Here is a 41394-nt window from a genome sequence, read left to right on the forward strand (position 1 = left end):
AATCATTTTAGAGGAAAAGGAGTTTTTTCATGAAACACGAACTTCCTATTGTACATGCACTTCAACGCCATTTAGATCGAACGCCCATCTCATGGCATGTTCCTGGTCATAAGAATGGAACATTGACACCTCTTCCTGACTTCTTTAAATGGGACGTCACAGAATTACCTGGTCTAGATGATTTTCATCATCCGGAAGAGGCCATTGCAGACGCGATAGCTTTGTTGCAAAAAGTCTACGGTGCAAAAGCGAGTTATTTCCTTGTGAATGGTTCGACCGTTGGGAACTGGGCGATGCTTGCCGCTACAGCAACAAGAGGAGATCGTGTTTATGTACAGCGTAATTCCCATAAATCGGTGTTCAATGCGTTAGAATGGCTTGGGATCGAACCGATCTTTCTTGAACCAGACATCCATGAGGAAACGGGAATCAGTGGACATGTTTCACGTGAAACATTAAAGGAAGCGTTTACGAAATATCCAGGAGGAGTTGGCGTGTTTATCACTTCACCGACATATTACGGAGAAGTGGCTGATATCACGTCACTCGTTCAGCTCACGACGTCGCACGGACTCCCTTTATTAGTGGATGAAGCACACGGTGCACACTTCGGTAAAGCATTTGGTGTTCGTTCTGCATTTGAATTAGGAGCAACCGCTGTTGTCCAGTCTGCCCATAAAACGCTTCCTGCACTGACGATGGGAGCATGGATGCACGAGCGATTTTCGGAAAAGATGAGAAGAAAGTTACAGCGAGCGCTCCAAGCGTTTCAAACCTCAAGTCCTTCGTATTTGTTACTGGCTTCATTAGACTATGCCCGTTCCTATCGTGAACAATGGACAGTTGAAGGTATGTCAAATATTCAGGTTAGTCACGATGCGTTTATCGAATCACTTCAACGGTTCGATCATATGACCGTCCTTCGCTTCGATGATTGGTCACGGATGACATTAACGTATGAGGGATATTCAGGAGATGCGTTGTTGCACGCGTTACGAGCTGTTCAACTCGATGCGGAATTTGCTCTAGGAGATCACGTCGTCTGTATTTTGCCACTTCGTCCGCTAGCAAAGTCTGAGCAGGATGACTGGGTTCATCGTGTCGAACGCGCTATTCAAATGATGAAATCAGAAGGAATTCCTTTGAAAAGGTATATCGAGCAACCAATTATGGGTAAAATACAGGTATCTGCTTTAGCTTGTTCTTATGAACAGTTAGAACAAGCAACAGGTACGTTCCGTCAGCTGGATGAGTGTATCGGTCATGTTTCACTCGAAACCATTATTCCGTACCCGCCAGGCATTCCGTTGATCGTCAGAGGCGAACGCATTACGGCGGAACAGGTACTACGTTTACGACATTATCAAACCGTAGCCGTTCATTTGCAAGGGGGCGAACAATTGCAACAAGGAGCGTTACGCGTCATAGAGGAAGGGTTTGAAAGATGAAAGGTACGTTCATTACTGTCGAAGGACCGGATGGTGCCGGGAAAACGACACAACTACAATTGCTTAATGATGTGTTAAAAGAAAAGGGCTATAATGTCATGATGACCCGTGAGCCAGGTGGCACACGCGTTGGGAACGAAATTCGTTCATTGATTTTAAATCCTGATTTTGAAGAAATGAAAGAGATGACGGAAATTCTGCTGTATGCAGCGTCTCGTGCCCAGCATGTCGAAGAATTGATTCGACCGGCGTTAGAGGCAGGCACAATCATCTTATGTGACCGATTCGTTGATGCCTCACTTGCCTATCAAGGATATGGGCTTGGACATCCGATTGATCTCGTGCGTCATATTAATGATTCTGCAACAGGTGGATTAGCGCCAGACCGGACGTATTTATTTGATTTAACGGTAACGGATTCTAAAAAACGAATGATGGACCGGGGAGCACTTGATCGAATCGAGCAGCGAGATGATGCGTTTCGTGCCCGTGTCTATAATGGTTTCAAACAGATTGCGGCATCGGACCCAGAACGGGTACAGATTGTACAAGCCAATCGATCGATTGAAGTGATTCATCAGGACTTAGTGGAAGATGTCATTACGTATTTAGAAGAAAAGGAGAGATTCTCATGAAAATGGTCATTACGATTGTTCAAGATAAAGACAGCTTACGTTTGGCGGAAGCGCTTGTCGAGCATGATTTCCGAGCAACGAAACTAGCAACGACAGGTGGTTTTCTTAAAGAGGGAAACACGACGTTCATGATTGGTGTACAGAGTGAGCGTCTCGATGATCTGTTACGATTGATCAAAAAGAATTGTTCGAGTCGTGAACAGATGGTTTCTCCAATCTCACCAATGGGTGGTCATGCCGATTCTTATATCCCGTACCCTGTTGAAGTCCAGGTAGGCGGGGCAACGGTCTTCGTCTTGCCAATCGAAGGGTTTCACCAATTCTAATGCAGACGTTTCATGAACTGGAACAGACACAATCGGTCATTTCGACGATTCTTCAAAATTCGTTACGAAACGATCGAATCAATCACGCTTATATCTTCACTGGAGACTATGAGCCGCTTCTACTTGAAGCGGCTCACTTGTTCGCGAAAAGCCTTTTTTGTGAGGCCCCGGTCGATGTGGAGCCATGTGGTGTCTGTCGTAGCTGTCGGCGGATGGAAAGTGGTAACTTGGTCGATTATTATGAAATCGAACCAGATGGCGCGACCATCAAAAAAGAACAGATTCAACAATTGATGCATGATCTCTCACTCCGAGGACTTGAAGGCGATCGTCAGATTTATGTCATTACACAGTCCCATAAGATGACTCCCCAAGCAGCGAACAGTTTGCTGAAGTTCTTTGAGGAACCAGGAGAAGGAAAAGTGGCCTTATTGTTGACGAATCAACCTCAACTCCTTTTACCTACGATTCGATCGCGGGGACAGTTATTAAGTTTTCGTCCAGCGGATCGTCAAATGATTGGCGAGGTTTTATCTGAAAAAACGGGACGGGACCACGAGTTGACGCAACTGGCAGCGCGTGTCTATCCAAAAGTCGAGGATGCAGAAGAAGCATTACTCGAAGACTGGTTTGTAAATGCGCGAGCGTCAGTGTTACAATTGATGGAGGAATTAGCGAATCGTCCGGCTGATTTACCACTGTTCGTACAAGAGAAATGGATGGGACAATTCAAGAACCGTCAGGATGTCCGAATTGGTCTTGAACTCGTCACTTGTTTCTTCGAAGATGTCTTACGCCTGAAACTGAATCCGGCGTGGGAAGGTATGACCTATACGAATAGTAAACCCCAACTTGAACAGATGGGGTCCAAGAGCCAGACGACGATCACCCGCTGGTTACAAGCTGTGCTTGCCGCAGTCCGACGGGTCGAAGCGAATGTTAATCCCCAATTAACAGTTGAGCGTCTCATGTTTGACTTACAGAAAGGGTAGAGCGACATGCTAGAAGTAGTAGGCGTTCGCTTTAAAGAAGCGGGCAAAATTTATTATTTTGCACCTGGACAAGAGTCATTATCACGAGGACAAGCAGTCATCGTTGAGACGGTACGGGGCATTGAATATGGCGAAGTGGTCATCGCCGATAAACAAATGGACGAAGAAGATGTGGTGTTGCCACTGAAATCCATTCTTCGAATTGCTGACGATAAAGATGCAATGATCGTCCGCGAAAATAAAGTCGCAGCGCTTGATGCGCATGCGGTATGTGTCGAAAAAATCCGTGAACATAAACTCGATATGAAATTGGTCGATGTCGAGTACACGTTTGACCGCAATAAGGTCATCTTCTACTTCACGGCAGAAGGACGTGTTGACTTCCGTGAGCTCGTTAAAGATTTAGCGGCTGTTTTCCGGACACGCATCGAACTCCGTCAAATCGGTGTTCGAGATGAAGCGAAGTTACTTGGAGGCATTGGTCCATGTGGTCGTGTCTTATGTTGTTCATCTTTCCTTGGTGAGTTCGAACCGGTCTCGATCAAGATGGCAAAAGATCAAAACCTGTCGTTGAATCCGACGAAGATTTCAGGGGTGTGTGGTCGTTTAATGTGCTGTCTAAAATATGAGAACGATACGTATGAAGAGATGCGCCGTGACTTGCCGGACTATGGAAAACGTTTGACGGTACCTGAAGGCGAAGGACGCGTCGTTGGCTTGAACATCCTCGATCAAGTCGTTCAAATTGAACTGAAGGATCGTTCCCGCGTCTTGACGTATTCGATGGAAAAACTATTATCCGTTGGTGCCGTAAAACCAAAACGACCAAAAGAATAACGGGGTGCATACGCGTGGAGAGAGTCGATAAAAAAGAAATCATTACGCGTGTCGATGCGATTGAGCAACAGATTCATTTGCTGACTGAGCATCTGAGCGTGTTAAAGGATCAGCTGGCTTACATGATGGAAGAGAACCAACATCTGTATCTGGAGAATCATCATCTTCGGGAAAAAGTCGAACGCGATGAACAACAGCCGGTCACGGAAGCGGAAGAAGCGGAAGCAGGCGTTGGTGCGGGCTATGACAATCTCGGACGATTGTACCAGGAAGGGTTCCACATCTGTAACTTGCATTATGGACAAGTGCGAAAAGACGGCGATTGTCTCTTCTGCTTATCCATGTTAACGAAACATTGAGAGGCTGACTTCTACATGAGTCAGTCTTTTTTTCGGAAAGGAAGGCACGACATGTTTGAACTATTACCAGACGAACGACTTGATTATCTCTTAGGACAAGAAGGGAAGATCATTCAAAGTCCATCCGTCTTCTCCTATTCACTCGATGCGGCATTGCTCGCACGATTTGCATGGGTTCCAATTCAACAGGGGCGGATTGCCGATCTTTGCTCTGGGAACGGTGCGATCCCACTCTTTTTATCCTACCGGACGAAAGGGCAAATCACGGGTCTTGAAATTCAGCCGCGACTAGCGGAGATGGCACGACGTAGCATTAACTTGAATGAGCTGAACGACCAGATTGAGATGATTGATGGTGACGTCAAAGAGGCGGGGGCACGTCTTGGATACGGCATCTATGATGCTGTCACCTGTAATCCGCCTTATTTTTTAGCCAACGAGACATCAAACCAAAACCAAAGTGAACATTATACGATCGCAAGGCATGAAGTCCTCTGTACACTTGAAGACTGTATTCGTGGTGCATCTGATTTGTTAAAACAAGGCGGAAAGGCAGCGTTCGTCCATCGACCGGAACGACTGCTCGATATCGTCACTTTGATGCGAACATACCGCTTGGAACCGAAACGGATGCAGTTGATTTATCCGAAGGCAGGGAAGGAAGCGAACATGCTTTTGATCGAGGGGATCAAGGATGCAAAACCTGGACTGAAGGTTCTTTCCCCGTTCATCGTTTATGAAGCGGATAACTCGTATGCGGCTCAGATGAAGGAACTGTTCGATGTCTGAGCATGCAGTCTATATCGTTCGTTGCCAAGATGATACGTATTATACGGGTTACGCGGTAGACGTCACGCAACGCATCGCAACACATAATGCAGGCAAGGGGGCGAAGTATACACGTGCCCGTCTGCCGGTCGTCCTCGTTCATGAGGAAATTTTCGCGACAAAATCAGAAGCGATGAAGCGGGAATACGCGATTAAACAATTGACACGTTCACAGAAAGAGCGTTTGATTCAAGGAGGAACCTCATGAAAGCGACAAGTAGCTATCAACAGCAAGGAGCCGGTCTCTATATCGTCCCGACACCAATCGGCAATTTAGAAGACATGACCTATCGAGCCGTCCGGATCTTACAGGAATCTGATATCGTCGCAGCAGAAGATACCCGGCAGACGATGAAACTGTTTCGGCATTTTACGATTGAGACAAAGCTGGTCAGTTACCATGAACATAATAAACAAACAAGTGGCGAACGACTACTCGCTGATTTAGAGGCGGGAAAGCAAATTGCCCTCGTCTCCGACGCCGGGATGCCCGGTATTTCGGACCCGGGAAGCGATTTGATCCGCCAAGCGATCGCAGCAGATATTCCTGTCATCGTTCTTCCGGGTGCGAACGCTGCATTGACAGCCCTTGTCGCGTCCGGTCTGTCGACAGAACGCTTTTTGTATTATGGTTTTTTGCCACGAAAGAAAAAAGAACGCCGCGAAGCGTTAGAGCAATTGAAATACGAATCAGGAACACTCATCTTTTATGAAGCACCGCATCGATTAAAAGAGATGTTGCAAGGGATCGAAGAAGTACTTGGTGATCGCCAGGTGACGTTAGCCCGAGAACTAACGAAACGGTATGAAGAGTATATTCGTGGAAGTGTGAGTGAATTACGCGCTTGGGCAGCAGAAGACGTTCGAGGTGAGTTCGTCGTCCTTGTCGAAGGATCAAACGAAGAACGACCGGATGCCGTCATTCAAGACAGTGATCCCCTCGAGCAAATCCGTCGGTATATCGAAGAGGGCGAAAAACCGAATGCAGCGTTGAAGCGTGTCGCAAAAGAACGAGGACTGGATCGTCAGCAATTGTACCTCGCGTTTCACGAAGCAGATTAAAAAAAGAAGCCCCGTTAAGGAGCTTCCTTTTTTGTTTATTCGTTGCTTGCGTAATGACGATCGAGGAAATCTTTTAATTCAACGAGAACGCGTTGTGCGCCATCTGGTGAAAGAATCAATTTACCATCAGCCAATTTGAAGTTATCTTCTGATACTTCACCTGTCACTTGGCAAGTCATGTTTGGTTTATATTTTTTAAGGATGATCTGTTCGTTGTCGACATAGATCTCGAGGGCATCCTTTTCTGCGATTTGAAGTGTACGGCGTAATTCGATTGGAATTACGACACGACCGAGCTCGTCTACTTTACGTACAATACCTGTTGATTTCATTTTGTTGTTCCTCCTTTGATGTCATGGATCTCTTTTTCTTTTGAAAAATCGTCAAAATTCGACATCGTTTCTATAGAATGTAGAATACTAGACTTTCCAAAAGTAGTCAACCAATCTGATTAGCTTGAAATCAAAATGTCATTTATTTCTCAAAAAACCCATATTTGAAACGATTTATTAATATATTTTCCCTTTTTAAAGGAAATGAAACTATAGAGTGTGTTTTTTTGTAATTTGATGTCTGATGTCAAAAAATGTTTCGATTCGACAAAAAGTGAATTTCGACATCAGTCCCGTAACAGCGTATAATAGCCTATAATGAAGATGGAAATAAGAGAACGGAGGAATAACATGGCAAAGACATTTTATATCACGACCCCGATTTATTATCCAAGTGCAAAACTACATATCGGTCACGCGTACACGACGGTGGCTGGAGATGCAATGGCACGGTACAAACGACTTCAAGGATTCGACGTCCGGTATTTGACAGGTAGCGATGAGCACGGTCAAAAGATCCAGGAAAAAGCAGCAGAAGCAGGTATTTCGGAACAGGCATTCGTCGATGGTGTCGTCGAGCAGATTAAAGTCTTATGGGATCGTCTCGACATCTCGTACGATGATTATATCCGGACGACGGAACCACGTCACAAGAAAGTCGTCGAAAAAGTGTTCGAGACACTTCTTGAATCAGGCGATATCTACCTAGGTGAATACGAAGGTTGGTATTCGATTCCGGATGAGACGTACTATACGGAATCACAACTCGTCGACGGAAAGAGCCCCGATAGTGGACACCCAGTCGAACTCGTTCGCGAAGAATGTTACTTCTTCCGGATCAGCAAGTACGCGGACCGTCTGCTTGAGTACTTTGAAGCGAATCCGTCATTTATCTTGCCAGAATCACGTAAACACGAAATGATCAATAACTTCATTAAACCGGGTCTCCAAGACTTAGCGGTCTCACGGACGACATTCAACTGGGGTGTACAAGTCCCATCGAATCCGAAGCACGTCGTCTACGTCTGGATCGATGCGTTGACGAACTATATCTCGTCACTCGGTTATGGTACGGACGATCATGGTAATTTCGATAAGTACTGGCCAGCAGATGTTCATCTCGTCGGAAAAGAAATCGTTCGTTTCCACACGATCATTTGGCCGGCACTCTTGATGGCACTTGATCTCCCATTACCGAAGAAAGTCTTCGCACACGGTTGGTTGTTGATGAAAGACGGAAAAATGTCGAAATCAAAAGGGAACGTCGTTGATCCGATCCCATTGACGGATCGTTACGGTCTTGACGCCCTTCGTTATTACTTGTTACGCGAAGTTCCATTCGGTTCAGATGGTATGTTCACACCTGAAGCATTCGTTGAGCGGATGAACTACGATTTAGCAAACGACCTTGGGAACTTACTCAACCGAACGATCGCGATGGTCACGAAATACTTTGACGGTGAGATCCCAGCCTATACAGGCAATGTGACACCGTTTGATGCGACACTCTCGGATCTTGCAAGAGAAACGGTCACGAAAGTCGAAGCATCGATGGAACACATGGAATTCTCTGTCGTGCTATCGAACATTTGGCAATTAATCAGCCGTGCCAATAAATACATCGATGAGACACAACCGTGGGTTCTTGCAAAAGACGAATCCAAAACGGCGGAACTCGGTTCGGTCATGGTGCATCTCGTCGGCGTCTTACGTCACGTGGCGATCATGTTGCAACCGTTCATGACGCGTTCACCAAAAGAGATCTTCGCGCAACTTGGTCTCTCCGGACAAGCAATGGACTGGGCAGCGCTCGAGAAATTCGCAGACATCACACCAGGAACAAAAGTTGGTACAGCGACACCGATTTTCCCACGTCTCGATGTCAAAGAAGAGGTCGAAGCAATCGTCGACATGATGCATCAAGCTTCTGCAGCACGTGTGGAGGAAGAGGAAGTCGAAGAGGAGGATGAAGACATTCGTCCGGAAACGACGATCGATGTCTTTGATCAAATCGAGTTACGTGTCGGTGAAGTCGTGACGGCTGAAAAGATCAAGAAGGCGAAAAAACTACTGAAGTTACAAGTCGATATGGGCAAAGAAACACGCCAAATCGTCTCTGGTATCGCGCAGTGGTATGAGCCGGAAGACTTAGTCGGACGTAAGGTCATCGTCGTAGCGAACTTAAAACCGGTCACGTTACGTGGCGAACTCTCCCAAGGAATGGTCCTTGCTGCTGAAAAAGCAGGAAAACTTGAACTCGCGACGGTCCCATCAACGATGGCAAACGGCGCAAGCGTAAAATAAAACCGATGCCTGTGGACTTCATGTCACAGGCATTTTTTTAAAGAAGGAGTCGAATAAGATATGTTAATCGATACACACACTCACTTGAATGCAGATCAATTCGCGGAAGACGTTCATGAAACGATCGAGCGGGCACGTGCAAACGGCGTTTCACCGATGATCGTCGTCGGATTTGATCATAAGACAATCGACCGCGCGATGGAACTCGTCGAAGCGTACGATGATCTTTATGCTGTCATCGGATGGCATCCCGTCGACTCGATTGATTTTGATGAGGAAGCCTATCAAAAGGTCGAACGATTGATGGATCATGAAAAAGTCGTTGCGCTTGGAGAAATCGGACTCGACTACCACTGGGATACGTCACCGAAAGACGTCCAACAGGAAGCTTTCCGCAAACAGATCCGTCTCGCGAAGCAGAAGAAAAAACCAATCGTCATCCATAACCGGGAAGCGACAGAAGATACGTTACGTATTCTCGAAGAAGAGGATGCAAAAGAAGTCGGTGGTATTTTGCATAGCTACAGTATGAGTGCTGAATTGTTACCGCGTTGCCTAGCGATGAACTTCTATATTTCACTTGGCGGACCTGTTACGTTCAAAAACGCGAAAATGCCAAAACGTGTTGCACAGGAAGTACCGCTCGATCGTTTACTCGTTGAGACGGACTGTCCATATCTGACACCAACACCACACCGCGGTAAACGCAACGAGCCGGCTTACGTTCGATTCGTCGCTGAAGAAATTGCGCAGCTCCGTGGCATGATGTATGCCGATGTGGAAGCAGCAACGACGGAAAATGCAAAACGGGTCTTCCGTTTGCTATGATGCGTTCGTTGACGTTCATTACAATTGGGTGCAGCCTGCTACTTGCGGCTGCACTCGTCTATGGGATGATGGATCATCCACAAACCGTGACTGTTTTGATTGATGGACAAGAGCAGCAGGTGAAGACAACGGCTGATTCCGTTTATGGCGTTCTCAAAGAAGCCGGCATTACGACGCGTGACAATGATGTGATTGAACCGGCTCTTAGTGCCGACCTGCCGAAAAAACGATTAATCGTCATTCAGCGGGCAAAAGAAATCACATTGATCATGGGCTACGGTGAGTCCCGTCGCGTCCGGACGCAGGCGCGTCAAGTAAAGGATCTACTTGCAGAACGCGGTATCAAGAAAGCCGACACGGATGATATCTATCCGTCTTCTGACGCTGTATTGACGAGTGGTATGACGGTACGGTACCGCGAAGCTTTTCCCGTTGATCTCGTCGTCGGGGGAAAAGCCCGACAACTCTACACGTATGAAACGACGGTCCGCGAATTGTTAGAACGGGAAGGAATCCGTCTTCAAAAGGAAGATCGGGTCGCTCCAAATCCCGATACCCGCGTGACGGAAGGGACGTTGATTACGGTCAACACGACACGTCGTGCGACGTTGACACAGGATCAACTCGTTCCGTTTGAGATCGAAGAAGTCGAGGATCCGACCTTACCGGAAGGCGAGCAACTGGTGACGACATCAGGTCGTCCGGGTGTCCGAACGAAAAAGTATCAATTGACGTTAGCTGACGGTCTTAGTAAAGAGAAAAAACTGATCGATGACCAAGTGACACGGACGCCGATCAAACAAGTCGTCAAAGTCGGGACAAAACCGATTGAGACACCAATCGAAGCGCCCGTCTTCAACGAAAAACAAGCGACTAATCCGCTAACTGAAACACCGAAAGCCGATGCGGATCTTGATTTTGAGAGTGCGAAGAGCTTGATTGTCGAAGCGACGGCGTATACGAACGACCCAGCTTCGAACGGCAGTCGTTTGTACAATGGTCGTGCCTTGACAGCGACCGGGTATGACGTGACCGATACGATCACCTATCAAGGTTTGCCGATTATCGCGGTTGATCCGAAGGTCATTCCGCTTGGCACGAAGGTCTACGTCGAAGGGGTTGGTCTTGCGATCGCTCTCGATACAGGTGGTGCCATTAAAGGCAATAAGATTGATATTTTAGTCGATGGTGAACAAAAAGCAAAGACGTTCGGTCGAAAACAACTGCAAGTCTGGGTCATTCCTAGTGCAACGGAAGCGGACACGTGACGCTTCCTTGTTTTTTTCGTGGAAACAGGTACAATTACGAGAGTGTTTGAAGAAGGTGGAGAGATCATGCGGAAACGCTTAAAAGAAGTCATCGTCGTCGAAGGACGAGATGATACGACACGATTACAAGAAGTCTTTGATGTCGATACAATTGAAACGAACGGTTCAGCCGTTAATGAACAGACGATGCAACGCATTGAGAAGGCCCTCGAACGACGCGGTGTCATCATTTTCACGGATCCTGATTTTCCAGGAGATCGTATCCGTGCCCGAATCAATGAACGTGTACCAGGCTGTAAACATGCCTATCTTCCGCGTGCTCAAGCAAAAGATAAGCGCGGTAAAATTGGTGTTGAACATGCTTCACCTGCCGCAATCGAAGAGGCGCTCGCTGCTGTCTATGAGACGGAAGAAGCACCGGTTGCCGAAGTGACACGTGAGATGATTCTGGCAGCTGATTTGATTGGTGGACCAGCAGCCTCGATCCGTCGTCGTCGTCTCGGTCAGATTCTTGCGATTGGTGAACCGAATGCCAAACAACTCGTCAAACGTGTCGCATCGATCCGGATCACGCTGGCGGAATGGGAAGCAGCGTTGAAACAATTAGAGGAGGAAGAAGTTTGAAAGACATTGCTACATTGCACCGGACGAAAGAAATTTTAGCGAAACATGGCTTTTCGTTTAAAAAATCGTTAGGGCAAAACTTTTTAATCGATTTAAATGTATTAGGAAACATCGTCGGAGCAGCTGGATTAACGCCTGAGAGTGGCGTACTCGAGATCGGACCAGGAATCGGCTCATTGACGGAACAATCGGCGAAACAGGCGAAAAAAGTCGTTGCTCTTGAAATCGATCAACGATTGTTACCGATTCTTGATGATACACTTGCACCATATCCCCATACGAAGGTCATTCACGGTGATGCTCTTGAACTCGATCTTTCGACGATCGTTGCTGAAGAATTCACGCAAGAAGGCATCACCGACATTGCCGTTGTCGCGAACCTCCCGTATTATGTCACGACACCGATTATCATGCGGATCCTTGAAGCGAAAGCACCGTTTCGGACGCTCGTCATGATGATTCAAAAGGAAGTCGCTGAACGAATCGGTGCAAAACCAGGCACGAAAGCATATGGGTCTCTATCGATTGCGATTCAATACTATGCGGAAGCTGAAGTCTGCTTCACGGTCCCAAAACAAGTCTTCATTCCGGCACCAAATGTCGATTCAGCAGTCATCCGTTTGAACATTCGAAAAGAGCCAGCGGTACAGACACAGGATGAGGCACTCTTCTTTGAAATCGTCCGAGCAAGTTTTGCACAACGTCGGAAAACGATTTTAAACAACTTGACGACACACTTCGGGAAAACGGAAAAAGCGGCGGTCGAAGCGGCGTTATTAGAAGCTGGAATCGAACCGCGTCGTCGCGGAGAAACGCTCAGCCTGAAGGAATTCGCACAGTTAGCGGATGCACTTTTGCCAATTAAAAAACGTTGACGGATACGAGTAGAACAGATATAATATTTCCCCTTTCTAATATTTATTTAATATGCTATAATAAATATTAGTGAGGTGAAGCGTATGCCAAAGACGTTGAACGAAATCAGACATGTTTTCGAAACACATGTTGGTGAAAGACTGACGCTAAAAGCAAGCGGCGGTCGTAAAAAGGTCGTAACCCGAATCGGAACGCTCGTTGAGACGTATCCTTCGGTGTTTGTAGTCAAGCTAGACGCAGAGCGCCACAATGTCGAGCGAGTTTCTTATAGCTACGCCGACGTGCTAACAGACTCCGTACAAATCGAATTTGCGAATTCGTAAACTTACCTTCCGAAGCGGACAAAATGTTCGCTTCTTTTTTTGTGGAAAGGTTGATACAATTCCTACAGGAAACGAACTAGAGGAGGAACGGCACGATGACGATTATTGTAAAGGCTCCGGCCAAGATCAACCTAGTCCTAGATGCGACGGCAAAGCGCCCGGACGGCTATCACGATGTACATATGGTGATGACGACAGTCGATTTGGCAGACCGTCTAGAATTGACGGAGCTGCCGTCAGGAGAAATTCGAATGAATGCCCAGCACGCTTACGTTCCGAACGACGAACGTAATCTTGCGTATAAAGCAGCAGCGATCTTAAAAGAAAAATACGACGTCAAGACAGGGGTAGAAATCTTCTTAGAGAAACACATTCCAGTTGCAGCCGGACTCGCTGGTGGATCCAGTGACGCGGCAGCGACGTTACGCGGATTAAATGAGTTGTGGCAACTCGGTTTGACGCTTGAAGAGTTGGCGGAAGTCGGCGCAGCAGTGGGCTCTGACGTCCCGTTTTGTGTCATGGGTGGAACAGCGATTGCAACGGGTCGCGGAGAGAAGCTAGAAAAACTTGTCTCACCACCCCCATGCTGGGTTGTTCTTGCCAAACCGACGATCGGTGTTTCAACAGCTGACGTCTATGGTGCCCTCGACTTGAACACGGCAAAACGTCCGAACGTCGAAGCAATGATTGATGCGGTGAAGGCGCAAGATTTCCAAGCCATCTGCCAATCACTCGGTAATGTACTCGAAGCGGTCACGTTGCCGATGCACCCAGAAGTCGAGCAAATTAAGGAATTCATGGCAAGTTGTGGCGCAGAAGGCGTCTTAATGAGCGGAAGTGGTCCGACGGTTTTTGCTCTAACGGAGCATGAAAATCGGGCACAGCGTCTCTATAATGGATTACGCGGCTTTTGTAACGAAGTCTACGTCGTTCGTCTTTTAGGCGAAAACCATTGATAATATCCGTATGAAAATGATATATTCACTATTGAATATTCGGAATTACGGAGAGGTGGAACGAAACAAATGAAAATTCGGAGAAGTGGTCGATTGGTCGACATGACGCGGTACTTGCTTGACCATCCCCATCATCTCGTCTCATTGACGATTTTTGCAGAACGTTATAAATCGGCGAAATCGTCGATCAGTGAAGATTTAGATATCGTCAGCGAGATGTTAGAACATGAGGGAACAGGTCGTCTCGTTACAGTACCTGGTGCTGCGGGTGGCGTCATGTTCATTCCGACGTGGAGCAGTAAGAAGGCGTTACCGTTCATCGATGATCTATGTGAACGTGTCGCTCGTCCAGACCGACTGTTACCGGGGGGATACCTTTATTTGACGGACTTACTTGGAGATCCGAAGATGGTCAAACAAATGGGACAAGTGTTTGCATCTGTCTTTAGCCAAAAGAAAGTCGATGTCGTCATGACGATCGCAACGAAGGGGATTCCACTTGCTTATGCAGTCGCTGAGCAACTTGGTGTACCGTTCGTCATCGTGCGTTCAGATAGTCGCGTTACGGAAGGATCAACGGTCAGCATCAACTATGTCTCGGGTTCTTCAAAAGCGATCCGGACGATGGCACTCGCGCGTCGAAGCTTACCACGTGGAGCGAATGTCTTATTAATTGATGACTTCATGAAAGCCGGCGGAACGATTCGCGGAATGATGAGTCTCTTAAGCGAGTTTGAAGCAAAGGTCGCAGGTGTTGGTGTTTTAATCGAGGCAGAGGGTGCTGAGAAGAAGATGGTCAACGAATACGTCAGCTTAATGAAATTAGCGGACGTCGACGTCGATCTTGGTCAAATCCAAGTTAAGCGTGGAAACGTCGACCACTATTTCTCAGAAACTGAGACTACCTGAAATTGACAGCCGCATGGATTGTAACTATACTGTAATTATCAAACTTTTGGAAATTATGCGTAAAAAGATTGGGAAAGACTAAACCTTTGTTTGTTTTAAGCCGTAAGTAGAAGTAGACAACGAAGAGTTGTGACAACGGTTAAAGGGGTGCGGACAAAATGAACGTTACGAACGTTAAAATTCGTCGCGTCGTAGCAGAGGGTCGAATGAAAGCACTTGCCTCTATTACGCTCGACCACGAATTCGTGGTACATGATTTGCGTGTCATCGAAGGGAACAGTGGTCTCTTCGTCGCCATGCCAAGCAAACGAACGCAAGAAGGTATCTTCCGGGATGTCGCTCATCCAATCAATGCATTAATGCGAAAAAAGGTCGAAGATTCAGTACTCGAAGCCTATGCGGCACGTGAGGATCAAGAAGAAGGCATCGGTTACGAAGTCTCTTCTGCCCAAACGGCAGATCAAGCATAAGAAAAAGACAGGTTTTCTCTTCTTGGGAAAACCTGTCTTTTTTCTCGATTTTTCATCGATTCAGCTTCGACCCATCATTGAATAACGATGCTATTTTCGTTATAGTTGGAACGAGTGTACTATTTCAGAACGAAATCAACACTAATTTACGTGGAGGAGCGACAAGGATGAATCATTTCGCGGTAATTCTAGCAGCGGGTAAAGGAACTCGGATGAAATCGAAGCTTTACAAAGTACTTCACCCAGTCGCTGGGAAACCTATGGTACAGCACGTCGTCGATCAATTAGCGACGCTCGGCGTCAAGCGACAGGTCGTCATCGTCGGTCACGGTGCGGAATCCGTCAAAGAAGTGCTTGGCACATCGGTGGAATACGCACTTCAAAGTGAGCAGCTTGGCACAGGACATGCTGTTCAAATGGCAGAACCCGTACTCGGGAACGAACAGGGAGCAACGCTCGTCGTCTGTGGCGATACACCACTCTTGACGAGTGACACACTGGCTTCATTGTTACAACACCATGCGGAGACAAACGCAAAAGTGACCGTCTTGACGGCACTCGCTGACGATCCGACAGGTTACGGACGTATCGTTCGTGGCGAAGACGGAAACGTCTCGAAAATCGTCGAGCATAAGGATGCGAATGCAGAAGAGCTCGCGATTCGTGAAATCAATACCGGTACGTATGTATTCGATAATGAGATGTTGTTCGCGACGCTGAAGCAGGTTAAGAACGATAATGCGCAAGGTGAGTATTACTTACCAGACGTGATTGAGATTGCAAAGGCAGCAGGCGAGACGATCGCAGCGTATGCGGCACCTACGTTCGAAGAGACGATTGGTGTCAATGACCGCGTCGCACTTGCACAAGCAGAAACGTCGATGCGTAAACGAACGAATGAGTACTGGATGCGTCAAGGTGTCACATTCGTTGATCCGTCTTCGACGTACATCGGACCAGACGTCACGATTGGTTCAGATACTGTTCTCTATCCTGGTACGCAGTTGCTCGGTCAGACGGTCATTGGTTCAGAATGTACGATTGGTCCGAACTCGGATATCCGTAACACTGAAGTGGCAGATGGCGCCATTGTTCGTCAATCCGTCGTCACGGATAGTAAGATTGGTCCAGCGGCACAAGTCGGTCCATTTGCGCATTTACGTCAACAAGCGGTTCTCGGTGCGAACACACGCGTCGGAAACTTCGTTGAGATCAAGAAATCAACATTTGGCGAAGGTAGTAAATCAGCCCACTTGAGCTATGTCGGAGATGCAACAATCGGAGAGAACGTCAACCTCGGTTGTGGATCGATCACGGTCAACTATGATGGAAAAAATAAATTCCAGACGATCATTGAGGACGATGCCTTCATCGGCTGTAACGTCAACTTGATTGCACCGGTCACGGTCGGCAAGAATGCCCTTGTTGCTGCCGGATCAACCGTCACAGACGATGTGCCGGAAAACGGTCTCGCGATCGCACGGGAACGTCAAACGACGAAACCCGATTATCGTTAATTCATTACTTGTCGCTCTACTCGTCTAAACCCAAACAAATGGAGGCCACCTACACATGTCTACTGTCTTAGAACATGAAATTCGTATTTTCGCACTCAACTCGAACAAACCACTGGCAGAGGAAATCGCTAAAGTCATCGGAATCCCGGTGAGCGAAAGTTCAGTCAAACACTTCAGTGATGGCGAAATTTCGATGAACATCGAAGAAAGTGTCCGAGGGGATGATATTTACATCGTTCAATCGACAAGCCAACCAGTCAACGAAAACCTGATGGAACTTCTCATCATGATCGATGCACTGAAACGGGCGTCTGCACGGACGATCAACGTCGTCATTCCGTATTACGGTTATGCGCGTCAAGATCGCAAAGCACGTTCACGTGAGCCAATCACGGCGAAACTCGTTGCGAACTTGCTTGAAGTAGCAGGGGCGACACGCGTCGTGACGATGGATCTCCATGCAGCACAAATCCAAGGGTTCTTCGATATTCCAGTAGATCAATTGATGGGTGTACCGCTTCTCGCTTCATACTTCGAGAAAAAGAACATCGATCCAAACGAACTCGTCATCGTTTCTCCAGACCATGGCGGTGTCACACGGGCACGTAAATTAGCAGAGCAATTAAAAGCACCAATCGCGATCATCGACAAACGCCGTCCGAAACCGAACGTCGCAGAAGTCATGAACATCGTTGGTCAAGTCGATGGCAAGATTGCCATCATCATCGATGACATCATCGATACAGCGGGTACGATCACACTTGCAGCGAACGCTTTGATCGAAAACGGAGCGAAACAAGTCTATGCATGTTGTACACACCCAGTTCTTTCAGGTCCGGCAATGGAACGGATCGAGAACTCAGCGATCGAAGAACTCGTTGTCTTGAACACGATCGATTTAACAAAACGCGAATGTGCAAGCAAAATCAAACAAATCTCTGTGGCACGCTTGCTTGCAGAAGCAATCATCCGTGTACACGAACAGAAATCAATCAGCCCGCTCTTCAGCTGATTGCTTGATGCATACGAACGATGTGGTCCGGTTTATTGAAATCGGACCCCTTGTTCGTTTACTTTTTTAAACAGAAATGAGGAATCGGTATGAAATGTATCGTCGGATTAGGGAATCCTGGCGCGAAGTATGCGAATACGCGCCACAACATCGGTTTTCTTGCGATCGATGCCTTAGCGGAGAAACACGGGATCACGCTTTCAGAATCGAAGTTTAAAGCCCTCTTCGGAACGGGAATGATAAATGGAGAACGTGTCGTGCTCGTCAAGCCATTGACGTATATGAATTTATCAGGTGAAGCGGTACGACCGTTACTTGATTTCTATAAGATCGCGGTCGAGGATGTGCTCGTCATCTATGATGATCTGGATTTACCACTTGAGAAATTGCGCTTGCGTTCGAAAGGCAGTGCAGGCGGTCATAACGGCGTCAAGTCGTTGATCCAGCACCTCGGTACGCAGGAAATCAAGCGTCTTAAACTCGGTGTTGGTCGACCACCGGCACCCATCCAAGTCATCGACTGGGTGTTAATGAATTTTTCGAAGGCGGAACAAGGAAGTCTGCAACACGTACTCAATGCGTCTGTCGATGTAGCGACGGACTTTATAGACACCCCGTTTCTCGCTTTGATGAATCGGTATAACTGAACGCAACGCTTTGGGGGTTCCAAAGCGTTTTTGCTGTCGTGTTTTAGGAGGAAGAAGATGAAACAATTACAAGAACTCTTACTAGCGATTCCTGAAATCAAGACGGTTCGGGAACGTTTCCGGGACGGTGTCAACGCTCAGTTGATCACCGGTCTGATGAACAGTGGAAAGGCATTGTTCGTAGCCGGGATTTATCAGGAGACGAAACGTCGATTCGTACTCGTGACACATAATATGTTCCAAGCACAAAAACTGTACGATGATTTGATTGAACTCGTACCGGAAGAAGACGTCATGCTCTATCCGGTCGATGAGACGTTAGCAGCAGAACTTTCTTATGGCGCAAGTCCAGAACTGCGGGCGACGCGGATTGAGACTCGTCATCGTTTACTGACGACGGACGACGGAATTTTGATCATTCCGCTCGTCGGTTTACGTCGATATGTTCCGGATGCAGAGACGTTCTTGTCACACGTCAAACAGGTGAAGCCGGGCGACATCTTATCGATTCCGGACTTCGTCCAAGATTTAGTCGATGCGGGGTACGAACGGACAGCGACTGTGACGACACCAGGTGAGTTTGCCGTTCGCGGGAGTATCATCGATATTTATCCGCTTACGGTCGAACGCCCATACCGGCTCGATCTATTCGACGAGGAAGTCGACTCGATCTATACATTCGATGCGGAGACCCAGCGTTCGCTTGGCGTCGTCGCAGAAGCATGTTTGATGCCAGCAGCCGAACACTTCGCGACCAATGATCAGTTAAAGGAGGCTGGCGAAAAAGTCCGTCGTCTTTATGAGGTGACGAAAGAGCGCGTCCAAAGTACGGAAGTCCTCGCGGCACTCGAAGAGGGGGTCGCTTACGACGTCGAGTTGTTAGAAAACGGCGATCGTCCGAAACAGTTCGCGAAGTATGCACCAATCCTCTACACGTCGACGTTACGTCAAGACGTGACGGGCAGCGTCTTGATCGTCGATGAAGTCGCGCGGGTTGAAGAAGCGGCAGAAGTCCAGGATGCAGAGGAAGCAGAATGGATGGCGTCGCTCATCGAACGCGGACAAAGCGTCAGTGATTACGTCCTGTCCGTTCCGATGACACATGTCTTTGAAGGACAACCCTTGTTGTACCTCTCGCTCCTTCCGACTCGTCGGAGCGGTGTACCGGAAAGTGCGGCAATCCATTTCAGCATCAAACCGATTGCGCCGTTCCATGGTCAGATGGAACGCCTGAAGCAAGAAGTCGAGCGATATCGTCGCGCTGACATGTGGATGGTCTTCTTAGCGAGCAACCGAGAACGTGCCGAGCGGATGCGCCAGACGTTATCCGATTATGGGGTTGAAGCCTCGATCGTAACAAAAGAAGGCATCACTCGTGGTCAACCCGCGATTCTGATCGGCGGAATCCATGGTGGATTCGAGATGACGAATGCGCGTCTCGTCGTCATCACGGAAGAAGAGGTCTTCAAGCAACCGGCGCGTCGCCGGAAGCAAACGACGAAGCTGACGAACGCTGAACGGATCAAGAGTTACCAAGAATTGAAGACAGGCGATTACGTCGTCCATATTCATCACGGGATTGGGCGGTACCATGGAATCAAGACGATTGATGTAGCCGGTAATCATCAGGATTATCTCCATCTCGTTTACGCGGGAGAGGACTCGTTGTATGTTCCTGTCGATCAGATCGACTTGATTCAAAAGTACGTCGGCGCTGAAGGAAAAGAGCCGAAGATCTATAAACTCGGTGGAACGGAATGGAAAAAGGTCAAAGCGAAGGTCCAAAAATCGGTCGAGGATATCGCTGACGAGTTAATCAAGCTTTATGCGGCTCGCGAGGCTGCCGTCGGTTTTGCGTTCCCAGAGGATGACGATAACATGCAAGCATTCGAGGCTTCGTTCCCGTATGAGGAAACGGTCGATCAATTGCGATCGATCGCTGAGATCAAGAAGGATATGGAACGTCCGCGTCCGATGGATCGTCTATTATGTGGCGACGTCGGATACGGGAAAACAGAAGTTGCGATTCGTGCAGCCTTTAAAGCAGTCATGTCTGGAAAACAAGTGGCGTTGCTCGTACCGACGACCGTCCTTGCACAACAACACTACGAAACGATGCTTGAACGATTCAGTGAATGGCCGATTCGAGTGTCGGTCATGAGCCGGTTCCGTTCGCCGGCAGAATTGAAGGCAACGAAACAAGGGTTAAAAGAGGGAACAATCGATGTCGTTGTCGGAACACACCGTGTGCTGTCGAAAGACGTCCAATTCGCTGATATCGGATTGTTGATCATTGATGAAGAGCAACGATTCGGTGTTAAACACAAAGAACGTCTGAAACAGTTGAAGACAAACGTCGATGTCTTGACGTTGACAGCGACACCGATTCCGCGGACATTGCACATGTCGATGATCGGAATCCGTGATCTCTCCGTCCTTGAGACACCACCGGAAAACCGTTATCCGGTTCAGACATACGTCATGGAATACGACGGAATCGTCATGCGGGAAGCACTCGAACGGGAACTCGGACGTGGTGGACAAGCATTCTTCCTCTACAACCGTGTCGAGGGCATCGAGCGAAAGGCAGAAGAGATTCGCGCCCTCGTACCGGAAGCACGAATTGTCACGGCTCACGGTCGAATGACGGAAACCGAACTCGAAAGTCAGCTAATCGCCTTCTTCGAAGGAGATGCCGACGTCCTTGTCAGTACGACGATCATTGAGACGGGGATTGATATCCCGAATGTCAATACGTTGATCGTTCATGACGCCGATCAAATGGGCTTATCACAGCTTTATCAATTACGTGGTCGTGTCGGTCGTTCAAGTCGCGTTGCCTACTCGTACTTTACGTACCGTCCACAAAAACGATTGACGGAAGTGGCAGAAAGTCGTCTGCAGGCGATCAAGGAGTTCACGGAGCTCGGGAGCGGTTTTAAAATCGCAATGCGTGACTTGTCGATTCGCGGTGCCGGGAACTTACTCGGTTCGCAACAATCTGGATTCATCGATTCTGTTGGTTTCGATCTCTATTCGCAGATGCTTGCAGAAGCAGTCGAGGAGCGGAAAGAACGGATGAAAGGTAAAAAACGCATCCAGAAATTCGTTCCTGAGTTCACATTCAGCCTTGATGCCTATATTCCATCGCACTACATGACAGACTCCGAACTGAAAATCGAGTTCTACAAACGCTTGAAATATGTCGATACTGTCGATAGTCTCGAGCAGCTCGAAACGGAAATGCTTGAACGATTCGGTGAGTTTCCGGATGAGGTCGCGCGTTTGATCCAATTGACACGGATGCGGATTTTCGCGGAACGGGCGCGTGTCGAGCGTGTCAAACAAACCGATCCGAAAATCGAGATCGTTTTGTCGCTTCAAGCAACACAGCAGCTTGACGTGGCGGACTTCGTTAAATGGACTGTCCCACTGGGACGTGGTCTTGGAATGGGACAACAAGAGCAGAAACTCGTCTTAACCCTCAACCGCAACAAACAGTCGACGCAACAGATGACGATGCAGGCAGAACAATTATTGGCGGAACTTGATCGCCGGCTCGTTGCGCGATGAATAGACGAACGATTGCGCAAGGCGCAGCACTGCTTGCGATCTCTAGTTATATCTCAAAATTGCTCAGCTTCTTTTACCGGATTCCGTATCAGAACCTCGCTGGTGATTTCGGGTTGTACGTCTACCAGACCGTCTATCCATTATTTGCGATTGCGGCAGCGCTCGGCATTTATGCGCTGCCTGTCATCGTGGCGAAGTTGACGCTTCACCACCCGGATGAGAAACGAGAAGTTCTCTGGTCGATTTTTTATGTCTTACTTGCCATGACCGTCTTTTTCGGTCTGCTCGGATGGTGGATCGCCCCGACGCTCGCTGGGTGGTTCGGGGATGCAAAACTGGTTGTGCCCCTGCGTGCGGTAACATGTACGTTTTATTTACTACCCGTGATTGCTGTTCTACGAGGAATGTTCCAAGCAGATCTTGAGATGCGACCGACGGCTGTATCCCAAGTCTCTGAAAATGCCGTCCGTGTCGGACTATTGTTGCTTGTGACGTATATCGGTGTCTCGATGCAAGCGGACCCCTACTGGATTGGTGCGAGCGCTCATTTAACGGCGATTGGCGGCAGCATCGTTTCGTTATTCGTCTTGTTACGCTTTGCGAAAGGAAAAATCGGTCGTCCGGTATTTTCGAGTATTCATATAAGACGTGTCGGAAAAGTGCTCGTGACAAGCGGTGTAGCGGTTAGTATCGCGTCACTTGCCTTGTTGCTGATGCAATTGATTGATGGATTAACGTTCGTCAATCTACTTGGCAATACGACGGAGACAAAAATCGAAAAAGGAATACTCGACCGTGGGTATCCGTTACTGCAATTCGCGATTCTGTTTGCGACGTCGATGAGTCTTGCAAGTGTGCCAGCCTTGTCGACCGCATACCGGAAACACGATCCACAGATGGTGCGTCAACAACTCGAGACATTACTCCGTTCCGGTTTATTGATTGCCGCTGCAGCGACAATCGGACTAATGGGTGTGATGCGTCCGCTCAATATTGCGTTATATCAAAATGATCAAGGAACAGCGGGATTGATTTGGCTCGCGGCGACGGCATTTGCCGCATCGATCGCGATGATGATCGTCTCTTGTCTCCAGTCGGTTGATGCTGAAAAATATGCGCTCATCGGTGTTCTTATCGGATTAGGGGCGAAGCTTATTCTGAACCTCTATTTCATTCCCCGATATGGTATGATCGGGGCGGGTATGGCGACATTTGGCGGTTTTGCCGTCATGGCGGCAGCACAATGGATTTTATTGAACCGGAAGTTCGGTCGTGTATCAGCAGGAAACGCCTTTTATCGAAGACTGGTCTTACCTGTGCTTACCATGGGTGTGTTTCTGTATCTGATCGAGACGTTTTTCCAGCTGTTTGAGCTTGAGACACGAATCGGTGCGGCACTCGAAGTCGGCGTTCTTGTCGTCGGTGGTGCCATCATTTATGGCAGTATGGCGTTACGCTTTCGTGCCTTATCAGAACAAGAGTGGGCGTTATTGCCTTTAGGAGATAAGTTATATCAGATGTACCAATGTAGGAGGAGCATATGACACACCGAATTACGATCGTCGGTCTTGGCGTCGGCGAACTCGAACAATTGCCATTTGGCATCTATCGATTACTAAAAAACACGACACAACCTATTTATTTGCGGACAGTGGATCATCCAGTCGTTTCAGAACTTGCAGCAGAGGGAATGAACTTTACATCATTTGACTCAGTTTACGAACGACATAGTCGGTTTGAGGACGTATATACAGAAATCGTCGAGGAATTGCTTCGTCTTTCTGAAACGACGGATATCATCTATGCCGTTCCAGGACATCCATTAGTCGCTGAGAGTACCGTGCAACAGTTGTTGCAACGGACAGACAATGTCGATGTCGTAGGGGGACAAAGTTTTCTCGATCCGATGTTCGCTGCACTTGGTGTGGATCCGATTGAAGGATTCCAGTTACTTGATGCAACGGCATTTGCCGTCGATGAAGCACAGATTCGTCAACATCTACTGATTGGGCAAGTCTATGACGCGCTTGTCGCTGGCGACTTAAAAGTCCAGTTGATGGAACGTTATCCGGACGAACATCTCGTCACTCTTGTCACTGCAGCAGGTACGAGTCAGCAAACCGTCCAAAACGTACCGTTGTATGAACTCGATCATGTGACGACGCTCAGTAACTTAACGACGGTCTATGTACCACCGGTTACGGATGAGCAGACGTTGAATCGTGACTTCGCGACCTTAAAAGAGATTATCGCTCGTTTACGCGGTGAAGGTGGTTGTCCGTGGGATCAAGAGCAGACACATGAGTCCTTAAAACGACATTTAATCGAAGAATCTTACGAATTACTGGAAGCAATCGACCTTCAGGACGATAACTTAATGATAGAAGAGCTAGGAGATGTCCTCTTACAGGTCATGCTCCATGCACAAATTGGTCTAGATGAAGGGTATTTTGATATTCGGGACGTCATTGGAAGCGTCAGTGATAAGATGATTCGTCGCCATCCGCATGTCTTCGGGGAAACGACTGTTGATTCTTCAGCAGACGTCGTTTCGAACTGGCAAGACATCAAAGCACAAGAAAAACCGGAGCGGACTTCTTTGCTTGATGGTGTGACAAAAGGAGCACCTGCTTTGATGCGCGCAGAAGACATTCAAAAGAAAGTGGCGAAAGTCGGTTTCGAGTGGGAAGATGTCGAGGGGGCACTTGAAAAAGTGATCGAAGAGTTACGTGAATTGAAAGAAGCAGCCCCAGAAGAACGACTCGGAGAATTTGGAGACGTCCTGTTCTCGATAACACTCGTCGGAAAATACCTCGGTCTATCGGCAGAAGAAGGATTACAACGAACGAATGATAAATTTATTCGCCGTTTTACACGGATGGAACAACTAGCGGATCGACCGCTCGTTGAGATGACGCTTGAAGAGCAAGATTCACTCTGGCATCAAGCGAAGCAGGAGGAACAGTCATGAGACTTGATAAATTTTTAAAAGTATCGCGTCTGATTAAACGACGGACGCTTGCGAAAGAAGTCGCCGATCAAGGTCGGATTACGATCAATGGTAATGTAGCGAAAGCAAGTAGCACGGTAGCAGCAGGTGATGAGATGACGATTCGGTTCGGAAATAAGATCGTGACAGTTGCGATTTCAAGCATTAAAGAACATGCGAAAAAAGAAGAAGCATCAGATATGTATGAAATCATCCGTGAAGAAAAGGTGAATTCCGAAGAATCGATGTAATTTACCGGAAAAAGGAAGTATACTAAAGAGTGTCAGGGATGACCACTCAGAAAGAGGAGGGATGATATGCCAACACCGCTCGAATCAGGGCGTCAAACGCCAAAGATCAAGCCGCTCAATGACCGTAAGAAGCAATTGAGTCAGAATGCTATTGAAAACCGTCGACGTCTCAAAAATCGCTTTTTCTTGTGTCTGACCGTCTTTTTGCTCATCTTTTCCCTCATGGGGTGGTCATACATGGAAAAACGGCAATTGATCGCAGAACAAAAGCAGTCATTTCAAGTAGCTGAACAGGAGCAGACGAAAGCAAAAAAAGAGACTGCTCGTCTGAAAGAAGAAATCAATCGTCTCAATGATAAAGAATATGTGGCGAACTTAGCCCGGAGTGAGTTGCTCTATTCGAAAAAAGGGGAAACGATCTTCTACTTTTCACCTGAAGACTAATTGAAGGTTGCCGATTGATTGAAAAAAGAATTAATCACTCGTATAATAAGAAACGAATCAACTAAAAAGGAGCAATACAATTTATGTCGATTGAAGTAGGCAGCAAAGTGCAAGGGAAAGTAACAGGCATCACGAATTTTGGAGCGTTCGTTGAGTTACCAACAGGGAAAACTGGTCTTGTTCACATTAGTGAAGTGGCAGATTCTTATGTTAAGGACATCAATGATGTATTAACGGTTGGTCAAGAAATCACCGTTAAAGTCTTAAGTGTTGAAAACGATGGTAAGATTGGTCTTTCCATTAAAAAAGCCGTCGATCGTCCAGAAGGTGAACGCCCACGTCCAGCACGTCAGTTCGATCGTGGACCACGTCCAGCAGGACAAGATCGCGGACCACGTTCGTTCGATAACAAAGGACCGCGTGGAGGCGGTAATCGTGGAGGCTTCAACAAAGGTGGCCGTAATACACCACCACCGCGCAAAGAACAATCGTTCGATACGTTGATGTCTAGTTTCCTGAAAGATAGTGAAGATCGTCTTGCTACATTGAAACGTCAAACGGATTCAAAACGTGGCGGGCGCGGCGCAAAACGTCAATAACTTGCTGACCTGTTCTCTATAAGAATAGAGATGGAATGACGCCGTTCATTCCATCTTTTATTTTTTTAAAATTATTTTTATAAAAAGCGTTGACTTTCATTTGACCTGCCCGTATTATAGAAAATGTGCTTAAGACGCACGAGTTAAAAATATGGCGGTGTAGCTCAGCTGGCTAGAGCGTACGGTTCATACCCGTGAGGTCGTGGGTTCGACTCCCTCCGCCGCTACCATATTTTTTTGGCCCGTTGGTCAAGCGGTTAAGACACCGCCCTTTCACGGCGGTAACACGGGTTCGAATCCCGTACGGGTCATTCTCAAAAAGCTATCTCTATTATATAGAGATAGCTTTTTTTAGGTTTTAACGGAAAGGGGTGAAGTCGTAATGGAAGGTGTGCCGTTCGAACCGCTCCTAGTCGGAGTGTCTGGAGGATGTGACTCGATGGTACTCGTCGATCGGTTGTATCGAGAAGGGTATGACATTGCAATTGCACATGTGCATCACGGATTACGAGAAGCATCCGACGAAGAAGCACATTTTATCGAAGACTGGGCAGCAACTCGAAAGATTTCGTTTTTCATGACGCGTTTAGACTGGGCAGGACGTACGAGCTCTCAAGCAGCATGTCGTGAGGAACGGTATGCATTTTTTGAGCGCATCATGGAAGAGACCGGACGCTCGCGTCTTGTTCTCGCCCATCATCAAGATGATCAAATCGAGACGCTACTCATTCAGCTCATTCGTGGAGAAGCACAGGTTGATGGTATTCCTGTCATTCGTCCGTTTGGTAACGGTTGGTTGCATCGACCGTTACTACATGAATCGAAGCAAACATTACTCGAGTATGCGCTGCAACATGAAGTTCCGTGGCGAGAAGATGCGTCAAATGCAGAAACCAATTATTTGCGCAATCAAATCCGGCATACGATTGTTCCAACACTCCGAGAAATGCGTCCAGAGTTTGAACAAGCAACAGCAGCAGCAGCACATGCGCGACAGCAAATCATGCGTGAGCAGGCAACGTTCGTTGCGACCTATCTCGACCGGTGTAAGGAAACAAACGGAATTCCGATCGCACGTATTTTAGAATTACCGACGGATTTACAGCGGCTTGTCTTGCCGACACTAACAGGAGAAACGTTTTCTTCAGAAACGATTCGTCACTTTGTTACATGGCTTCGGGTGGATAAGGGCTCGGACGAAGTGTATTATGGAAACTGGAGGATGCGACGTGCATATGGCTTTTTAATGCAGGATCGTGTGATACGGTCAATGAATGACGATTTACCGTTTCAAGTAGGGGAGAATTTGGGAACGTATCATTATGGTGAACAAATGGTTCGCTTCTCAATCGGAAACCAAGGTATCCCGCTGGACGCGATTGCGTTCCCGTTGACGGTGCGTCCGCCACGTCCAGGAGATCGGATCCAGCTTGCGGTGGGATCGAAAAAAGTCAGTCGAATTCTGATTGACGCTAAGGTTCCGCGTTATCTCCGAAAACAGGTTCCGGTCGTCGTCGATGCAAATGGAGTGATTTTAGCCGTCATTGGACATCGAATTGCAATATTCGGGTCATTTGAACTCCTCGCAAAATCTTATTTAATGATAGAATGGTAATGTAGTGTTTATTATGGAGGAGGAATACCTAGCATGACCTTGATGAACGATATGGAAAAAGTACTGATTTCAGAAGAAGAGATCCAAAATAAAGTGGGCGAACTCGCCGGCGAATTGACAGCGGATTATCAGGATCGTTTTCCGTTGCTTGTGTGTGTCTTAAAAGGCGCGATGCCGTTCATGTCTGATCTTGTCAAAAAGATGGATATGCATCTTGAAATGGACTTCATGGACGTTTCAACGTATCACGGTGGGACAACATCAACAGGTGAAGTCAAGATTGAAAAAGATTTGAACACATCGGTAGAAGGACGCGACATCTTGATTGTCGAAGATATCATCGACAGCGGATTAACGCTTGGTTACCTCGTTGACCTCTTCAAGTACCGGAAAGCGAAGTCCGTTAAAATCGTGACATTGCTCGACAAACCGACAGGACGGAAGAATGACTTGCACGCAGATTACAGCGGCTTCGTCATTCCACACGAATTCGTCGTCGGTTATGGTCTGGATTACGAAGAGAAATACCGTAACCTTCCGTATGTAGGTGTCTTGAAACCTGCAGTCTACGGCGGCTAATTATTTTTAATCTCGTCTGTCCCATGATAAGATGAAACCAATTACAAAGCGCGCCCTGTCGCGCCAGGATTCGTATTCATCCACTAGAAAAACGAGATGGATGCGGAGAGGAGGCATAAGATGAACCGAGCAGTGAAGAATACCCTCGTGTTTGGGGTCATTTTTCTAGCTTTGATCTTGTTTCTGCAATACTTGCAGAGTCCAGTGAACAAAAGCAAAGAAATCAATTACACACAGTTTGTCGAGTCTGTTGAAAAAGGTGAAATCAAGACGGCTACCTTCCAATATGAAGGGCAGACGTATAATGTGACAGGAGATTTGCGTGAAAAAGATTCAACGTATGAGACAGTCGTACCGGCTGTTGATACGGAACTAACGGATCTCTATACGCAACTCAGAAGCCAAGGAGTCAAATTGGACTTCAAGGCAGCAGAAACGAATGGTGGTTGGATCGCGTTACTGACGACGATCGTTCCATTCATTATCATCTTCATCCTCTTCTTCTTCTTGATTAATCAAGCACAAGGTGGCGGTGGTGGCGGTCGCGTCATGAACTTCGGGAAATCGAAGGCACGCCTCTATGATACAGAGAAGAAAAAGATTACGTTTGATGATGTAGCCGGTGCAGACGAAGAGAAACAAGAACTCGTCGAAGTCGTCGAATTCTTGAAAGATCCTCGTAAATTCGCGAAACTCGGTGCCCGTATTCCGAAAGGGGTCCTTCTCGTAGGTCCTCCAGGTACAGGTAAGACGTTGCTCGCACGTGCCGCAGCTGGTGAAGCTGGCGTACCATTCTTCTCGATTTCAGGTTCTGACTTCGTTGAGATGTTCGTTGGTGTCGGGGCATCACGTGTCCGTGACTTGTTCGAAAACGCGAAGAAAAATGCACCATGTATCATCTTCATTGATGAAATCGATGCTGTTGGTCGTCAACGGGGCGCAGGTCTCGGTGGTGGACATGATGAGCGTGAGCAAACATTGAACCAACTTCTCGTTGAGATGGATGGATTCAGTGAAAACGAAGGCATCATCATGATCGCAGCAACGAACCGTGCTGATATTCTTGACCCAGCCTTACTCCGTCCAGGTCGTTTTGACCGTCAAATCACGGTTGACCGTCCAGATGTCGTCGGTCGTGAAGCAGTCTTGAAAGTTCACGCGCGGAACAAACCGCTTGATTCAACGGTTGATTTGAAAGCCATCGCACAACGGACGCCTGGATTCTCAGGTGCGGATCTTGAAAACCTTCTAAACGAAGCAGCACTTGTTGCCGCTCGTGCAGATCGTGATAAAGTCTCAATCGTTGACCTCGAAGAAGCAATTGACCGCGTCATTGCTGGACCAGCGAAGAAGAGCCGGATCATCTCGCCGAAAGAGAAAAAGATCGTCGCATGGCACGAAGCTGGACATACGATCATCGGTGTCACGCTCGACGATGCGGATGAAGTACACAAGGTAACGATCGTTCCTCGTGGTAACGCGGGCGGATATGTCGTCATGTTGCCAAAAGAAGATCGTTACTTCATGACGAAGCCGGAACTCGAAGATAAGATTACTGGATTGCTCGGTGGTCGCGTCGCAGAGGACATCGTCTTCGGAGAAGTCTCGACTGGGGCAAGCAATGACTTCCAGCGTGCGACAGGTCTTGCACGGAAAATGGTCATGGAGTTCGGAATGAGTGAAAAACTCGGACCACTTCAATTCGGATCAGGTCAAAGCGGTAACGTCTTCCTCGGCCGTGATTTCCAAAACGAACAGAATTACTCGGATGCAATCGCACACGAGATCGATACGGAAATCCAAGCGATCATCAACCGCTGTTACCAAAAAGCGAAAGATATTCTGACTGAGAAGCGCGATCAGCTCGACTTGATTGCAACGACGTTGCTTGAAGTCGAAACACTTGATCAAAAACAAATTCACCATCTCTTAGAGACAGGCGAATACAAAAAACATGAACCAGAAGCAACGACTCCAAAAGCAGAAGAGAAAGCACCGGAATCGACAGATGCAACCGTCGATCAACCGACAGAGTCTCCAACGCAAATGGGTTCAGTCGTTGACGAAGGACAAAATGTAGATACGGATACACCAGATACGCCGCGTCGCGACGATCAAGTGTAAACGGATGGAACGGATTCGATCTCGCATCGAATCCGTTCTTTTTTGTTACAGACCGAGCGAATACACATCGGTAGGTGTGACCATACGAGCATGGTATAATCACAACGTATATCATTCCGAGCGTGAAACAACGGAATATAAAAAGAAGCATGAAAATCGAGAAGAAGCGGGGAAATAAGCAAATGATTTTAGTCATCGATGTCGGAAATACGAATATCGTCTTAGGTGTCTATCAAGGACAAGAGTTGATCGAGCATTGGCGGATTGCGACAGACCGGACAAGGACGACGGACGAATACGGTATGCTCGTCAAAGCGTTATTTCGTGACGCAGAGCTAAACGTGGAAGAAATCGAGGGAATCGTGTTATCATCTGTCGTACCCCCCGTCGTGTTTCCACTAGAAAATATGTGTGTGCGTTACTTTAAACGCCGTCCGTTTTTGATTGGACCAGGAATCAAGACAGGACTCGATTTAAAAGTCGATAATCCACGGGAAGTGGGAGCCGATCGAATCGTCAATGCAGTAGCGGCGACGGCGAAATACGAGGGACCGATGATCATCGTCGATTTTGGAACAGCGACGACGTACTGTTACATCGATGCACAAAAACGGTATTACGGCGGCATCATCTCACCGGGTGTGATGGTTGCGACCGAGGCACTCTATAATAAGGCAGCAAAATTGCCGCGAATTGAAATTGCGAAACCGCAGTCAACCATCGGACGAAATACGATCCATGCGATGCAATCGGGTACGTATTTCGGATATGTGGCGCAGGTGGACGGACTCGTTCACCGGATGAAAGAAGAAATGGGTGAAGCGAAGGTCATTGCGACCGGTGGTTTAGCCCGACTAATCAGCGAGGAATCCACGATGATTGAGATCGTCGATCCATTCTTGACGTTAGATGGATTACGGATTATCTACGAACGAAATAAGTGAGGGATTAAGATGAAACGGGAAGAATTATTAGCACAATTAAAAGATGACTATTTAGTACGGGCGTTAGGCTTCAACGGAGAAGTTCGTGCATTTGCGATACGTTCGACAAAAACGGTCTATGAAGCACAACTTCGTCACCAGACGACACCGGTCGTCACGGCAGCGCTCGGTCGGACACTAACAATCGGCGCGATGATGGGTACGATGCAAAAAGGCGATACACGTGTCACATTGAAAGTCGAAGGCGATGGACCAATCGGAAAAATCATCGTCGATGCCGATGCAAAAGGGGTCGTTCGTGGATATGTCAGTCGTCCCCGCGTCGAGATGGATACGTACGTCAATGCAGACGGTCTGACGAAATTAAAAGTCGGTGAAGCGGTCGGTCGCGGAAACATCTCTGTCATCAAGGATCTCGGGTTGCGTGACTTTGTCGGAGGTCAATCTCCGATTCAAACCGGTGAGATCAGCGAAGACTTCACGTATTACTTCGCTGTATCGGAACAAAGTCCATCAGTCGTTGGAGCTGGCGTTCTCGTTTACCCAGAAGACGAATCGGTCATTGCAGCAGGTGGGTTGATCGTTCAATTGATGCCGGGTGCATCGGAAGAGACGATCGCAGCGCTTGAAAAACGTGTCGGAGCTCTTAAACCAATCTCCATTCTCGTCGGTGAGGAAAAAACACCCGAAGAAATGTTAGAACTCGTTCTCGGTGACTACGAACATCTTGATACGATTCCGGTGTCATTCGAATGTACATGTGACCGCGACAAATTAGCAACAGCGATTATTGCCCTTGGACCAGATGAGATTCAAGCGATGATTGATGAAGATGGTGGCGCGGAAGCTGTTTGTCACTTCTGTTCAGAGCATTACCACTATGATGTTCCAGAATTAGAGGAACTTCGCGAAAAATCACTTGAAAGAGCATAAGAGGGATCCGATATGGGGAATGTACAACCTAAGTACTTGTGGATGTTGATCTTCATCTTATTGTTGACGAATTTCATGACCGGCGCTTATGCCTTCATGGGTGAGCTCCCTAAGGTCGATTCTCCTAAAATCGTTCAGGACAGCATTGGCGGTCCGCTTGAGGATGTCATCGCCGAAGTCGGTGATGAAAAAATCACCCGAGCAATGGTCTATCAGACGATGCGAACGGAACAAGAGAAGCAGACAATCGATCGTTTGATTCAAGAAGCGGTCGAGCGCCAGACAAAGGATGGAAAAAAGCCGGAAGTTAAACGCTTTGATTGACAGATTTCATCCAGTCCGCTGATAATTAATCTATCGGATTACTTGGAATTCAAGCGGTTCACTAATGAGGAGGAATGGTCATGCGTATTGCGAATTCAGTATTAGATTTAGTCGGTCGGACACCGATCGTCAAGTTACATCATCTAACGGGTCCTGAGGATGCAGATGTATATCTGAAACTGGAGTACATGAACCCTGGATCTAGCGTAAAAGACCGGATCGCGTTATCAATGATTGAAGCGGCAGAAGAAGCAGGTCAACTTAAAGAGGGAGATACGATCATCGAGCCGACGAGTGGGAACACGGGTATTGGACTAGCGATGGTCGCTTCGGCGAAGGGATACCGTTCCATCCTCGTCATGCCGGAAACAATGAGCATGGAACGTCGGACGTTGCTTCGCGCCTATGGTGCGGAATTGATTTTGACGCCAGGTCCTGAAGGGATGAAGGGTGCGATCGCTCGCGCGACAGCGGAAGCGGAAGAGCACGGTTACTTCATGCCTCAACAATTCAATAACGGTGCCAATCCAGTCGTGCATGAAAAAACGACAGGTCCTGAAATCGTCGAAGCGTTCGAAGGTATGCAACTCGATGCGTTCATCGCGGGAATCGGAACCGGTGGGACGATCACGGGTGCTGGTAAAGTGTTGCGCGATGCTTTCCAAGGCATTGAAATCATTGCTGTTGAACCAACGGATTCACCGGTCTTATCAGGTGGTAAACCGGGGCCGCATAAACTGCAAGGTATCGGTGCTGGATTCGTACCGTCGATTCTCGATACAGATATTTATGATGGTGTCGAGCAAATCACGACGGAAGAAGCATTTGATCACGCACGCCGAGCAGCGAAGACGAACGGTGTCTTAGGCGGTATCTCGTCAGGTGCTGCGATTGCAGCGGCGCTCAAGACGGCAAAACGTCTCGGTAAAGGAAAAAATGTCCTCGCGATCATTCCTTCAAACGGTGAGCGGTACTTAAGTACACCGCTGTATCAAGTCGAGGAAGAAGCAGATCAATCGAAGTAATCCATCATACGTACACGGAAGTCATTCGGCTTCCGTGTACTTTTTTGCGTATAATGAGAGCAGAATAGTGTGAAGTGGGGGACGCGTATGCGACAGACGAAATATAAAGCAATACCATGGACGAAAGAACAATTCTACAATCGGTATGTCGAACAGACGATTGGAACAACAGGACACGTCTGGCTCGAAAGCGGTCGAATCGGACGGTATACGATGGCGGCGACTCGTCCTGTCGGATACCTCCGGACAAAGGACGGGATGACGACGATTGAGACAGATGGAAAAGTCGAGACGTCGACGGCAAACCCGTTTGATCTACTCGAACGACTCCGCGTCGAACGTGAATCCATCCGACCGAATGGAATGCCGCCATTCTTTGGTGGATTTGCCGGATATGTCAGTTATGATGCTGTCCGTTATTTAGAAAAGCTACCGGAGCAAGCGATGGATGATCTACAAACACCTGATTTATCGTTCTACTGGTACGATGAAGTTGCCGTGTTTGATGAGGAAACGAAGCAATTGTTCATTGCCGTGACGCGAGACACAGCAGAGGAAGCGACACAGATTCTTGAAGAAGAAGTCGCGCGTTGGTGCGTCAAGACAAATAGACCGCAGTTTACAACAACCGGTTCATCCGGCGAGCGAGAACGAGCTTTCGGACAGGAAGCGTTCATGACAGCGGCACACCGGATTAAATCGTATATTGAGGATGGTGACGTCTTCCAAGTCAATTTGTCCGTCCGCCAACAAGAACCGCTTGGGACGACAGCGGAACATCTGTATGATGTATTACGACAAATTAATCCTTCTCCATACATGGGTTACTTCGCAGATGAGGATTTAACACTTGTGTCCGCCTCACCTGAGTTGCTCGTCGAAAAAATCGGTGATGCGTTAGCGACACGCCCGATTGCGGGAACACGACCACGCGGGAAGGATGAAGCAGAGGATTTACGACTCGCGAAAACCTTACTGGATAACGAAAAAGAACGGGCAGAGCATGTGATGCTCGTTGATTTAGAGCGGAATGATTTAGGGCGCGTTAGTCGTTATGGTACGGTTCATGTCGATGAGCTGATGGTGATCGAGAAATACTCCCACGTGCAACATATCGTCTCAAACGTCAGAGGGGAAGTGGCTTCGGAACACTCCGGGAGTCAAGTGCTCGCTGCAATGTTCCCAGGTGGGACGATCACCGGCGCGCCAAAAATCCGGACGATGGAAATCATTGAAGAACTGGAACCAGTTCGGCGCGGCATCTACACTGGATCGCTTGGCTTCATCAGTTGGGCGGATGATGTCATCTTTAATATCTTGATTCGGACACTCGTCGCAAAAGACGGGATGGCATATGTTCAAGCAGGTGCTGGAGTCGTCACGGATTCGGATGCGGCACGTGAATATGAGGAGTCACTCAGTAAGGCCAAAGCGTTATGGGTGACAAAAGAAACGGCGGAGGGAACACGATGATTGTATTGATTGATAACTATGATTCCTTTACGTATAACTTAGTCCAGTATTTCGGCGAACTTGGACAAGACATCCGGGTATTTCGCAACGACGCGATTACGCTTGCGGAAATCGAAGCGTTGCAACCCGATCATCTCGTCATCTCACCGGGTCCCTGTACACCGAATGAAGCGGGGATCAGTCTAGAGGCGATTGCTTACTTCGCTGGGAAGGTGCCGATACTAGGGGTCTGCTTAGGTCATCAAGCGATTGGACAAGTATTCGGTGGTAAAGTCGTCCGTGCGAAGGAGCTGATGCACGGAAAAGTCTCGCCACTGACGCATGACGGACAAGGCATCTTTGAACGGATTCCACAAGCGACACCGGTGACGCGTTACCATTCACTTGTCGTTGAACGTAAGACATTCCCGGAAGTACTCGAAGTGACAGCGGAAGCCGGCGGAGAGATCATGGCACTCCGTCACCGGACGTTGCCGATTTTAGGTGTCCAGTTCCACCCGGAAGCGATTTTGACACGAGACGGTAAACAGATGTTAAAAAATTTCTTGGAGTTGACGCATTATGTATCTCTGGCATGACGGAATCATCAAACGAGAAGAAGAGATAAGAATCTCCCCACTCGATCACGGATTCGTCTACGGGATGGGTGTATTCGAGACGTTTCGGACGTATAACGGACATCCGTTTTTGTTCGATGATCATATTGAACGCTTACAGATGAGTTGTGTCGCACTCGGGATCCAGCTAGCATATGACCGGGAAGCCTTACGACAAGCGATCCAAGATTTATATGACGCACATGGGGCGAACGATTTATACATTCGCTTGAACGTCTCGGCCGGTCCACGCGAGATCGGGTTATCAATCGATCCTTACGATACGCCGACCGTGTTGATCTATGCGAAACCAATCGCTCCGCGGAAACGGGCGGAACGTGCACTCGAGACGATTCGTTTACCGCGCAGTACACCGGAGACGACATACCGCTTGAAGTCACATCATTACATGAACAATCTACTGGCGAAACGCCAATTGTTCAATCCGGAAGCAGAAGGGTTGTTCTTAACGAAGGAAGGTCATGTCTGTGAGGGCATTACGTCAAACATCTTTTGGCGTTACGGAAGTACATGGTATACATCATCGCTTGAAACTGGTGCACTGAACGGGATTACCCGTCAGTTTTTGATGCAACACCTACCAGTCGAAGAACGCCTGGCGTATTTACCACAGCTCGAAGAAGCAGATGAGATCATCTATACGAATTCCGTTCAGGAAGCGGTCGCCATTTCGGCACTTGACGGACGCCCTTTCCCTGGAATCAATGGAATAGGATATGCACAACTCATGACGCTGTTCGATCAATCCGTCGAACAGGTGACGACAAGGAGGGAACAACGATGACTTACATCATGGGTATCTTGAACGTGACACCGGACTCCTTTTCGGACGGTGGACAATATGTCGATGTCGAGCAAGCGATACGGCAAGCACGTCAGCTCGTTGCGGATGGAGCAGATGCAATCGATATCGGTGGAGAATCGACACGACCAGGTGCAGCATTCGTATCAGTCGAAGAAGAACTCGCCCGTGTCTTACCGATCATTAAACGCATCAAACGAGAGCTGAACGTCCTCGTGTCGATCGATACGTACAAACCGGTCGTCGCAGAAGCTGCTATTGAAGCGGGAGCAGATATCATTAACGATGTTTGGGGCTCGAAGTGGGGCGATCGTTCGATGGTCAACGTCGCAGCGCGATACAGTGTACCGATCATTTTGATGCATAACCGGGAGACGGCGCACGGGGCAGATATGCTTGCAGAAGTCCGAGCAGACCTTGAGGAATCGATTCGGTTAGCGAAACAGGCAGGTGTAGCGGAAGAGCACATTTGGCTCGACCCGGGGATTGGATTCATGAAGACGCATGAAGAGAACTTGTACCTGATGCGTCATCTATCGATCGTAACGGACTTCGGGTATCCCGTTTTACTTGGGACGTCCCGTAAATCGATGATTGGTCTCGCGCTCGGATTACCGACGGAAGAACGACTTGAAGGAACGATTGCGACGGTGTGCTACGGGATTCAACAAGGATGTGACTGGATGCGTGTGCATGACGTCAAAGAAGTCAAACGGGCAGCACAGATGATGGACATCATGTTGGCTGCGACGAAGGGGGAATAACGGTGGATCGAATTCATGTAACAGGCATGCGTTTTTATGGGTATCACGGTGTATTTGCAGAAGAGACGAAACTCGGTCAACGCTTTAATGTCGACTTATCGATCGGACTTGCATTGGCAGAAGCCGGTCGGACGGATGATTTAACGAAAAGTGTCAATTACGCCGAATTGTATGAAGCGACGAAACGTGTCGTCGAAGGAGAACCGCTCCAACTCGTCGAAGCCTTGGCGGATCGTATTGCAAAAGCAGTCTTTGCGTTAGACGAACGAATTCAAGAAGCGTCGATCAAAGTCATCAAGCCGGATCCGCCGATTGCTGGTCATTATGAACATGTGGCGGTCGAGATCAATCGACTCCGGGGGGACTATGCATGAAGCAAGCTTACATTGCACTCGGCTCGAACATCGGCGATAAGGCGGCTCACTTAAGAGCAGCGATTGCTCGCCTGAGAGCATTACCGTCTGTTCATGATGTAAAGGTCTCTTCCATTTATGAAACCGTACCTGTCGGGTATCTCGAGCAGGATTTATTTTATAATATGGTCGTCGCGATTCAAACAACGGACGAGGCAGAGGTCTTACTTGGACGACTGCAGGAAATCGAACAGCTAGAAGGGCGCGAGCGTCTGTTCAAAAATGGACCGCGGACGCTTGATTTAGATATTTTGTTATATGGGGGAGAACGTATTGACCTTGAAGGATTAACCGTTCCGCATCCGCGGATGCAAGAGCGGGCATTCGTCCTCGCGCCATTACTTGAACTGGCAGCAACATGCGTCATACCTGGTCTTGGGCAAAGTGTCGAGCAATTGTACCAGCAGTTACCGGAGACAGAACGAAACGGTGTGCGACGCTTAGGTGATCTTTTAGAAGCGGAGGAACAATAATGGAATTTAACATTGGTGATGTCAAATTGAAGAATCAAGTCATCTTGGCACCGATGGCAGGCGTCTGTAATCCGGCGTTTCGGTTAATCGCAAAAGAATTCGGTGCAGGACTCGTCTGTGCGGAGATGGTCAGCGATAAAGGGATCTTGTACGAGAACGAACGGACGCTACAGATGCTGTACGTGGATGAGCGGGAAAAACCGCTCAGTCTTCAAATCTATGGTGGTTCAAAGGAGACACTCGTTCAAGCAGCGCGATATGTCGAAGCGAATACGAATGCCGACATCATTGATATCAATATGGGGTGTCCTGTCCCGAAAGTCACGAAAAGTGATGCTGGAGCGAAATGGTTGCTTGATCCGGATAAGGTCTATGAGATGGTCCATGCGGTGACACAAGCAATCGATAAACCGGTGACGGTCAAGATGCGGACCGGCTGGGACAGTCATCACATCTATTGTGTCGATAATGTCAAAGCGGCAGAAGCAGGTGGCGCGAAGGCTGTTGCCATTCACGGACGGACACGTTCACAAAAATATGAAGGGGTCGCAGACTGGAACATCATCGGTGAAGCAAAAAAAGCGGTCAATATTCCAATCATCGGGAACGGGGATGTTCAGACTCCGCAAGATGCAAAACGGATGATTGATGAGATCGGCGTCGACGGTGTCATGATCGGACGGGCCGCTCTCGGAAACCCATGGATGTTGTATCAGACGATCCAGTATCTCGAATCAGGAACGCTTCCGGCAGAACCGACGGCGCGCGAGAAGATTGATATTTGTCTCTTGCACGCCACACGACTAGTCGCGCTAAAGGGAGAAGAACTCGCCGTGCGCGAAATGCGGACACATGTCGCCTGGTACTTGAAAGGAATGAAGGGGAACGGTCGCGTTCGCAATGCGTTATTCAATATCGACACACACGCGGGACTCGTTGAACTGCTACAGCAGTACTTACAGACACTCGAAGAAGACGTAGCATATGCCTAACAGGTAAAGTATAGTCGGACAGAGTCGTTTTGTGGTACGCTAGTTGCATTGAAGATGAGCGTATCGGTTTTCTAAAAGGGCTGTCGGTCATTCCGACAGCTTTTTATTCGAGAGAATCGTCGTGAACCATTATTAAAAGGAGTGAAGACAGTGAGTCAGGATATGGAAATGAACGATCAAATGCAGGTGCGTCTCGGTAAGATGAACGCCATGCGTGAACAAGGTCTCGATCCATTCGGCGCACGTTTTGAACGTTCGACGGATACCGCGAGCATTCGTGCATCGTTTGGTGAACATACAAAAGAAGAGTTGGCTGAACTAAAACCGGAAGTTGCTATCGCGGGTCGTGTCATGACGACACGTCGTAAAGGGAAGGTTGGTTTTACGAACGTTCAGGATGTACAAGGTCAAATTCAGTTGTATGTCCGTAAAGATGATGTCGGTGAAGAGGCGTATGAGATCTATAAGACATGTGACTTAGGTGACATCGTCGGGATCCAAGGATACGTGTTCAAGACGAATGTTGGTGAACTCTCTGTTCATGTCACAGCATTTACGTTATTGACAAAAGCGTTACGTCCGCTTCCGGATAAATATCATGGATTAAAGGATATCGAGCAACGCTACCGTCAGCGCTATCTCGACCTTATTACGAACCAAGAATCACGTGAGACATTCATCGCCCGTAGTAAAGTCATTCGTGGAATCCGTCAATATCTTGATAACCTCGGATACTTGGAAGTCGAAACACCAATGTTGCATACGATCGCGGGTGGAGCATCGGCGCGTCCGTTCATCACGCATCATAATGCACTCGACATGACGCTTTACATGCGGATTGCGATTGAGCTTCATTTGAAACGTTTGATTGTCGGTGGACTTGAGAAAGTCTACGAAATCGGTCGTGTATTCCGTAATGAAGGAATCTCAACACGTCATAACCCAGAGTTTACGATGATCGAACTCTATGAAGCGTATGCGGATTATAAAGACATCATGAACTTAACAGAGAATCTGATTGCTCACGTCGCACAAGAAGTACTCGGTACGACACAAGTCACTTACGGAGAAGACGTCATCGATTTATCTGTCGGTTGGAAACGAGCGCACATGGTCGATCTCGTTAAAGAAGCAACAGGTGTCGACTTCTTCGAACAGATTTCAAACGAACGTGCCCTTGAACTCGCGCATGAACACGGTGTTGAAGTCCAGTCGCACATGACGACGGGACATATCTTGAATGAGTTCTTCGAACAAAAAGTAGAAGAAACACTCGTTCAACCAACATTCGTCTATGGTCATCCTGTTGAAGTATCACCACTTGCGAAGAAAAATCCAGAGGATCCACGCTTTACGGATCGCTTTGAATTATTCATCGTCCGTCGTGAACATGCGAATGCCTTCACGGAATTGAACGATCCAATCGATCAACGTGAACGTTTCGAAGCACAACTCGTCGAAAAAGAAGCAGGAAACGACGAAGCACATGAAATGGATACAGACTTCATTGAAGCACTCGAGTACGGTATGCCGCCAACGGGTGGTCTTGGAATCGGGATCGATCGTCTCGTCATGTTGTTGACGAATGCGCCATCGATTCGTGATGTATTACTCTTCCCAACAATGCGTCACCAACAAAATTAATGAGTAGAGCTCCGTTTCTTCTATAGCTTATAGAAGGAACGGAGCGTTCTTTTTGAAGTCAATGTAGGGATAAACGAGTCAAAAAACGGGTAAATAAAAGTTTTTAAATGTTTTTCTAATAAAATGCTTGTACGATTCAAAAAGCCATGGTATATTACTTCTTGTGCCGCGAATGGTCGTGACACACAAAAATAAATATCAAAAAAGTTGTTGACAATCGGGTTGATAACTTGTTAAGATATTAAAGTCGCTGAAAACGACAC

General features: G+C 47.8%; 43 protein-coding genes and 2 tRNA genes. 44 read left to right on the top strand and 1 reads right to left on the bottom strand.

Translation table 11 applies throughout. The features are described 5' to 3' along the window. The first annotated feature begins 29 nt into the window (after positions 1–29). From Q9R23_RS15125 to rsmI, 9 genes are read left to right on the top strand one after another with little or no spacing between them, the layout of a single operon-like run. Entirely contained in the window at positions 30–1448 is a 1419-nt protein-coding gene (locus Q9R23_RS15125; protein ID WP_311247378.1) for an aminotransferase class I/II-fold pyridoxal phosphate-dependent enzyme, read from the top strand. Continuing rightward, complete coding sequence (gene tmk, locus Q9R23_RS15130) at positions 1445–2083, top strand: dTMP kinase (RefSeq protein WP_290755244.1); 639 nt, start codon at positions 1445–1447, stop codon at positions 2081–2083. Before Q9R23_RS15125 ends, tmk begins: the two co-directional genes overlap by 4 nt. Next, positions 2080–2409, top strand: a complete 330-nt coding sequence (locus tag Q9R23_RS15135; RefSeq protein WP_023466519.1) for a cyclic-di-AMP receptor — start codon at positions 2080–2082, stop codon at positions 2407–2409. The genes tmk and Q9R23_RS15135 overlap by 4 nt, the downstream gene beginning before the upstream one ends. Continuing rightward, on the top strand, positions 2409–3401 hold the full coding sequence (locus Q9R23_RS15140; RefSeq protein ID WP_050677360.1) for a DNA polymerase: 993 nt from the start codon (positions 2409–2411) through the stop codon (positions 3399–3401). Before Q9R23_RS15135 ends, Q9R23_RS15140 begins: the two co-directional genes overlap by 1 nt. Before the next feature lie 6 nt (positions 3402–3407). Further along, positions 3408–4238, top strand: coding sequence for a PSP1 domain-containing protein (locus tag Q9R23_RS15145; RefSeq protein ID WP_311247379.1), 831 nt, complete (start codon positions 3408–3410; stop codon positions 4236–4238). A gap of 8 nt (positions 4239–4246) precedes the next feature. Continuing rightward, complete coding sequence (gene yabA / locus Q9R23_RS15150; protein ID WP_119182633.1) at positions 4247–4597, top strand: DNA replication initiation control protein YabA; 351 nt, start codon at positions 4247–4249, stop codon at positions 4595–4597. Positions 4598–4648: 51 nt separating this feature from the next. Next, on the top strand, positions 4649–5386 hold the full coding sequence (locus Q9R23_RS15155) for a tRNA1(Val) (adenine(37)-N6)-methyltransferase (RefSeq protein WP_056061982.1): 738 nt from the start codon (positions 4649–4651) through the stop codon (positions 5384–5386). Then, entirely contained in the window at positions 5379–5633 is a 255-nt protein-coding gene (locus Q9R23_RS15160) for a GIY-YIG nuclease family protein (RefSeq protein ID WP_035413209.1), read from the top strand. Before Q9R23_RS15155 ends, Q9R23_RS15160 begins: the two co-directional genes overlap by 8 nt. Next, complete coding sequence (gene rsmI / locus Q9R23_RS15165; protein ID WP_311247380.1) at positions 5630–6487, top strand: 16S rRNA (cytidine(1402)-2'-O)-methyltransferase; 858 nt, start codon at positions 5630–5632, stop codon at positions 6485–6487. Before Q9R23_RS15160 ends, rsmI begins: the two co-directional genes overlap by 4 nt. Positions 6488–6522: 35 nt before the next feature. On the opposite strand, the gene Q9R23_RS15170 is transcribed toward rsmI, so the two are convergent. Then, complete coding sequence (locus tag Q9R23_RS15170; RefSeq protein ID WP_023466531.1) at positions 6523–6819, bottom strand: transition state genes transcriptional regulator AbrB; 297 nt, start codon at positions 6817–6819, stop codon at positions 6523–6525. A 324-nt stretch (positions 6820–7143) separates the two neighbouring features. On the opposite strand from Q9R23_RS15170, the gene metG reads away from it, so the two are divergent. The 35 genes from metG to lysS all read left to right on the top strand — a co-directional run bounded on the left by metG (position 7144) and on the right by lysS (position 41131). After that, on the top strand, positions 7144–9123 hold the full coding sequence (gene metG / locus Q9R23_RS15175) for a methionine--tRNA ligase (protein ID WP_311247381.1): 1980 nt from the start codon (positions 7144–7146) through the stop codon (positions 9121–9123). Positions 9124–9183: 60 nt separating this feature from the next. Then, positions 9184–9951, top strand: a complete 768-nt coding sequence (locus tag Q9R23_RS15180) for a TatD family hydrolase (protein WP_311247382.1) — start codon at positions 9184–9186, stop codon at positions 9949–9951. Next, positions 9951–11219 carry a ubiquitin-like domain-containing protein gene (locus Q9R23_RS15185; protein ID WP_311247390.1) on the top strand — a complete coding sequence of 423 codons (1269 nt, stop codon included), beginning with the start codon at positions 9951–9953 and terminating at the stop codon, positions 11217–11219. The genes Q9R23_RS15180 and Q9R23_RS15185 overlap by 1 nt, the downstream gene beginning before the upstream one ends. Positions 11220–11285: 66 nt before the next feature. Then, positions 11286–11843 carry a ribonuclease M5 gene (gene rnmV, locus Q9R23_RS15190; RefSeq protein ID WP_035413223.1) on the top strand — a complete coding sequence of 186 codons (558 nt, stop codon included), beginning with the start codon at positions 11286–11288 and terminating at the stop codon, positions 11841–11843. Then, a complete protein-coding gene (gene rsmA, locus Q9R23_RS15195; protein ID WP_290755222.1) occupies positions 11840–12718 on the top strand; it encodes a 16S rRNA (adenine(1518)-N(6)/adenine(1519)-N(6))-dimethyltransferase RsmA in 879 nt (292 codons plus the stop codon). Before rnmV ends, rsmA begins: the two co-directional genes overlap by 4 nt. A gap of 84 nt (positions 12719–12802) precedes the next feature. Beyond that, positions 12803–13042 (top strand): Veg family protein, encoded by a 240-nt coding sequence (locus tag Q9R23_RS15200; RefSeq protein ID WP_012368950.1) that lies wholly within the window; start codon positions 12803–12805, stop codon positions 13040–13042. Positions 13043–13137: 95 nt separating this feature from the next. Continuing rightward, positions 13138–13998, top strand: a complete 861-nt coding sequence (gene ispE, locus Q9R23_RS15205; protein WP_035413228.1) for a 4-(cytidine 5'-diphospho)-2-C-methyl-D-erythritol kinase — start codon at positions 13138–13140, stop codon at positions 13996–13998. Between the two features lie 69 nt (positions 13999–14067). Further along, positions 14068–14907, top strand: coding sequence for a pur operon repressor (gene purR / locus Q9R23_RS15210; RefSeq protein ID WP_238238361.1), 840 nt, complete (start codon positions 14068–14070; stop codon positions 14905–14907). A 158-nt stretch (positions 14908–15065) separates the two neighbouring features. Next, positions 15066–15377, top strand: coding sequence for a septation regulator SpoVG (gene spoVG / locus Q9R23_RS15215; protein WP_214856839.1), 312 nt, complete (start codon positions 15066–15068; stop codon positions 15375–15377). A 167-nt stretch (positions 15378–15544) separates the two neighbouring features. Next, a complete protein-coding gene (gene glmU / locus Q9R23_RS15220; RefSeq protein ID WP_311247383.1) occupies positions 15545–16894 on the top strand; it encodes a bifunctional UDP-N-acetylglucosamine diphosphorylase/glucosamine-1-phosphate N-acetyltransferase GlmU in 1350 nt (449 codons plus the stop codon). Between the two features lie 55 nt (positions 16895–16949). Beyond that, positions 16950–17906, top strand: a complete 957-nt coding sequence (locus Q9R23_RS15225) for a ribose-phosphate diphosphokinase (RefSeq protein ID WP_214856841.1) — start codon at positions 16950–16952, stop codon at positions 17904–17906. Between the two features lie 89 nt (positions 17907–17995). Then, on the top strand, positions 17996–18553 hold the full coding sequence (gene pth, locus Q9R23_RS15230) for an aminoacyl-tRNA hydrolase (protein ID WP_035413235.1): 558 nt from the start codon (positions 17996–17998) through the stop codon (positions 18551–18553). Positions 18554–18610: 57 nt separating this feature from the next. After that, entirely contained in the window at positions 18611–22126 is a 3516-nt protein-coding gene (mfd, locus tag Q9R23_RS15235) for a transcription-repair coupling factor (RefSeq protein WP_311247384.1), read from the top strand. After that, positions 22123–23670 (top strand): putative polysaccharide biosynthesis protein, encoded by a 1548-nt coding sequence (locus Q9R23_RS15240; protein ID WP_311247385.1) that lies wholly within the window; start codon positions 22123–22125, stop codon positions 23668–23670. Before mfd ends, Q9R23_RS15240 begins: the two co-directional genes overlap by 4 nt. Then, the gene (gene yabN / locus Q9R23_RS15245; RefSeq protein WP_214856846.1) at positions 23667–25097 is read left to right on the top strand and encodes a bifunctional methyltransferase/pyrophosphohydrolase YabN; all 1431 of its coding nucleotides are present in this window, start codon (positions 23667–23669) and stop codon (positions 25095–25097) included. The genes Q9R23_RS15240 and yabN overlap by 4 nt, the downstream gene beginning before the upstream one ends. Then, a complete protein-coding gene (locus Q9R23_RS15250) occupies positions 25094–25366 on the top strand; it encodes an RNA-binding S4 domain-containing protein (RefSeq protein ID WP_023466556.1) in 273 nt (90 codons plus the stop codon). The genes yabN and Q9R23_RS15250 overlap by 4 nt, the downstream gene beginning before the upstream one ends. A 66-nt stretch (positions 25367–25432) precedes the next feature. Beyond that, complete coding sequence (locus Q9R23_RS15255) at positions 25433–25810, top strand: FtsB family cell division protein (protein WP_035413247.1); 378 nt, start codon at positions 25433–25435, stop codon at positions 25808–25810. Positions 25811–25893: 83 nt separating this feature from the next. Next, entirely contained in the window at positions 25894–26409 is a 516-nt protein-coding gene (locus Q9R23_RS15260) for a S1 domain-containing RNA-binding protein (protein WP_035413250.1), read from the top strand. A 153-nt stretch (positions 26410–26562) separates the two neighbouring features. Then, positions 26563–26639: transfer RNA gene (locus Q9R23_RS15265), tRNA-Met, on the top strand. A 9-nt stretch (positions 26640–26648) separates the two neighbouring features. Further along, a tRNA-Glu gene (locus Q9R23_RS15270) sits at positions 26649–26720 on the top strand. 71 nt (positions 26721–26791) lie between these two features. Then, complete coding sequence (gene tilS / locus Q9R23_RS15275; RefSeq protein ID WP_214856848.1) at positions 26792–28024, top strand: tRNA lysidine(34) synthetase TilS; 1233 nt, start codon at positions 26792–26794, stop codon at positions 28022–28024. Between the two features lie 33 nt (positions 28025–28057). Then, the gene (hpt, locus tag Q9R23_RS15280) at positions 28058–28603 is read left to right on the top strand and encodes a hypoxanthine phosphoribosyltransferase (RefSeq protein WP_311247386.1); all 546 of its coding nucleotides are present in this window, start codon (positions 28058–28060) and stop codon (positions 28601–28603) included. 120 nt (positions 28604–28723) lie between these two features. After that, positions 28724–30727 carry an ATP-dependent zinc metalloprotease FtsH gene (ftsH, locus tag Q9R23_RS15285; RefSeq protein ID WP_214856849.1) on the top strand — a complete coding sequence of 668 codons (2004 nt, stop codon included), beginning with the start codon at positions 28724–28726 and terminating at the stop codon, positions 30725–30727. A gap of 182 nt (positions 30728–30909) precedes the next feature. Next, positions 30910–31671, top strand: a complete 762-nt coding sequence (locus tag Q9R23_RS15290) for a type III pantothenate kinase (protein ID WP_035413293.1) — start codon at positions 30910–30912, stop codon at positions 31669–31671. Between the two features lie 9 nt (positions 31672–31680). Next, positions 31681–32604 (top strand): Hsp33 family molecular chaperone HslO, encoded by a 924-nt coding sequence (hslO, locus tag Q9R23_RS15295; protein WP_023466563.1) that lies wholly within the window; start codon positions 31681–31683, stop codon positions 32602–32604. Between the two features lie 12 nt (positions 32605–32616). Beyond that, positions 32617–32928, top strand: coding sequence for a hypothetical protein (locus Q9R23_RS15300; RefSeq protein ID WP_035413262.1), 312 nt, complete (start codon positions 32617–32619; stop codon positions 32926–32928). A gap of 80 nt (positions 32929–33008) precedes the next feature. Beyond that, complete coding sequence (gene cysK, locus Q9R23_RS15305; RefSeq protein ID WP_056062013.1) at positions 33009–33953, top strand: cysteine synthase A; 945 nt, start codon at positions 33009–33011, stop codon at positions 33951–33953. An 87-nt stretch (positions 33954–34040) separates the two neighbouring features. Then, complete coding sequence (locus Q9R23_RS15310) at positions 34041–35426, top strand: anthranilate synthase component I family protein (protein ID WP_311247387.1); 1386 nt, start codon at positions 34041–34043, stop codon at positions 35424–35426. Next, positions 35423–36004, top strand: a complete 582-nt coding sequence (locus tag Q9R23_RS15315; protein WP_035413271.1) for an anthranilate synthase component II — start codon at positions 35423–35425, stop codon at positions 36002–36004. The genes Q9R23_RS15310 and Q9R23_RS15315 overlap by 4 nt, the downstream gene beginning before the upstream one ends. Next, positions 35988–36827, top strand: coding sequence for an aminotransferase class IV (locus Q9R23_RS15320; RefSeq protein ID WP_311247388.1), 840 nt, complete (start codon positions 35988–35990; stop codon positions 36825–36827). The genes Q9R23_RS15315 and Q9R23_RS15320 overlap by 17 nt, the downstream gene beginning before the upstream one ends. Next, positions 36824–37609 (top strand): dihydropteroate synthase, encoded by a 786-nt coding sequence (gene folP / locus Q9R23_RS15325; protein ID WP_214856854.1) that lies wholly within the window; start codon positions 36824–36826, stop codon positions 37607–37609. Before Q9R23_RS15320 ends, folP begins: the two co-directional genes overlap by 4 nt. A 2-nt stretch (positions 37610–37611) precedes the next feature. Then, positions 37612–37983 (top strand): dihydroneopterin aldolase, encoded by a 372-nt coding sequence (gene folB / locus Q9R23_RS15330; RefSeq protein ID WP_214856855.1) that lies wholly within the window; start codon positions 37612–37614, stop codon positions 37981–37983. Continuing rightward, positions 37980–38495: a 2-amino-4-hydroxy-6-hydroxymethyldihydropteridine diphosphokinase gene (gene folK / locus Q9R23_RS15335; protein ID WP_311247389.1), complete on the top strand. Its 516-nt coding sequence runs from the start codon at positions 37980–37982 to the stop codon at positions 38493–38495. Before folB ends, folK begins: the two co-directional genes overlap by 4 nt. Beyond that, positions 38495–39487, top strand: coding sequence for a tRNA dihydrouridine synthase DusB (gene dusB / locus Q9R23_RS15340; RefSeq protein WP_023466575.1), 993 nt, complete (start codon positions 38495–38497; stop codon positions 39485–39487). Before folK ends, dusB begins: the two co-directional genes overlap by 1 nt. A 162-nt stretch (positions 39488–39649) precedes the next feature. Then, positions 39650–41131 carry a lysine--tRNA ligase gene (gene lysS / locus Q9R23_RS15345; protein WP_087682563.1) on the top strand — a complete coding sequence of 494 codons (1482 nt, stop codon included), beginning with the start codon at positions 39650–39652 and terminating at the stop codon, positions 41129–41131. Positions 41132–41394 lie beyond the last annotated feature (263 nt).

The organism is Exiguobacterium sp. BRG2 (assembly GCF_031844245.1).
Taxonomy (GTDB): domain Bacteria; phylum Bacillota; class Bacilli; order Exiguobacteriales; family Exiguobacteriaceae; genus Exiguobacterium_A.

What these genes read in the sequence shown, in the direction of transcription:
- Q9R23_RS15125 (WP_311247378.1), top strand. Translation starts at nt 30, where the DNA reads ATGAAACACGAACTTCCTATTGTACATGCACTTCAACGCCATTTAGAT.
- tmk (WP_290755244.1), top strand. Translation starts at nt 1,445, where the DNA reads ATGAAAGGTACGTTCATTACTGTCGAAGGACCGGATGGTGCCGGGAAA.
- Q9R23_RS15135 (WP_023466519.1), top strand. Translation starts at nt 2,080, where the DNA reads ATGAAAATGGTCATTACGATTGTTCAAGATAAAGACAGCTTACGTTTG.
- Q9R23_RS15140 (WP_050677360.1), top strand. Translation starts at nt 2,409, where the DNA reads ATGCAGACGTTTCATGAACTGGAACAGACACAATCGGTCATTTCGACG.
- Q9R23_RS15145 (WP_311247379.1), top strand. Translation starts at nt 3,408, where the DNA reads ATGCTAGAAGTAGTAGGCGTTCGCTTTAAAGAAGCGGGCAAAATTTAT.
- Q9R23_RS15155 (WP_056061982.1), top strand. Translation starts at nt 4,649, where the DNA reads ATGTTTGAACTATTACCAGACGAACGACTTGATTATCTCTTAGGACAA.
- Q9R23_RS15160 (WP_035413209.1), top strand. Translation starts at nt 5,379, where the DNA reads ATGTCTGAGCATGCAGTCTATATCGTTCGTTGCCAAGATGATACGTAT.
- rsmI (WP_311247380.1), top strand. Translation starts at nt 5,630, where the DNA reads ATGAAAGCGACAAGTAGCTATCAACAGCAAGGAGCCGGTCTCTATATC.
- Q9R23_RS15170 (WP_023466531.1), bottom strand. Translation starts at nt 6,819, where the DNA reads ATGAAATCAACAGGTATTGTACGTAAAGTAGACGAGCTCGGTCGTGTC.
- metG (WP_311247381.1), top strand. Translation starts at nt 7,144, where the DNA reads ATGGAAATAAGAGAACGGAGGAATAACATGGCAAAGACATTTTATATC.
- Q9R23_RS15180 (WP_311247382.1), top strand. Translation starts at nt 9,184, where the DNA reads ATGTTAATCGATACACACACTCACTTGAATGCAGATCAATTCGCGGAA.
- Q9R23_RS15185 (WP_311247390.1), top strand. Translation starts at nt 9,951, where the DNA reads ATGCGTTCGTTGACGTTCATTACAATTGGGTGCAGCCTGCTACTTGCG.
- rnmV (WP_035413223.1), top strand. Translation starts at nt 11,286, where the DNA reads ATGCGGAAACGCTTAAAAGAAGTCATCGTCGTCGAAGGACGAGATGAT.
- Q9R23_RS15200 (WP_012368950.1), top strand. Translation starts at nt 12,803, where the DNA reads ATGCCAAAGACGTTGAACGAAATCAGACATGTTTTCGAAACACATGTT.
- ispE (WP_035413228.1), top strand. Translation starts at nt 13,138, where the DNA reads ATGACGATTATTGTAAAGGCTCCGGCCAAGATCAACCTAGTCCTAGAT.
- purR (WP_238238361.1), top strand. Translation starts at nt 14,068, where the DNA reads ATGAAAATTCGGAGAAGTGGTCGATTGGTCGACATGACGCGGTACTTG.
- spoVG (WP_214856839.1), top strand. Translation starts at nt 15,066, where the DNA reads ATGAACGTTACGAACGTTAAAATTCGTCGCGTCGTAGCAGAGGGTCGA.
- glmU (WP_311247383.1), top strand. Translation starts at nt 15,545, where the DNA reads ATGAATCATTTCGCGGTAATTCTAGCAGCGGGTAAAGGAACTCGGATG.
- Q9R23_RS15225 (WP_214856841.1), top strand. Translation starts at nt 16,950, where the DNA reads ATGTCTACTGTCTTAGAACATGAAATTCGTATTTTCGCACTCAACTCG.
- pth (WP_035413235.1), top strand. Translation starts at nt 17,996, where the DNA reads ATGAAATGTATCGTCGGATTAGGGAATCCTGGCGCGAAGTATGCGAAT.
- mfd (WP_311247384.1), top strand. Translation starts at nt 18,611, where the DNA reads ATGAAACAATTACAAGAACTCTTACTAGCGATTCCTGAAATCAAGACG.
- Q9R23_RS15240 (WP_311247385.1), top strand. Translation starts at nt 22,123, where the DNA reads ATGAATAGACGAACGATTGCGCAAGGCGCAGCACTGCTTGCGATCTCT.
- yabN (WP_214856846.1), top strand. Translation starts at nt 23,667, where the DNA reads ATGACACACCGAATTACGATCGTCGGTCTTGGCGTCGGCGAACTCGAA.
- Q9R23_RS15250 (WP_023466556.1), top strand. Translation starts at nt 25,094, where the DNA reads ATGAGACTTGATAAATTTTTAAAAGTATCGCGTCTGATTAAACGACGG.
- Q9R23_RS15255 (WP_035413247.1), top strand. Translation starts at nt 25,433, where the DNA reads ATGCCAACACCGCTCGAATCAGGGCGTCAAACGCCAAAGATCAAGCCG.
- Q9R23_RS15260 (WP_035413250.1), top strand. Translation starts at nt 25,894, where the DNA reads ATGTCGATTGAAGTAGGCAGCAAAGTGCAAGGGAAAGTAACAGGCATC.
- tilS (WP_214856848.1), top strand. Translation starts at nt 26,792, where the DNA reads ATGGAAGGTGTGCCGTTCGAACCGCTCCTAGTCGGAGTGTCTGGAGGA.
- hpt (WP_311247386.1), top strand. Translation starts at nt 28,058, where the DNA reads ATGACCTTGATGAACGATATGGAAAAAGTACTGATTTCAGAAGAAGAG.
- ftsH (WP_214856849.1), top strand. Translation starts at nt 28,724, where the DNA reads ATGAACCGAGCAGTGAAGAATACCCTCGTGTTTGGGGTCATTTTTCTA.
- Q9R23_RS15290 (WP_035413293.1), top strand. Translation starts at nt 30,910, where the DNA reads ATGATTTTAGTCATCGATGTCGGAAATACGAATATCGTCTTAGGTGTC.
- hslO (WP_023466563.1), top strand. Translation starts at nt 31,681, where the DNA reads ATGAAACGGGAAGAATTATTAGCACAATTAAAAGATGACTATTTAGTA.
- Q9R23_RS15300 (WP_035413262.1), top strand. Translation starts at nt 32,617, where the DNA reads ATGGGGAATGTACAACCTAAGTACTTGTGGATGTTGATCTTCATCTTA.
- cysK (WP_056062013.1), top strand. Translation starts at nt 33,009, where the DNA reads ATGCGTATTGCGAATTCAGTATTAGATTTAGTCGGTCGGACACCGATC.
- Q9R23_RS15310 (WP_311247387.1), top strand. Translation starts at nt 34,041, where the DNA reads ATGCGACAGACGAAATATAAAGCAATACCATGGACGAAAGAACAATTC.
- Q9R23_RS15315 (WP_035413271.1), top strand. Translation starts at nt 35,423, where the DNA reads ATGATTGTATTGATTGATAACTATGATTCCTTTACGTATAACTTAGTC.
- Q9R23_RS15320 (WP_311247388.1), top strand. Translation starts at nt 35,988, where the DNA reads ATGTATCTCTGGCATGACGGAATCATCAAACGAGAAGAAGAGATAAGA.
- folP (WP_214856854.1), top strand. Translation starts at nt 36,824, where the DNA reads ATGACTTACATCATGGGTATCTTGAACGTGACACCGGACTCCTTTTCG.
- folK (WP_311247389.1), top strand. Translation starts at nt 37,980, where the DNA reads ATGAAGCAAGCTTACATTGCACTCGGCTCGAACATCGGCGATAAGGCG.
- dusB (WP_023466575.1), top strand. Translation starts at nt 38,495, where the DNA reads ATGGAATTTAACATTGGTGATGTCAAATTGAAGAATCAAGTCATCTTG.
- lysS (WP_087682563.1), top strand. Translation starts at nt 39,650, where the DNA reads ATGGAAATGAACGATCAAATGCAGGTGCGTCTCGGTAAGATGAACGCC.